Genomic DNA, 57,671 nt, shown 5'->3' with positions numbered 1-57,671 from the left:
TTTGGTAGAAAGATTCATGCGATCGCCTAAATCTTCTAGAGTGAAGCGATGCCCATTGTTTTGTACCTTTTCTATGGTCAGAATCGCCGCTTGTAAACGCTTCAACCCAGCGATCGTTAGGACAAGTCCCCGCTTTCTCGTGCTTTTAGATTGCTTCATGTCGCTAATTATCTATCTGCTTTTTTCTTTACCGTCTGAGCTATCTCCTCATTGTTTCATGTTTTAAAACAGTTATTCAACAGTTACTTACCCGTTCTTAGAGTATTATTTAATTAGTAAAAAAATATACATCTATCTTTAGAGGTATTTATATAAGTGGGTATAAATAAACATAACTATATTGATTATCTTTTTTCCCGCCTCTGTGGAAAGGGGCTGATAATTCTGCATCAAGTATTTTTGATTACTTGCAAAGTTCACTTTATTTGTAACGATTTACTCAGTGTGACTGAAAATTAAGCGTTCTAAACTCTGTGGCGCTTGCCATCAATCCAATATCTAATTTTTTTGCTATGGTGATCCCAAAGGAATTGTTAAATGATTACGAGGTGGAAATCAAGTAGCTAGTAAATTATGGGTATATTAAAATACAGATATACCTGGATGGTTTATCTGTAAAGTGCATCTAGTTTGTTACTTAAAACCTCGTTTCCAGCCTCCGGCTGGAAATGCTGCTCCTGGTGGCTCTGCCGCCAGTAAGGGAGGCGGAGCCGGAGCCTCAACGACGAGTATTCCCAGTCGGAGACTGGGAACGAGGCAGACCTGAGTATATTAAAATACAGATATGCCTGGATGGTTTATCTGTAAAGTGCATCGAGTTTATTACTTAATGGGTTGGGCAATACGCGTTTCAATATCTTCCAAAGTTTGTAATAATAAACGATTTGCCTGCAATTTCCAACCCCATTTCTGAATTCTATAAGCTAATACAGTCCCAACTATAGACGCTAATAAACAGATGGGTTGATTTAAAGAAATTCCTAATAACAAACCCAATCCAGCAATTCCCCAAAATGGTAAAGCTACTGCTTGTCTTTGTTCTTCCACAACTTGGGTAATTAGATTAGATTTCATAGTAGCGAGTAATGCCTCTTTGACTTGTTGCTGTTCTGTTACCGACACTGTTAAATCTATTTTACGACGTAGTTTTTCCATTTTTCGGGCATTAGTACTGTACTCAGTTAGCTCATCTTCTGCCATTTTCAGGATTTGTTCTAGTTGTGCCATCGTCTATTACATCCGGTATTTTGACAAAGTTATTAAACTGAAAATTGTTAATTTTTATTGCTTATAGCCTTGCATTTCATTGCTAAATATCAAACCACGCGACAGAATCAAAAATCTAAAATTTAATATGGGAAAAATATAGTACGAGTTATGCACTTACAAGTTGAGTATAAACTTAAAAGGTAATATTTATGGCTACAGTATCTACAAGTACTTTATCTCTATCTGCCCAAGAGCGATCGCTCATCTTGTGGTTTGATGAAGTTGGTATTGCTGACATCCCTCTAGTTGGTGGTAAAAATGCCTCACTGGGGGAAATGATTCAACAGCTAACCCCCAAAGGCATTAACGTTCCTACTGGATTCGCCACTACTGCTTACGCTTATCGTTACTTCATTCAATCAGCAGGATTAGAAGCAAAGCTACGCAAACTCTTTGCAGATTTAGATGTTGAGGATGTCAAAAATTTGCGAGAACGGGGAAAAAAAGCGCGATCGCTATTAATCCACACGCCATTTCCGGTAGAATTGCGAGAGGCGATCGCCACAGCATACCATCGCCTCTGTGAACAATACCATACAGAAACAGATGTGGCAGTCCGTTCCAGTGCCACCGCTGAAGACCTCCCCGACGCTAGTTTTGCTGGACAGCAGGAAACTTACCTCAACGTTGTCGGTGCAGAAGGAGTTTTAGCAGCTTGTCATAAATGTTTTGCTTCCATATTTACTGATCGCGCTATTTCTTATCGTCACGCCAAGGGATTTGACCACTTTAGCATTGCCCTTGCCGTTGGCGTACAAAAAATGGTGCGTTCTGACTTAGCAACCTCTGGGGTAATGTTCTCCATTGATACAGAAACCGGATTTAAAGATGCAGCACTAATTACAGCCGCCTATGGTTTAGGTGAAAATGTTGTCCAGGGGTCTGTAAATCCCGATGAATATTATGTTTTTAAACCAACTTTAAAAGCTGGTTTTCGTCCAATTATCGATAAAAAATTGGGCAGTAAAGAACTGAAAATGATTTATGATGACGGTTCCAAATTTACGAAAAATGTTTCAGTTTCGGTCAGCGAAAGAGGTAAATTTGCCCTAAGTGATGAAGAGATTTTACAGCTAGCAAATTGGGCGTGTTTAATTGAAGACCATTATTCCCAAGTCCACGGCATTGCCACCCCAATGGATATCGAGTGGGCAAAAGATGGCATTACTAACCAACTTTTTATTGTGCAAGCACGTCCCGAAACCGTCCAGTCACAGAAGACAGGAAATGTGCTGCGGAGTTATCGGTTGTTATTAAGGAATAGGGAATGGGGAATAGGGAATGGGGAAAAATCTTCCCACTCTTCATTATCTGATTCCCAATCTCCAATCCCCCTGGTTACGGGAAGTGCGATTGGAGAAGCTATTAGTCAAGGGAAAGCACGCCTAATTTTAGATGTTCAGAAACTCGACCAGTTCCAAGTTGGGGAAGTTTTGGTGACAGAGAGAACTGACCCCGATTGGGAACCAATTATGAAACGCGCCAGTGCAATTGTCACCAATTCTGGGGGCAGAACGTGTCACGCCGCAATTATTGCGCGAGAATTGGGTGTACCTGCGATCGTGGGATGCGGTAATGCGACAGAAATCTTAAAACCTGGTCAAGAGGTAACAATTTCTTGCGCTGAAGGGGAAGAAGGAAAAGTTTATGCAGGCTTATTACCTTTTGAAGTTGAAGAAGTTCCTTTAGAGAACTTACCGCGTACCCATACTCAAATTTTAATGAATGTGGGTAATCCCCAAGAAGCATTAAGTTTATCGGCAATTCCTAACGATGGCGTAGGTTTAGCGCGGACAGAATTTATCATCGCTAACCAAATTCAAATTCATCCAATGGCGTTGATTCATTATGAATTGTTAAAAGATGAATTTGTGAAAGCTAAAATTGCTAACATTACCTCACTTTATGACGATAAAACTCAATATTTTGTCGATAAATTAGCCCAAGGTATAGGTAGAATTGCGGCAGCATTTTATCCCAAACCTGTGATTGTCAGAACATCCGATTTCAAAAGTAATGAATATGCCAACTTGTTAGGTGGACGACAGTTTGAACCCAATGAAGAAAATCCCATGCTGGGTTGGCGAGGTGCAGCGCGTTACTACGATGAAGGCTACAGAGAAGCTTTTGCCCTAGAGTGTCATGCTATCAAACGGGTGCGGGAAGAAATGGGTTTGACAAATGTTATTCCGATGATCCCCTTTTGTCGCACTCCCGATGAGGGGCGTTTGGTTTTGGCAGAGATGGCAAAAAATGGTTTAAAGCAAGATGTTAACGGCTTGCAAGTTTATGTGATGTGTGAGTTGCCCAGTAATGTTATTCTGGCTGAGGAATTTGCTGACGTATTTGATGGCTTCTCGATTGGTTCTAATGATTTAACTCAGCTGACATTGGGGATAGACAGAGATTCGGCGTTGGTAGCGAGATTGTTTGATGAACGCAGTCCAGCAGTCAAGGAAATGGTGAGAATGGCTATAAAAGCTGCGAAAAAACATAACCGCAAAATCGGTATTTGTGGACAAGCACCCAGCGACTATCCAGAATTTGCCCAGTTTTTGGTTGAACAAGGAATTGACTCAATTAGTCTGAATCCAGATTCAGTTTTAAAGACAATGCTAGAAGTGGCCAAAGTCGAGGGTACTAATAATTCGTAATTTGAGTAATGTATGTCAGTTAGAGACCGCTAACACGAGAACGTCAAAAATGCCCTAATAAGCCAGATGACAAATCTTTTGGAAACCGAACGCTTGATTATTCGCAGTTGGATACCCGAACGCGATGCCGAACAAGCATTTGCAATTTACAGCGATCCTGAAGTTACACACTTTCTCGGTAAATCTTCTCACGTCACAAGCATTGAGTCACAACGTCAGCGCTTGATTGAAGGTATCGAGCGAATGCACCAACGCAACAATGGTACTGGTTCTTGGGCAATTGTCGAAAAGGAAACTACAACAATTGTGGGAACTATCCTTCTTAAACAATTGCCCGACAAAGATGGTTTACCCACTCAAGATTATGAGGTAGGCTGGCACTTGAGGCGAGCTTCTTGGGGTAAAGGCTATGCAACAGAAGCAGGACAAGCTATGCTCAACTACGGATTTAGTGTTTTGAACTTGCCAGTGATTTATGCTGTAGTGAAGCCAGAAAATCATGCTTCAATCCGTGTAACCGAACGATTGGGTATGAAACCAGTGGGACAGACAAACAAGTATTACGGTATTAAACTACTCCTGTTCAAACTAAATACACCTGTAAAAATAGAGGGGGAATAACCAATGCCCAATGCCCAATGACAAATGACAAATGACAAATGACTAATGACTAAAAAATGGTTCCGAATTGGGATGGTGAGTGTATTTCTTCTCTCACTTGCTTTACGGTTTTGGGGACTGGAGCGATTTAACACTCTGGTATTTGATGAAGTTTACTTTGCTAAATTCGGTAATGATTATCTCACGCGGACACCATTTTTTAATGCTCATCCGCCACTGAGTCAATATATTATTGGTATCGGCATTTGGATTGGTAGTCACATTCCTTTTTGGCACGATACCGTAAACGGATTGACAGGTTCATTGCGATCGCCTTGGACTTATCGGTGGTTAAATGCCCTCACAGGCTCATTTATTCCTGTAGTTGTTGGTGCGATCGCTTATCAATTAAGTTATCGCCGTACCTTTGCAATAATTGCAGGATTGTTTACAGCTTGTGATGGCATCTTTCTAGTTGAATCTCGCTATGCTTTAAGTAATATTTATATCGTCATCTTTGGTTTATTAGGTCATTGGTTTTTATTGTTGGCATTAGATAACCAAAATCGGCGGCGTTCTTTGTGGTTAGTTTTTGCTGGCATTGCTTTTGGTGCATCAGTCGGTACTAAATGGAATGGTTTATGGTTCCTGTCAGGTGCTTATCTTGTTTGGATAGCAGCTTGGATAATTCATTTAATACATTCTTTTTCTAACCCCAAACTCTTGTTTACATCCCCCTCATTGGAGGATGCAGGAGCCAGGAGCCAGGAGCCAGGAGGCAGAATTCAGGAGTCAGAATGGGCTAAACGCCCCGCTACCGCTAACAGGAGCCATAATTCAGGAGTTAGTACTTATTCTCCACCATTTTCACCATCTCTACCATCTGAGTCACCACTACAAAACTTGACTCAGCTAAATATTTTCCAGATGTTATTTTATCTAGGAATAATTCCAGCTTTTATATATAGCATCATCTGGATTCCCCACCTTCAACTAGATAAAACTTATGGATTTATTGCAGTACATCAGCAGATTTTGAAATTTCATTTGCATTTAGGTGGTAATAGTTCAGATGTGCATCCTTACTGTGCTGCTTGGTATAAATGGCCTTTGATGACTCGGCCAATGGCATATTATTATCAAACGGCAGAAAGTATCACCGAACCATTACCTGTAATGGGGCCACCTTTGCCTGCTGGTGCTGGACAAGTTATTTATGATGTCCATGCAATGGGTAATCCATTTTTATGGTGGTTTGGTATTGCTGCTATGTTGTTTTTAGTAGGAATGCTGGTGTTACAAAGCGTAATTCCTTGGGTGAAGGAAAAGCGTTTTTCTGTGCCTACAACTCTTAGTGTTGATACTTGGATTGCCTTGTATATAGTTATCAATTATGCCGCTAACTTATTACCTTGGGTGAGGGTGACGAGGTGCGCTTTTATCTACCACTATATGTGTGCAGTGGTGTTTGTATTTTTAGCGATCGCTTGGTTTGTCGATCAGTGTCTTCGCAGCTATTATCAACAACTCCGAGTGCTAGGTGTCACCATTACTTTTATTATTCTGGCTGCTTTTATTTTCTGGATGCCTATTTATTTGGGTTTACCCCTCTCCCCTGATGGTTATAAGCTCCGAATGTGGTTCAACTCTTGGATTTAATTAAAGAGGCAGCGATCGCCAAAAAGTGCGTAGATGCACACGGGGAGTAAATTGTAGTCAATCGTCAATTTGGATTATCAATTATAACATTTATCGTCACTTTCCTTTGGTTAAAATCTCAATATTTCGGCAAATGGTGAATAAAGTGATATTTGATACATTTGACGGCATATAATCAACTGTCACTCAGGGAATTACTTTTGAGTGTTCAGATCCCTGTATAGAGAATTTTTTGCTTCCCTGTAAAAACTTTCAGGGAAATTTTTAATGGCGCTACTTGATAAAACTTACTTACAACTACTCATTTTTTGATACTTAAAAACAAAAAATATAGTGATAGTACTTAATTAACATATTTAGCTAATATTTCACCAAAACTTATACAGTGCTTAATCTTCGGAATTTACAAAGATGATTGGTAGCTTGGTGTATCCATAATAAAAAATACATAAAATAATGTGCGCTATTAGTGTAATAATCTGCACGTGTAAACACTCATGTGGAAATGCTTGATAAATTACGCATCAAGCACGGGGCATTTGTGGATCTATAAAACTAGCAAATTCTACGTATATGTCCAACTGCCAAGCGAAACCTGAAACCCAGTACTTAAGTGCATCTGGTGGTAAGTGTTTAACACCGTTTCAGCGGAAACTGCTACTACAAAGTTTGCATAATAGTTTACCTGAATCCTACCGCCAACGAATTGAAATTATGTTGTTGGCGGATGAAGGGAAAACTCAAACAGATATCTGTCAAACCTTGGGATGTTGTGCAGCAACAGTACGACATTGGACACACATAGCCAGGGCTGGGATGGCGCACCAATGGCAAGATTGCCCCATTGGTCGCCCCAAGGCTGTGAATGATGAGTATTTAGAGCGTTTGAAGCAACTAGTTAACAACAGTCCTCGCGATTATGGGTATGCTTTTCGACGCTGGACAGCAAACTGGCTTGCGAAACATCTAGCAAAGGAATTTGGGATTGAGGTAAGCGATCGCCATCTCAAGCGACTGCTCAAACAGATGGGATTATCGACACTACCAAAACCCAGCAATCCTGAACAAAGCAGTAATGAAGAGACTACGAGTTCCAAAATCTTGATTAGTGACCTCAAATCGGCAGCTATTCCTGATAATTCCGAATTTTTACCTATTAACTTTGCAAAATTAGGAAAAGATTTAGACGTTTATGGCGCAAGATATATCTGCTCAGTTAGTTTCCCTGCAACAGTTCAACAATACTCTGGGCTATTCTCTTTCGACAGAGGAATTTCAATACTGTCTTCAAGAAGTTAAATTTATCAACCCAAAAGTCGGCAAATTCTGGCAAGGAACTGATGTTAAAGCTGGTATATATATTGCGATCGCAGGCAAAGTCAGGTTGTTGGATAGCGCCGATGAGTTAATCGCCACTTTGGAGGTGGGAGAGTCCTTTGGAGAATTTACCTTATTTAAGGAGGGTGATTTTAGACCTTATGCTGCTAGGGCTTCAGTAAACTTGCAATTATGCTTCATTCCTGAAGAAGTGTTGTGGCCACTGATGGCTAAATACCCACAAATTCGCGAGCATTTATGGGCTAAGGCACTATCTCGTAATCCCCAACAAGTAGATTCAGAGAACCTTTCATCTGATTCAAAACTGCCTTATGAAACGAAGATTTTGTCAACGCCAGCAGTAGAGCCGCGCGAGAAAAAGATTAACAAAGCCTATTTTCCCAACTCCACGCAGCGAGTTGGGCATTTATTACAACGTGTGATTCGGCGTTATCCGTTTTTTGCCCAACAGAGTGGATCGGATTGCGGTGCAGCTTGTTTAGTGATGGTGTCTCGCTATTGGGGAAAAAACTTTAGTGTAAATCGCCTGCGGGATATCGCCAATGTTGACCGCAATGGCTCGTCATTGCGGGGGTTATCGGCGGCGGCGGAAAGTATTGGGTTTGCCACACGACCAGTGAAAGCGAGTCTCGATCAATTGGCAAAACAAAAATTACCTGCGATCGCTCACTGGGAGGGTAAGCACTACATTGTTGTCTATGAAATCACTCCTAAGCAAGTGATTGTGGCAGATCCTAGCATTGGTCAACGCACCCTCAGCCACCAAGAATTTAAAGCTAACTGGACAGGCTATACACTGCTGTTGCAACCTACAGCCTGGTTAAAGGATGCCAAGGAGGCTACAACCCCCTTTTGGCAATTCTTTGAGTTGATGAAGCCTCACTCTTTAGTAATGTTGGAAGTATTTGTCGCTTCCTTATTTATCCAGATTTTCGGACTCGTTACGCCCCTATTTACCCAGTTAATATTAGACCGAGTGGTGGTGCAGCGTTCTGAACTAACCTTAACAGCAGTAGGGTTAGGACTACTAATTTTCAGTTTATTCCGTGTAGCGATGACGGGGTTACGGCAATATCTGTTAGATCACACGGCGAATAAGGTGGATTTAGCCCTGATTGTGGGATTTATTCGCCATACCCTGCGGCTACCCTTAAGTTACTTTGAGTCCCGTTATGTGGGGGATATTATCTCTCGCGTACAAGAAAACCGTAAAATTCAACGCTTTCTCTCCGGCGAGGCATTATCCATCCTGTTGGATTTAGTCACTGTCTTTGTCTATTTAGGATTGATGTTTTGGTACAGTTGGAAAATGGCGTTGCTGGTATTGGTGATTGTACCGCCTTATTTCCTGCTAGCATTGATTGCCACACCTTTTTTACAAAAGATTTCCAGGGAAATCTTTAATGCTATTGCTAATGAAAGTAGCTATCTGATTGAAGCCCTTTCTGGTGTGCGAACAGTTAAATCTACAGCAGTAGAACAGACAGTGCGTTGGCATTGGGAAGAGCTATTAAGTAAGGAAATAAAAACTAACTTTTCCGGGCAAGTTATCAGCAATCGCCTGCAAATATTCAGCAACACAATTGAAGCAGTGGTAACTACCATCTTGCTATGGTTTGGAGCGTACCAAGTGATTCAAAACCAGCTAACCATTGGGCAATTAGTAGCATTTAATATGTTGTTGGGAAATATTATTACACCCTTCCAACGATTAACAGTTTTGTGGAATCAATTGCAAGAAGTGGTGATTGCGGTGGAACGCATTAATGATGTGTTGGATACGGAGCCAGAAGAGGATTTACAGCACCAGGCACGGCAATCTTTACCACCTATTCAAGGTAACATTCGCTTTGATAAAGTGACCTTTCGCTATCACCCTGAAAGCGATATCAATGTTTTAGAAAATCTTAGTTTTGAAGTCCACAGCGGACAAATGGTTGCCCTAGTGGGACGGAGTGGTTCGGGGAAAACCACGATTTCTAAGCTGGTTTTGGGGTTGTATTCCCCCACAGATGGCAAAGTGTTGATTGATGGTCACGATATCACCAGTCTTTCCTTGCGTTCTCTACGCGAACAAGTTGGGGTAGTTGACCAAGATACCTTTTTGTTTGGCGGAACGATTCGGGAAAATATTAGCTTGGCACATCCTGGGGCAACTTTGGCAGAAATTATTGAGGCGGCGCGATTGGCGGGTGCTGATGAGTTTATTAAAAAGTTACCTATGGGTTATGAAACCCAGATTGGTGAAGGAGGAGGGATGTTGTCTGGAGGACAGCGACAAAGAATTGCGATCGCTAAGGCGTTGTTAGGCAATCCCAAGCTGTTAATTTTGGATGAGGCTACTTCCCATCTGGATGCAGAGTCAGAAAGGATTATTCAGACAAATTTAAACACAATTCTGAAGAGCAGAACCACCTTAATAATCGCTCATCGCCTTTCAACTGTGCGGAATGCAGATTTGATTTTGGTGCTAGATAGAGGCGTGTTGATTGAGAGGGGGACTCACCAAGAGTTGATGGCCAAGCGGGGACATTATTTTTATCTCAATCATCAGCAATTGGATGTTGCGGGGTGAAACCAGAGGAAAAGGAGGAAGTTTTTCTTGTCTCCTCACTCCTAAAATTCCAAATTGATATCAGGAAAAATCATGCCAAACACATTGAATGGAAAGGTTCAAACCCAAATCCATGAGGTAGAACAGCACAAAGAATTTTTCAGGGAGCAAACACCCGTTAGAGCAACTGATGATTGGGCTAATGCGACCAAGGATTTACTTGATAGTTTACCCCAGGTTTGGACAAGGGGATTGCTGTATTTTTTGATAGTATTTGTGTCGATCATTTTACCTTGGGCAATGCTATCAAAGGTGGATGAAACTGGTTCGGCAAGAGGGCGACTTGAGCCAAAGGGAAAGACGGTTAGGCTAGATGCTGCGGTGGCTGGTACTGTTGCCGAAATTCGGGTCAAAGAGGGTGATTCGGTGAAAGTTGGGCAGACTTTATTGGTGTTGGAATCAGAATTAGCTAAGGCGGAATTGCGGCAGGCACAAGATAAGTTAGAGGGACAATTAAATCGACTTTCTCAGTTAAATTCATCTAAAAGTCAGTTAGTTGTATCGTTGACAACACAACAGCAACAAAATCAATCTCAACAGTTAGAAAAACAGTCTCAAATTGACCAAGCACGACAGAATATGAATGCTCTGAGGAATTCTTATGACTTACAAAAAGACGAAAAATTAGCTCAAGTAAATCAGGCACGGCAAACTCTTGAGCATAGTCAAACAGCTAATAAATTAGTACGCAGTAGTTTAGTGAGTACGGAGCGGGAAGTTGAACGCTATCGCAGTCTTTGGCAGTCAGGGGTTGTTCCAGAAATTAATGTTGTGGATAAGCAAGATATAGCTAAAGATAAACAACAGTTATACGAACAAAATCAGTCAGATATTCAGCAAGCTAAACTACGTTTGATAGAACAACAGAGTAGTTATGAGCGGACTATTCGGCAAGCAAATGCAGATATTGAACAAGCGCAGTTGCGATTAAAAGAACAGGAAAGAAGTTATCAGACTTTGACTCGCTCTAGCAAGTTAGCTCTGCTAAAAATCGACGAACAACAGAAGAGTTTAGAGACAGAAATTACTACACTTCAGTCAGAAATTGCTCAAAGTAAGAGTCAGATTGTCTCGTTAAAGTTTCAGTTAGGACAACGAGAGTTAAGAGCTACAGTGAATGGTAGAGTGTTTCAGTTACCCATACAACGGGCTGGGTCTGTAGTACAGCCTGGAACAATGATTGCGGAGATTTCGCCCCAAGGTTCGCCGCTAATAATTAGGGCACAAATAGCGACAACTGAGAGTGGTTTTTTGCGAAGAGGATTGCCAGTCAAGTTAAAGTTTGATGCTTATCCGTTTCAAGATTATGGGGTGGTAGAAGGAAAATTATTAGAGATTTCTCCTACTACTATAGAGATAGAAACACCTAATGGAAAGATAGCAGCTTATGACTTGGAAATTGCCCTAAACCAAAATTGTATTCCCTCGGCTAATAAGTGTATTGCCTTGCATCCTGGAGATACGGCGACAGCTGAGGTAATTGTGCGTCAGCGTCGGATTATAGATTTTCTGCTTGATCCATTTAAGCAGTTACAACAGGGTGGAGTGAAATTGTAGAAAACTTTATTTCCTTCTCTACATCCAAAGGACATGGGAATTGAGAATGTAAAGACGTTATATGTAATGTCTCTACATCCAGCTAATAAGTCATGATCTCATCTTTTGTTTTGTTAACCAAATTTAGGATAAATATCATGTCACAACCTATTACCATTACTAACGAAGATATTCTTCACCAAGTTAAGTTATCTTGCCAAATTCCTGAGATAGTTGAGCAGATTATTCGTCGTAAGGTGATTATAGCGGCAGCTGAAAAAGCTGGGATAAAAGTAGAGGTTGAGGAACTTCAGAAAGCAGCAGACCAAATACGGTTAACTAATAAACTTAATAGTGCTGATCATACCTGGAAATGGTTAGAAAAACATGCTTTATCTATAGATGATTTTGAGGAAATCGCTTACATCACTTTGATTTATGGAAAATTAGTAGAACATCTATTTGCTGATCAGGTTGAACCCTATTTCTATGAAAACCAACTAGATTATGTTGGTGTCGTAATGTATGAAGTTATTCTAGATGATGAGGATTTAGCACTAGAACTTTTCTATGCAATTAAAGAAGGTGAAATAAGTTTTTATGATGTTGTCCACAAATATACTAAGGATATCGAATTACGCAGAAAATGTGGATATCAAGGAGTAATAAACCGCAAAGATTTGAAGCCGGAAATTTCTGCTGCTATTTTTGCTGCTAAACCACCACAGCTTCTTAAACCAATTTTTACTTCTAAGGGAGTACACCTAGTTTTAGTGGAGGAAATTATTCAACTAGAACTGGATAATAAACTACGCTCTACCATTATTCTAGAGTTATTTTCTGCATGGCTAAAAATACAAACTGAGCTAATTGAAGTAGATTTTACTATTAGATGAGCAAAGTTCAAAGTTGATCAATTATTTTATATAAGAGGGTAAATGTAAGGACAGAATCTAAATTTTGCAAAAATATAGAATTATAGTGAATTATTTATGTCCTTTTTTTAGGTGCATATCAAAAATCGATTTTACTGACTTTCTAGAGAAAGCTATTATCAAAGGTAGCAATAGTCTTAATTTAGTGAAAATAGCTAAATTAGGCAGTTTTACACATAAATAACCAATGAAAATACTGAATCATTTAAGTCCCGAAATACAGTGTAATTTACTTGTAAAATCAATATATTTATTGATATTTATAATGAAGGCTAAGATAAATAAGTACTTAGCTAGTTTAATGAACCTCTAACAAAACTTGTGGAGTAATTAATCATGGCATCTATCAAAATCAACGAATTGCATTTAGCAGGTGCAGACTTATTCATGGATTCTGAAAACTTTTTCAGTGACCTAGAAGATCGTGAATTAGTTGCAGCAGTCGGAGGAATAACTCCTGTGATCACATTTACCGCTGCCGCGCTTGGTAGTGTCAGCGTGTGGGGAGTTAGCTTTGGTACTGGTTTTGCTCTCGGAACTTTTGCGGCTGGTGCTACTGCTGGTTACTTCGCTTCCAGATAAAAGAAGTTTTGTCATAAGTTAAAAAACTAGGAGATACAGATGGCAATTACTATTAACGATCTCAATCCTGAATACAGTCTTTTTCTTGACAGAGAAAGCTACTTAGATGAGTTGGTTGATAATGAACTTCGTGATGCAATTGGTGGTGTCACACCTGGGGCTGCTATTCTCACCGCTCTTGTTATTTTTGGAGCGGGTGCTGGTTTTGGTGTATTAGTTTATAAATTAACTCACTAACCAGCAAATTTTCTTGTAATTGACAATAGAAAAAGGTCAGGAAATATATTTATAGCCCTGGCCTTTTTGTAAGAGTAATACAGCAAGTAAATCTAATCGATGAGGCTCTTCAATGAATATTACACCATACTTAATTGCAATAGTTGGGATAGCACTAATTGTAGAACAAGAATACGTTATAGCAGCTACAATGCTACTCATTGCTATTAGTGAGATTACATTACCCAATTTAAATACAATAACTACCACTTCAGCTACTTTCATCCGTTTTGGACTGATAGGAGCTTTAGTTTCTCTTCTTGTTTATCGATTTTTAACGTGAGAAGACGAAATTAATTTTATCTTTTTGAATTGCAATTAATTCTACTTCTATTGCTTGTAGTAGTGAAGTAGTAATAATTGCTGGCAATTAGTATAAGTTACCAAAAAGTAATAATTGTTCAGCTATGATGTTTTCATTGAGTCACAAAAATGTTAGTAAATATCTCGAACAATCAGGTATTTTTTCTCAACAAGATTTATTAAATCTAAAGCTAGAATTAGGAAAAATTAATACTAAAAACTTTAGTATTGTAGTCACGCTGCAAAATAGACATAAATTTATAGTTAAGCAAGAACGTCCTACGCTTTCAGGAACTTTCTCTCAAGAAATTTTTAATGAATGGCAGTTTCAAAAAGTCATCAGTGAGCTTCCTAAGTTAAACTCTCTGAAAATCTTTGTCAGAGAGATGCTTGCCTACGATGAAGATAATTTAATTGCAATTTATAGATACTTGGATAATTATCTAGAGTTACATACTGGTATTTTAGAGTCTAATAAAATATTCCCAGTTACTATTCCTGCTTGGATAGGTTCAATACTAGGTCAAATCCATCGTGCTACATTCAACGATGAAGATGCTTATATTTATGTAACTCAAAAAGGTAGTTTTTGGCAGAGTACAGGTGCGGCTTTTAGTTTATTACAAGGTCGGATTACGCCTGAAATTTTGAGTATGACTTCTCCAGACTACATCAAATTTATTAGCCTTTATCAACGTTTTGATAGTCTTGAGCAAGCAACATTAGAGGCAATTAGTTCCTGGCAAGCATGTTGTATTGTTCATAATGATCTTAATATCGCTAATATTCTAGTTCATCAAGAATGGGAAAAAGTAAAGTCATTCACTGAAGCACAAGAGCAATCTACTGTCAAAATAATAGATTGGGAGAGAAGTAGTTGGGGAGATCCTATCTTTGATTTAGGGAATTTAATAGCTAATTACATACTGATATGGCTATCAAGTATGGTGGTAGATCCTTCGATGGAGATGGAAGAATCAATAAAATCGGCTGAAATTACACTAGAAGACATCCGCCCATCTATTGTAATTATTATTCAATCTTATTTACATAATTTTCCCGAAATTTTACAACATTTTCCTAATTTTTTTAAGAAGCTACTCCAGTTTATAGGTATAGCTATTATTATTCAAACACAAGCAAAAATTGAATATCATAAGCTGTTAGTAAATAGTGATATTTACGCTCTTCAAGTTGCAAAATCTTTGCTTTGTCGTCCTGAAATTTCTCTCGTTAGTATATTTGGTATACAAGAGAAAGAATTGACTAGTCTAATAGTTAATTCTTAAAAATTGCTCGGATGTTTAATTAGAGATAAAGAAAATGATCAATAGTCAATCTACACATCATTTATTGTCGGGTGTCTCAAAAGATTTGCAAGAGAAATTGGAGGATATAACCAATAATATTGAGTTAGATGATGAGTTATGTGTCCGTCATCCAGACTATCAGCTTTGGGAAACTTCGCTAGAGATTAAAAATCGCTTTCATAAACTACCTCTAGAAGTGCAGCAAAAGCATATAGCCAGACATTTAAGAAGCTTTTTATACGGCATTTACTATAATGGCTCACTACTTAAACCTCTTCAATTGAAAGTGGATTTTGAAGATTCAGTGAATCAACAGAATTTAAAAAATGATAGTTTGATTGGTATCGATGTAGGGCTTTTTCAAAAACTACATGAAAACAACCAAGGGCAAGGATATTTTGATCCTGGTTGGCTGGTAAAAAAGATGGAGGTGGATGGTAGCGTAGCAGTTATCAAGGGTAAGTTAACTGTACATATTAATCCTGAGTTTCACTTGATGGCTTCGCAAACATCAGTAAATGTAGGTGAAGTGGTTTCCATAAAAATGCCTAAAAACTGTCTACAAGAAGGATTTTATATTGCAGTAGGTAACACAGGTATTATACCGATAGATGTTATGGAGAATAAATATACAATAGTGCGAATTTATTTTAATATAATTTCAGAAGGCGCTATCCAGATAATGAAGTATTTAACACAACAGTTAAATGAAAATGAAATATTCTTTTCATTTAAAGCTTCTTACAGTTACTCTGGCTATGAAAGATATGATGCAGGCGTTCTTTATATTAAGAGGGATGACTACCCGTTAGTGCATTCTATTCTGCAAAATATTTATCTAGTTAACCAAGATTATTTTCGCAACAACATCCCACTATTTACAAAATATTTAGCTCCTGGTCTTGGGTTGGCAGAAGAGCCAGATATTAAGTTTGATCACTATGAGAGCTTTGGGACAAACCGTTGTCAAATTGTTGCTAATGGCTTACTCGAAGCTAAAAGAAAAAATCAGCGATCGCCTGAAGAAAAGCTCAATGCTATAATCAACCAATTCTCTCAGCTAAATATAGATTTGCAATATCCATATTTAAACAGTGATTATACAGATATTTATACCCCAATATCAGGAACATGAGAAATTAATAAGGCTAAGGGGATAGAAAAACTTATTTATAAGAAGAATTCAGAACTCAGGAGTCAGAATGGGCTAAACGCCCCGCTAGCGCTAACAGAATGAATATCTTGATTCTGGATTCTGAATTCTTCTTCCATTTCTCCTAACTTCTCAAAATACCTGCATTCTTCTCGATCAAGTCTAAAGCTTTCTTGGCTTTAAAAATAGCTCGTAAATAAGCTACTTGACTATTCCAAGCCGAACGAGGTAAAAGAGTTGCTTGAGAACTTAAATCAGCCGGAGATTGGCCAGCAGATGATTTTAAACTATCAGCTAGAGGTACATAATCAGTGGATATATCATTCATAAAGAGTTAAATTTCTGAATTAGCTTTCAACTCAAAACAACCAAAGATGCCTTTAACTCTGGATCTTCTTCCCAACTTTCTGGCCATTGAATGCGATCGCTAGTAAAATGAAGCGGATCGTTTTCTGGCCAAGGAGCATTTATTGGTTCCTCAACCAGCCTAAACTCCCCATTATCAAAGGGGTTTCCGTCCGCACGACGTTGAAGAAATACTCGCTCCCGAATACCACCTTTTTCCTGAGTCAGGGCGCGATGATGACAATAAGGATTATTGCCTCTTTTATCAAAGAAAACGTGAGCAGTCCAACTGCAACCACCCCGACAGAGTTCGGCAAATTCACAAGTCTTGCAAAAGCCCCATAAATGTGATGTTCCTTTGGGAGTATCAGCTCCGAGATTAAACCGTAGTTCTTCGGTTTCTTCAATAATCGTTCGCAATGAATAGTCGCGGATGTTGCCGCCAGTGTAGGCTGTGGTAGGTAGTGAAGGACAACCTTTGATCGCACCATCGGCTTCAATGCCTAAAGCAGATAGTCCAGCGCTACACCCCTGCCAAAATGACCAAGCGTCTCCACCCCGCAGCAGTCGTTCATAGGGCCCGTAATAGCCGATGTTATTCCCCGGCTGCACCTGCACCCCTTCTTGCTTGGCGCGTTCGGCAACACGAGCAATCATTGGGTATAGATCCAAGAGTTCGTAAGGTTGCAATAAAATATCAGTATTATCAGCAGCATTGCCCATTGGTACAGTCAACTGAATTTGCCAAGCGAAGACACCAGCATCACGGAGATGACCGTAAATTTGAGGAAATTCTGGTGCAGACAGACGATTGATTTGCGTATTGCAGCCAAAGGGGATACCTGCTTCCTTGAGATGGCTCATAGTCTTAAATGCCCATTGCCACGAGCCTTGTTTGCCCCGCAGGCGATCGTGAGTCGCTTCTAAGCCATCAACCGACACAGAAACCACGCCAATACCAGCTTCTTTCATCCGGCGGGCTGTGTCTAAGGTGATACCATAACCCCCAGTGGTCATACCACACAACATCCCAGCTTTGGTAATTGCTTGGGCAATCTCTAGCCAGTCAGGACGGAGAAAAGCTTCACCACCAATTATGGTAACTTCTGTAATTCCCACTTCAGCCATTTGTTTGACTAAATCAAGGGCTTCTGCTGTGGAAAGTTCATTTGTCCTTGTATGACCAGCACGTGAACCGCAGTGTTGACAGGCTAGATTACACTTGAGTGTAATTTCCCAAACTGCATAACTAATTCGGCGATAAGTCATTAAAATACCCTCAATTAATTTTTCTAGAAAGGGTTAAAACTGGGTAGCAACCAAGGGGTTTTTCATAAATACCTAAAATTCCAGAGACCACCTGGCGCTCCATATATTAAAATTGAATTTGCCCACCCAGTTAATCCACCAAAAACTGCTGCCAGTTCTTTTTCACTTAAATCCTTGAGTTCACCTTCACCATTGGTAGACTCCAACAATTGAGTGGTATATTCTTCGTACTCTTCTATAGTGAAATCGTAGCCAGCAGCTTTAACTATTTGGCTACATTCTTCTTTACTATTAACGCCTTGAATTTGATTGCGGAAAGCTTCATCATTTGCTAGCTGTTCATAGAAAGCTTTTACATGTTCTAGAGACATAAAATTCTCCTGATCTTGATTAATTAAATTAAATAAATATATATATGTTTGAATGTTGTACATTCTTTTGTTATCTGTTATTTCGGCTTTATTTTGAATTTATGAAAGGGGACAGATCCCTATCCGTCCCTTGAAATTGAATCTGTTCTAGTAGCAACACAAATTCCCTAAACTATGTCATCTACCCGAATAACTCCATACATCAGTTGGTAGGGTGGCCATACAACTCCATACAATGGTTGGATTTTGGGCTTTCCAGTTAATCCACCAAAAACTGCTGCCAGTTCTTTTTCACTTAAATCTTTGAGTTCACCTTCACCATTGGCAGACTCTAACAATTGAGTAGTATATTCTTCATACTCTTCTAGAGTGAAATCGTAGCCAGCAGCTTTAACTATTTGGCTACATTCTTCCTTGCTATTAACGCCTTGAATTTGATTACGGAAAGCTTCATCATTTGCTAGTTTTTCGTAAAAAGCTTTTACATGTTCTAGAGACATAATCTTCTACTCCTGAAATTACTTAACAGTTGGTAATTCTGTTAGGATATCGAACCAGACTCACTACTCCTGAAGCCGAAGTTTTACCCGCCTTTGACTACGGACAGGTGAGACTTCGACCTATCCCACAAGAAGTAGTTGAGTATTTTTTATTTATTTGGAAGCCCCTTAACCGGCAGCTAGTTTTGACACTTGAATTGCTACTTCTGACGGATTGTAGTTATCTGTAATTACTTGTGGACAACGCATACAAGCTGCTTTCCCTTCTTGCTGCCACCACCGACAATCTCGGCGGATGGAACAGGGGGGTAGTTCTTCTGCTACTGAGGGTAACTTTTCTATAATTCGCGTTGCTAAACGGCAATCTTGTCCATCAAAATGCTGACAACTTTTAGTAGCACAAGCTGCCGCCGTCCGAAAAATTTCAGCAGGTGTAATTGGACTAGCTTTTGCTATCAGTTCATCAGTGATAGGTAAGGGCTGTTTAAGATAAGCTACACGGGGTTCTGCAACTGTTCCACTGATAATTCCGAAAACCACACTATCTTTAGACTCTGGTCTAGCACTGGGGCAAAGTGTACTTTTATCCACAGCAATATCTTTCATCAATCGAGCCTCCAGTGGAGAGAATCTTTATGAAAGTAAGGGGTCATTTGCGACGAGTCCTATAGTAATAGGAATAAAAATCTTACCGAGGATTATGGGAACCAATTTTGATTCTCCACCTGCGACGCTTTTTGCTTCTTTGTCAGACATCAATAACAAAGATTCTTCTGAATTTAAAGCTTCATTCCGACGTGTCACAGCATTTTTCACAGCATCATCAATCAAATCGTTAATTTCAATTTGAATGTTATATTTTCTTTCTTTAGCTTCCATGTTGATTTTCCTCTGAATTATTGACTATTGATTATTTGTCAGGCAATTATACTGATTACGTGTAATTGCCTAATATGTCTTAATATTAGAAAAAATAAGCTAATAATTCTATTTATTAAGAAGTCTAAATTAGACAGAAATAAAACTTTTATGTCACGAAAAAACGATAATTTTTGAGTAATATCTATTTTTTTGTAGAGCTATATATCAGTTACTTAAGCTGTAAACTATCGCATATCAATTCAAATTTGATATTTCAGGCAATTTTGAACATTAACTAAAACATTTCTGTCCCGAAAATATTGTCAATTGACAGAGAATGTCTAAGAGGTTGTTTGAAATGTCTAAATTAATACTAGGCCCGGCAATTTCTAATCGCGGTTATACAGACGAAACCCACGGAGGTGGGTTTGAAAGACCTATTTTTTGGTTAGTCCGCGCAGGCGGACAAGAGTTTGTGTAGTAGCGAATTATATATTCGCCCAAAACTTTTCAAACATCTTTATATCAAACTCAAAATACATAAAATCTCTAGAATGTCAAATAAAAACTATTTATCATGCTAGGCGATCGCACTATTACCATCATCTCGCCTGACAAACAAAGCCCGATAAACAGGTTCACCCTTTTTTTGCGTGCTTATTTCCCTTTCTGTGGGCACTGGTAGGGGGTTCTCAAGCAACCATTCTCCTGTACCAATTTTCTCAAAAGCTGGATTTTCTGCAAAGCGATCGCGCATTTCCACCGCAATAAATTCCATATCTGATTGCAGAAATACAACTCCTCCAACCGCAAGATAATTAGCTAAATCTGCCACTAGTTCTGGTTGGACTACACGACGTTTAGCATGGCGGGTTTTAAACCAAGGATCGGGAAATTGAATTGTAACGCGTTGTAAACTTCCTGAAGGGAGGGAAGATAAAAGTGAGTGCAGTGAGTTATTCACATTGCAAAATAAATAGCGCAGGTTTGTTAAACCTAACTCAGAACGTAACTTATTCGCCTCCACTACCAGCGGTTCCCGAATTTCTAAGCCTAGATAATTCCAATTGGGTTCTATCTTGGACATATTTAATAAAAATACTCCTTTAGCGCAGCCAATATCTAAATGTAGTGGTTGATTTGGCTTTACATAAATTTTTTCCCAGTCTTGGGGACTTGCTGGTGTTTGATACTTTTTACCAAGTGGATTAACATGCTGGCGGACTCGGACTGCTGCCAAAATTTGCTCTCCTTTACGTGAAAATATCTTGTAGTGAAACCCAGGTTACAAGGAAGTCTAACAAAAGTATGCCAAAAATTATCGGTCTATCATTCAATTGCTTACCCAGCATCAAGCTTGTATAGTAGTCGCAGTCAAATACGCCTGTTTTTTGAGGTTTTCGAGAAATTTATATTTTGGAAGTCCCTCATTTTGCATTAATCTCTAGAATTAAAATGCCTTAGCACATTTGCTTTAGTCATGGAGGGAGGAAACTTAAACAGTGGATATTTTAGATTTGTTTTATAAGGGTGGGCCAGCGATGTGGCCAATGCTTGTTTTATCGATTCTGGCTGTGAGTGTGATTTTTGAGCGTTTGTGGTTCTGGTTGCGAATTTTGACTCAAGAAAAGCAAATAGTCGATCGCATCCTGGATGCTGCCCAAGATAACTGGGAATTAGCTGCGGACATCGCTAAACAAGCAACCGATCAGCCTGTCGGGCGTTTTCTCTACGCCCCTCTACGCTTAACGAAAAACGATGCGGAAACCTTTCGACTCGCACTGGAGGCTACAGCAGAAGACGAATTAGCTGGGATGCGGCGGGGCGAAAAACTTTTAGAAGCTGTGATCGCCCTAGCGCCACTGCTAGGATTGTTGGGCACAGTTTTGGGTTTAATCCACTCTCTGCGCTCAATTAGAATTGGCGATTTGGGAACTGAATCTACCGCTGGGGTGACTACTGGTATTGGTGAATCTTTAATTAGTACGGCAAGTGGGCTAATAGTTGCGATTATTGCTTTGGTATTTTACCGCCTATTTCAAAGTTTTGTAGTCAACCAAGTCAAAGTTTTTCGGAAGGCAGGAAATGAGATGGAATTGCTCTATCGCCAGTCCCCACCTGATTTTAGCAATCGGACACCAGCAATTGTACGGGAAAATTTCACTCCACCCCGCAAGCCAGGAAAGACTAGGCTTCCTGAACCTCCTGAACCCCCGAATACAGCTAATTAATAGTCAAAAATTCAATCCCCGAACCAGATTTTAGAGTAAGACATGAAAGTTAATCTACATACTCCAATTGAAGAAGTCCAAATTCAAATCATCCCTTTAATTGATGTCGTTTTTTGTATCCTGACGTTTTTTTTGTTAGCAGCATTACAATTTACCAGGCAACAGGCAATCAATGTTGATTTGCCTAAAGCCAGCCCTAGTAGCGTATCTGGGATAACGTCACAGACTGGAAGTGTGATTGTGACTATTGATGCTGTTGGTAATACTTACATAGAAAAACAACCTGTAAAACAGGAAGATTTGAGACAGAGTTTAAAACAGTATCTCCAGCAAAATCCCAATGCTGTTGTTGTGCTGAATGCTTCACGGACAGCAACTTATAATGATGTAATTGAGACATTAGACCTACTGCGGCAAGTAGGGGGCGATCGCGTTTCTTTGGGAATTATCCCTGGCCCATCTCAACCACCCATAAACTCACTTAACCAACCGGCTGTCCCTACTTTCCCAATCAATCCTGGTGCAGCACCAGTTCCAGGTATCAATCCCGAAGGGAATATTACCCCTAAATTTCCCTCAGCACCTAATTCTGTGCCCTTTCCTAGCATAAGTCAGCCCCCAACTGGACGAGGCATCAGTCCTATCAATCCTGGTCTTTCAAGCCCACCAGCATCCCAAGCGCCTGTAGCACCCAAACAAACCCAACCTCCTCTTAAAAGATGATATAGGGGCATGGGGCATTGCAAAGAGGCAGAGGGGCAGGGTGCGGGGGGCGGAGGGGAAAATTCTTCTCCCTGCTCCCTGCCCCCTTGCTTATTCCCTGCTTCCCATTTCTCTCCAATCTCTTTCCCAAACCTAAAGATATCTGAAATAAAATTCGGCTAGAGAAAAATTTACTGCTAATTTATAAATAATTGGTTGAGCTTTAAAGATTTTTCCACCGATAAACTGAAGTAATTTATCACCAATTGCCATTCACGTTTCAGGGGTTGTGGCATGAATATTGTGACACTTTTAATTGTTTGGGTAGTAACAGCTATCAGCTTGTTGATAATTAGTAAATTGCCTCTGGGAGTTGAAATTGACACTCCAGGTAAAGCTTTCTTTTCTGCCGCAGTGCTTGGGATCGTAACGGCGATAGTCAGACCGATTTTAAGTCTCGTTTTTGCAGTACCAAATTTACTTACCTTAGACTTATTATCCAGCATTTTCACATTTATGATTGCTGTAGTTTGTTTTAGTATTGCTGCTTGGTTAGTAGAGGGCTTTCGCTTACGTTACGGCATTTGGAGTGCTGTTATTGGAGCATTTGCGCTAACTATAATTAACAGCTTAATCTACAAAATCTTGGGTGTATAAATTTAAGAATTAGGAGTGATGAGTTAAGAGTTAGGAGTTAAGAACTATTAACCACTCCTCACTCCTAACTCCCATCTTCTAACTATTCGTTAGAACTTGGGGGAGCAACTGGGGTAGTTGATTGTTGTTTACGTTGCTCGCGTTTTTTGCGATCGGCTGAGAGCATATCTGCCATAACTATCAGTGCTTGTGCCATCTTGTCTAGGTTAGAACGGTATAACTCCAAATCCTTAGTGAGTTTGTCATCGGAAAGGTGCAGACCAGCTGCGATCGCTTTTAGCGCCTCAGTGAGTTGCTTTTCGTCTTTAACCAATGCGGGATCAGACTGTTCTAATAACGAAAATACACCAATTGCAAACAAACGGTTGTATTTAAAGTTAGGATTGTTGGCGATCGCTTGCAGTTGTGCTTGCAAGTCAGTATCTCTATCTAAGTAAGTAGTTTGACCGAGCCACCCAATTAAATCTTTAACTGGCAAACCTTTCGCTACAGCTTGCAGTCTTTGGGCATCCTGCCGATATTGTTGCGGATCTTTTTCTATAGCCTGACATAAGGCGTTAAAAATTGATTCTTGATCCCGTTCTGGTTGATAGCCTTCCATGAAACGGTCAAAAGTAGTGACGACACCCAAGGCATAAATTGGATTGTAGCTAAAATCGATATTTACTGACAGCAGATGCATTTCCACCATCAATTCTTCTACTACCCGACGATAAATAGTGTTAATCGGACGGGTGTGAAGATTGTAGAAAGTTCGCTTTGTATCGGAGACTGTACGGACGTTATTCACAAAGAAAAAGAGAATGTTAAGGGCGACGTATCTTTATTTTGTCGCTTAAAGGCTACTTTGCCAAGTTGAGCTTTTAGCGAGTGACGGTTTCATTTACAATATATACACATCAGAAGTATTTTATAAGCTAGTAGTCACAGGAGATAAGACCTTTTATCCTAAAAAACTAGCCCAAAATTATTATCCTTAATGATTCTTTTATCGCATTTATGAATTTCTCGCCACAGTTAACTGCTTTAGGTGAGTACCTAACTGGTGAATTTGATAATCGGGAACAAGCCATAGCAGAACCAGTTTGGTATGTCCACCTGTGCCTGTGGCAAAGACCAGTTAATCTCTTCACAGAAGATAGCATCACCTTGTTTGCCGAACAGGCTAACGTTATTACCCTAGATCAACCTTACCGCCAACGAATTATCCGATTGCGTCAGGGGAGCGACTCTGATACAACCGTGGAAGTACAATATTATATGCCTCAAGATCCAAGTGCATTAAGAGGCGCAGGTGATAACCCTGCTCTACTAAACACACTGACACCAGAACAATTAGATTTACTACCAGGTTGTATCCTAACAGTTACTCAAGAAAAACTAGCTGGCGATCGCTACAAGTTTACCGCTACCCCACCACCAGAGACACGTTGCAGCTTTACTTATCTTGGCAATAGCGTCTATGTTTCCTTGGGTTTTGCAGCGACAGCAACAGAATTTTACAGCTACGACAAAGGAATTGATCCAGCAACCGGAAAAGCAACTTGGGGAGCGATTATGGGGCCTTATCGGTACACCAAGCGAACTCAGTATTGAGTGCTGAGTGCTGAGTGCTGAGTTATGAATTAACTCCTCACTCTTAACTTCTAAGTGAATTCCAGAAATTAAATTATTCAATTTGGAAAATGAAGATGATGAATAGACTCTTTCTTCCCCTGCTCCCCCTAGCGAAGTCCCTAACTCCTAACTCTTAGCTGGCAATGCTACGAGGTACACCTTCTAAAGCTTCATCTTCTGTTTCAAAAATTTCAAAAACAGTATCCATCATCGTCACTTCAAACACTAGTTTGGCTTCTGGATGTACATTACAAATGCGGAAACTGCCCTTGACTTTATCAGCATCACGCATTCCAGCTACCAAAGACGTAAGACCAGAACTATCAATAAAATTTACCTGAGCCAAATTTACAACTACATGGCGACTGAGTTTAGAAATACACTCCTGTAACTTCAGGCGAAATTGCCAAGCAGTAGTAATATCAAGACGGCCTGCTGGTGTCAGGATAATAACGGTGTTTCCGTCTTGGGTTGTATAAGTTTTTTGGTCTATATGAATCACTAAAGTCCTCCCCGTGACATTTCTCTTAAGATTTACTACTCGCAGAATTTTCTAATGCTGTCACTTGAGATTAACAAGCTATAGCTAAAATTGTCACCTTTTTCTGCTAAGTGCTTAACTCTAGTAGTTTAACTCAGGAAAATGTTGGGACTGGGGATTGGGGATTGGAGATTGGGGATTGGAGATTGGGGATTGGGGACTGGGGATTGGGGACTGGGGACTGGGGATTGGGGACTGGGGATTGGGGCAAGATCAGAATAATTATCATAACTCCCTGTTCCCTATTCCCTATTCCCTATTCCCTATTCCCTATTCCCTATTCCCTATTCCCTATTCCCTATTCCCTATTCCCTATTCCCTATTCCCCATTATTTCCAATTGATCCAATCTTGAGGTTTCAAGAATGTCTCATACAACTCGGCTTCGGGGGAATTTGGTTCCGGTTGATAGCCGTATTCCCAGCGTACTAAGGGTGGTAGGGACATGAGAATTGATTCGGTGCGTCCGTTGGTTTGCAGACCAAAAATTGTGCCTCGGTCATAAACCAAGTTAAATTCTACATACCTTCCCCGACGATAGAGTTGAAAATTCCGTTGGCGATCGCCATACTCTATCCTATGTCGCCGTTCTACAATTGGTACGTAAGCTGGTAAAAATGCTCTGCCACAGCCTTGTACAAAGCCAAACAAATCTTCCCAATTGCGGGTTGCTGGTGTTCCCACTTGGTTGCTATAAATAGCCGCTTCTCCATTGGGATTTGGCCCGCGATATAAAGCACCCTGGCCATCTTGGTAATCAAAAAACAGACCACCTACACCCCTTGTCTCGTCACGATGCTTGAGGTAGAAATATTCATCACACCACTTCTTAAACACCGGGTAATATTCTGGGTGGTGTTGGTCACAAGCCTGTTTTAATGTCTTGTGTAAATGTGTCGCATCTTCAGCAAAGGGGTAATAAGGTGTCAAGTCTAAACCGCCACCAAACCACCAGACTGGCCCCGCTTCAAAGTAGCGATAATTTAGATGAACTGTGGGCACGTAAGGATTATGAGGATGTAACACCATTGAAGTGCCCGTAGCATAAAAGCCATGCCCTGCTGCTTCTGGGCGTTGGGCTAAAATTGAGGCTGGCAAATGGGAACCCCAAACTTCAGAAAAGTTTACACCTGCTTGTTCAAATATTGCACCATCTCGCAGCACGCGCGATCGCCCTCCCCCTCCTTCTGGGCGTTCCCAACTATCTTCATGAAACTTAGCTACACCATCTAGTTTTGCTAATGATTCAGTAATTTCGTCTTGCAGTTGTTTCATAAACTGACTGACCCTAATTTGAGCGTCAGCTGCGGGCAAAGACTTGGATGATACTGCTTCTACAGTTGGTGTTTGCGAGTTGGTCAACATAGATTCCCGAACCTAAATTACAATTTCCAGAAAGCCACAAATTTTTTATTTTAAAATTTGGGGGAAACACGCACCAACAATCTACCTCTATTTGCCCAACCCGCTTTTTTCTTACTGGTTAAGCATTTATACGATTGATGGGCATCACTAGAGTTATTTTCCCTCAAATGCGTATAGGCTTGTATATTGAATTAGTTTTTTTTGAAATTCTTAATTGGAATATTTTGATATAAAGACTAAATTTTAGTCTTAAGCTTGAGGTATCAAGGGTTTCACTATCTTGGCTGTTAGGGTTTGTACCGAATCGAGGCTTGCTATGTTTAGGACATTTTTGAGAAAGTTTTAATTTAGGAGTTGAGCGTAGTTGCATACCATACCAGAGTTACCAGAAAGTGTCTAGGGAGGAGGATTAGGAAAATGGAAGGTTGGTTATCCAAATTCATCCACCGCAAACGTCGTCGTTTTTGCGCTTCTCTGGTGTGGACGTATCGAGAGATTAGTTCTGCTTCTGTAGATGAACTGTGGCAAAAAGTGGTTGACTTAACAGACGTTTCCTGGCATCCACAACTTAAGAGTACTAATGTACCCTACGGGTTAGTACCCAAACCAGGATTAATTTTTCAAGCTGTAACACGCTTTTCGCCCATTCCCATCAGAATTTTTGTAGAACGCGTCAATCCTAAAGAGATGCTGAGTATCCGAGTGATGGCGATTCCGGGAATAGAAGAACGGGTAACTTACCAAGTAGAGTCAACGGTTTGTGGTACTTGTTTGTCTTATTCTGTAACGCTACGGGGTTGGTTATCGCCCTTGATTTGGTCTTTATCCCGTCCTTACGCAGACCGCGTTGCACGATCTTTAGTCGAAGCTGTAGAAAAGACGGCATTACCAGCGGTATCCGGTAAGAAAAAATCCCTTCATGACAGTTGTTTTGATTTTTAGGGACTGGGGACTGGGGACTGGGGATGAGGAAGAATTTTTGACAATGCCCAATCCCCAATCCCCAATGCCCAAAGAAAGTTAAGATCCTATTAGGTAATAATGCTATTTGCTAAGTTTTATTACGGCAGTGACAGTGATAAGGGAACTCCAAGAAATAAATTATCCAATATTGTGGGGTGGGCATCTTTGCCCGCCCAGTCTAGAAGGCGGGCGAGACGCCCACCCCACAAGAGTTAATTGAATATTTTTTTATTTGGAAGTCCCTAACACTAAGCTGACCTTACTGAAGAAAGCATCCAGTTAATAGCTAAGACATTCCCCACAATTGTATTTATTCATTTTGAATTTTGAATTTTTATGTACGATGTCCTCGATTCCCAGTCTGTCTTAGAAGTTTTGCGACCAGTAGAAGACCCAGAACTCCGTAAAAGTCTGGTAGAACTGAACATGATTCGCAACGTTACAATTGACGGTGGTAAAGTTAGTTTCACTTTAGTGTTAACCACGCCTGCCTGTCCTTTACGTGAATTTATTGTCGAAGACTGTCAGAAAGCTGTCAAAAAACTCCCAGGCGTTACAGATGTCAGCATAGAAGTGACGGCAGAAACACCGCAGCAAAAAAGTTTACCTGACCGCACTGGCATTTCTGGAGTGAAAAATATCATTGCTGTTTCAAGTGGCAAAGGTGGCGTTGGTAAAAGTACGGTGGCGGTGAATGTCGCAGTGGCTCTAGCTCAAACTGGGGCGAAAGTTGGTTTGCTAGATGCTGATATTTATGGCCCCAATGACCCCACCATGCTGGGTCTATCTGATGCCCAAATCGTGGTGCGTTCCACTGAAACAGGTGACATTCTGGAACCTGCTTTTAATCACGGCGTCAAATTAGTTTCGATGGGGTTTTTGATTGACCGAGATCAACCAGTAATTTGGCGAGGCCCTATGCTCAATGGTGTAATTCGCCAGTTTCTCTATCAAGTTGAATGGGGAGAACTGGATTATTTAATTGTAGATATGCCACCGGGAACCGGAGATGCTCAGTTAACTTTAACTCAAGCAGTACCAATGGCAGGGGCAGTAATTGTCACCACGCCACAAACTGTAGCTCTGTTAGATTCTCGCAAGGGATTGCGGATGTTCCAGCAAATGAATGTCCCGGTATTGGGGATTGTGGAAAATATGAGCTATTTTATTCCTCCCGATCAACCAGATAAGCAATATGACATCTTTGGTTCTGGTGGTGGCTCCAAAACAGCCGCAGAATTGGGAGTGCCATTGTTAGGGTGCGTACCACTAGAGATTTCCACACGAGTTGGTGGTGACAGTGGTGTACCAATAGTTGTCGGTGAGCCAGATTCAGCTTCGGCAAAAGCATTAACCGCGATCGCTCTTACCATTGCTGGTAAAGTATCAGTTGCCGCTTTGACATAATTAATTTTAATTTCTATCTATTTCCTGGGCTATAGCTTGGGAATACTAGGGATTGGGCATGGGGCATGAGGAAGCAGAGGAGGAGGGGGCAGGGAGGAGGGGGCAGGGAGCAGGGGAGGATGAGGGAGAAATAATCAATCTCCAATTCCCAATCCCCAGTCCCCAGTCCCCAGTCCCCAGTCCCCAGAGGAGGCCACACCTTCCCCAATCCCCAATCACCAACAATCAAAGTCTAAACTGACACAATGTTGTTAAAAAGATCGCTCCCCAAAATTCGCTGGAAGTCTTGGGTTAAACCCTGGCAGTCTGTAGATTGGCTACTATTTTGCTTGCCTATAGCTATCAGTATTTTTGGCGGCACTATGATTCTCAGTACGGAACTGAAGCAGCCGGTAACTGACTGGTGGTGGCACTGGTTGGTAGCAGGTATTGGTGTGCTTATAGCCCTGTTTTTATCTCGTATCCGTTACGAACTCTTGATGCAGTGGCACTGGGTAACATACTCACTAACGAACTTCAGTTTAATCGCCGTGATGATTGCTGGTACCAGCGCCAAAGGGGCGCAGCGGTGGATTAGTTTCGCTGGCTTTAACGTGCAACCCTCAGAATTTGCCAAAGTCGGTATGATCATCACCTTAGCAGCTTTGTTACACAGGAACACTGCTTCTAGCCTGGAAAGTGTTTTCCGCGTTCTAGCAATCACCGCCATACCTTGGGGATTAGTATTTTTGCAGCCAGATTTAGCAACATCAATGGTATTTGGTGCGATCGTCTTAGGAATGCTTTATTGGGCAAATGCTAACCCCGGTTGGTTAATTCTGATGATTTCTCCCGTGGTTGCCGCCATTTTGTTTAGTATATCTTGGCCATTTGCAGAACCGATAGTTTTACTCAAAGAACTATCTTTTGGCCCATTAGGGCTAATTTGGTCACTAGCAATGGCGATTGTGGGCTGGCAAACTCTTCCCTGGCAACGATTTGGTTTTGGCGCTATCAGTGCGTGGACTCTTAATATACTAGGTGGCGAATTAGGTGTTTTCGCTTGGAACCATATTTTGAAACCGTATCAAAAAAATCGGTTAACTGTATTTATGGACCCTGATCACGATCCTCTTGGTGCTGGGTATCACCTAATTCAATCTCGTATTGCTATTGGTGCTGGTGAAATTTGGGGATGGGGTTTGTTTAAAGGGCCAATGACGCAACTAAATTTCGTCCCTGAACAACATACAGACTTTATTTTCTCCGCAGTGGGTGAAGAATTTGGTTTTATTGGTTGTTTGGTAGTGTTATTTGTTTTCTGTTTAATTTGCTGGCGTTTACTGCATATTGCCCAAACTGCCAAAGACAACTTTGGTTCCTTGTTGGCTATTGGCGTTTTGTCGATGATCGTGTTTCAGGTGATTGTCAACGTTGGTATGACTGTTGGTTTAGCCCCTGTGGCAGGAATCCCTTTACCTTGGATGAGTTATGGGCGTTCTGCTATGCTGACTAACTTCATTTCCTTGGGAATAGTAGAATCGGTAGCAAATTTTCGACAAAGGCAGAAGTATTATTAATTCGTCATTTGTCATTGGTCATTTGTAAGAACCAATGGCCAATGACTATTAACAAGTATTAAGCTATTAGAAGGAAACAAGCGAGGCTAAAAACATGATCCTGCCTGGAGCAACTGTTCGCGTCAACAATCCCGCAGATACCTATTATCGCTACGAAGGACTCGTGCAACGCCTGAGTGATGGCAAAGTAGCTGTATTATTTGAAGGTGGTAACTGGGATAAATTAGTTACCTTCCGCCTTAGCGAATTGGAACTCGTAGAAACCACAGCCGGACGTAAAAAAGCCAAATAAGATTAGTCATTAGTCCTTTGTCCTTTGTCAAAAACTAATGACTAATGACCAATGACTAATGACTAAATTACTATGCGCCTCCCTTTACCACAGTTTGCCACTGGCGATCGCCATCCCAACCACATTGCGGAGGTGATCGAAACTACTAGTACGGAATTTTTAGCTCAGTGTTTGGAACCGGAAGATTTAAGCTTTCCCTCCATGCCACCCTTTGGTAGTTGGGTCTGTTCTGTGGATGAAGAATCTGGCAATCAAATTTATGCTGTAGTCTACTATGCCACAACGATGCCCATAGATTCCGTACATCGGGCGAGAGCGTTGGGGTTGTCCTTGCAAGACTTACGAGAGGAACAACCCCAAATTTTTGCTATGCTCCGCACAGAATTTCGGGCTGCGATCGTGGGATTTGAACTATCTTCGCAAAATCAAAGTTATAACCAAAGAGTATATCAGTATCTTCCACCACGTCCCCCGCAAATTCATCAAGCTGTTTATCGATGTGAACCAGAAGCTATCATTAAATTTACTGAAGAACTAGATTTTTTACGGACACTACTTTCTATCAATGGTGCGCCTATAGAATCTTTAACCGCAGCTGCCATTCGAGATGTATACCAGTTACGCAAAGCTGACCGAGAATGGTTAATTAAAGCTGGACGCAGCTTAAGTGTGCTACTTAAAGACGACTACGATCGCTTGCGGTTCATTTTGAGTCAAATCCACCCGTAGGTAGTTAATTCTGAGACAATTACCTAGTTAGTGTAAGTTAAGATTTTCGATTTCTCGTCAGGTGGCTTCTCCATTTATATCGCTCAGGCGATCGCCCCAAGGTAATCGCAGTTTTACCATAGCCCCTTCAATTCCTATCTATGGAACTCTTATCACAAGTTCTTGTTCTGGAACCAACTTCCCAAGTTCTTGGCAAGGAACCCATTGTTCCCTTTGCTATTTTGTTGGTGGTCATCTTAGTTATACCCATCATGTTTGAGCGGCTAAGATTACCAGGATTAGTGGGTTTGGTTTTCTCAGGGCTAGTACTTGGACCCTCAGGCTGGAATCTATTTCAGCCTGAGGGTCCAATGATTAACCTACTATCAGACATTGGGTTAATTTATTTGCTGTTTGTCGCAGGGCTAGAAATCGATCTCGAAAAGTTCCGCCAAAGAAAAATTCGCGCTTTTGGGTTTGCTAGCTTGACTTTCAGTGTACCTCTGGTAATGGGAACTTCACTAGGGCTAGTTTTCGGCTATGGCTGGAACACTTCAATTTTAATTGGCTCTTTATTCGCTTCCTATACCCTTTTGGCATATCCGATAATCAGCCGTTTGGGAGTGGTAAACAACGAAGCTGTTACTGTCACCATTGGAGCGACAATTTTTACAGATATTGGCGCAGTGCTGATATTAGCCCTGACTGTAGCGATCGCTCATGCTGGGACATTTAGCTTTGCTAAACTACTCACCTTGTCGGGTTGGTTAACTATTTACTCTGTAGCCGTTGTGACCGGCTTTGATTGGGCCGGCAAAGAATTTTTCAAGCGGTCTGGAGACGATGAAGGAAACAAGTTTTTGTTTGTGTTGCTTTCTGTGTTTCTAGCAGCTGTGGGCGCTCAATTAATTGGGGTAGAAAAAATTGTTGGTGCCTTTTTAGCGGGTTTAGCGGTGAATGAAGCTGTGGGTGCAGGCCCAGTCAAAGAAAAGGTAGTATTTATTGGCAGTGTGCTGTTCATTCCCATTTTCTTTGTTGACCTTGGGTTACTGATCGATCTACCCGCTTTTGGGAACAACCTAGACACACTCAAGTTAACGCTGTTAATGATAGTTAGTTTGATTGTCAGCAAATTGATTGCAGCTTTGTTAACAAAACTGCTTTACCGCTACAAGTGGCAAGAAATACTAACGATGTGGTCGCTATCAATTCCCCAAGTTGGTACAACCTTAGCAGCGACGTTAGTGGGATATCGGGCTGGATTGCTGCCACTAGCAGTATTACACAGTGTCATTGTTTTAATGCTTGTGACATCAACCTTGGGGCCGTTGCTGACCAGTCGAATAGCTGTTGGTTTAAATTCTTCACCAGCCGAAGATCCAACACCACCCCTACCCGATCAGAACGCACCAGAGACAGACAGTGCTTTTACTATAGTTGTACCTGTATATAATCCTCATACTCAGCAGTATTTAATTGAAATGGCAGCGTTATTAGCGCGTCAGTCTCAGGGGAAAATTATACCGCTAGCGATCGCTAATGCTACTGCTCAGATGGATGCACCGCAGTTAGAAGCTTCTCTACAACGGAGTGAATGGTTATTGACCAAAGCCACCGCACAAAGTCTAGCTTTGGGTGTAGCCGCAGAATCAGTACTGCGAATTGATGATGCCTTTGCTCAAGGAATTAGCAGAGCGGCTCGCGAACAAAAGGCTAATTTAATTGTTATGGGTTGGGGTAAACGGACTGGGTTACGAGCGCGTTTATTTGGGAATGTGATTGATGGCGTGCTTTGGGCATCCCATTGTCCAGTAGCGGTGACACGTCTAGTAGAATCACCGAAAAAAATTCAGCGCATTCTAGTACCAATAGAAAATTTAACAGCGCCAACATTACAGCCAGTACAATTTGCCCAGATGTTGGCAGAAGCAAATCAGAGCCACATTACTGTGCTGAATGTGTGCGATCGCCGCACTAGTTCCAGTAAAATCGCTTGGAGGCGATCGCACCTTTCCCTATTAGTATCAAAATTGGCTTTGGCTAATACCCCAGAAATTCAAATTATCGCTCACGAAAATGTTGCCCAAGCAATTTTGCAGGCAGCACGATTATATGATTTAGTAGTTTTACCTTTTATACGTAATCGTACCAGTCCTGGAGGGTTAGCCATTAGCGATGTCACAACCCAGTTAGCCAGACAACTCACTTGCTCCATAATCATGCTTGGAGAACCGCAACGTACTCAAACTAATGTCATTACTTCTAATACAGCTACCAGCATTACATCTGCTGTATAATATCAGCTATAGTTCAGTCTACTTGAGTGACTTGGGATGTCAACCCACTCCTGACTAACTTCTATCCAAGTAAAAACATAAGTAACCTTAAAAACACTTTATTTTGTTGAAGATTTGATGAAGCTCTACTAAAAAAACAACAATTTTCCAACAATGTTTGTTACTTTGCTAATTAAATTCGTCAGGATTCAGTGAGAAATATCACAAAATTACATCCCTAAAAAAATAGGTAAGTTCAACAACGCTTTTTGATTGAACCTTGTTCTTTTTATTTGTTTTGTATTTTTGTACCCAAGCTGGGTAATCTAAAAGTAAGTGCAATAGCTACTGAAAATATTTGTAAGTAACTGGGAAACTATGAGAATTTTGGTAACGGGCGGTGCTGGGTTTATTGGTTCCCATCTCATCGACCGACTAATGGCTGCTGGGCATGAATTAATATGCTTGGATAATTTTTACACTGGTCATAAACGCAACATTCTTAAATGGTTAGGTCATCCGTACTTTGAACTAATTCGCCACGACATAACCGAACCAATTCGCTTAGAAGTGGATCAAATTTATCATTTAGCTTGTCCAGCTTCACCGGTACATTACCAGTACAACCCAGTTAAAACCGTTAAAACTAACGTGATCGGAACACTGAATATGTTGGGGCTGGCAAAACGCGTAAAAGCGAGGTTTTTCTTAGCTTCAACTAGTGAAGTATACGGAGATCCAGAAGTTCATCCCCAGACTGAAGAGTATAGAGGTAGCGTCAATCCCATTGGGATACGTTCATGCTATGACGAAGGTAAAAGAATTGCTGAGACTTTAGCATTTGATTACTACAGGCAAAATAAAGTTGATATTCGAGTTGTGCGGATATTCAACACCTACGGGCCCAGAATGTTAGAAAACGATGGTCGGGTGGTGAGCAACTTTATCGTTCAAGCCTTACGGGGTAATCCTTTAACCGTATACGGTGATGGTTCGCAAACTCGTAGTTTCTGCTACGTTTCCGATTTGGTAGAAGGATTCATCCGCTTAATGAATAGCGACTACGTTGGCCCAGTTAACTTGGGCAATCCTGGTGAATACACGATTTTACAATTAGCACAAACCGTGCAAAATATGATCAATCCAGACGCGCAGATTAAATTCGAGGCATTACCTTCGGATGATCCCCGGCGTCGTCAGCCTGATATCACAAAAGCAAAAACTTGGTTAAATTGGGAACCTACCATTCCTCTGCAAGACGGGTTAAAACTGACAATAGAAGATTTTCGCGATCGCATTCAAAGCGATGTCAATAATTCAATCACTTGAGTGGCATCTCGTGTCACTCTGATTTTTCATGCAGGCTCATCCCAGATAACTAATACGCTTAGTGGCTGAGTTTACTGCCAGTGTGTAAGTGTCAAATTAAGAACTTATTGTTGAAAACTAAGCCCAAAAAAGTGAGGAGTTAAAAAATGCGTGTTTGCGTGATTGGTACTGGTTACGTTGGTTTGGTTACAGGTGCTTGTTTGGCTCATATTGGGCATGATGTAATTTGCATAGACAACAACGAAGAAAAAGTTAAATTAATGAAGTCTGGGCAGTCTCCAATTTTTGAACCGGGACTCTCAGAAATTATGCACTCTGCCATTCAATCGCAGAAAATTCAGTTCAGCACCGATCTCGCCGCCGGAGTCGCCCACGGAGAAATCCTGTTTATTGCTGTGGGAACACCACCTTTACCCACAGGTGAAAGTGATACTCGTTACGTCGAAGCTGTAGCCCGTGGGATTGGGGAAAATCTCAACGGTGGTTATAAGGTGATAGTGAATAAATCTACAGTACCCATTGGCTCAGGTGACTGGGTGCGGATGATTGTTCTAGATGGGATTGCGGAGCGTCAGAAAATCCCAGTAACCGTCGGTGGAGGGTCGAGTGATCAGAAATTACCTGAGTTTGCATCTGAGTTTGATGTAGTCAGCAATCCAGAGTTTTTACGCGAAGGTTCGGCAGTTTACGACACCTTCAACCCCGATCGCATTGTACTAGGGGGCAATAGTCAAAGGGCAGTAGCCTTGATGCAACAACTGTACTCCCCAATTGTCGAACGTAAATTCGCTGCCGATCAATCTTTACCCCCTGTGCCAATTTTGGCAACAGACCTCAGTTCGGCGGAGATGATTAAATACGCCGCTAATGCCTTTTTAGCCACTAAAATTAGTTTTATTAACGAAGTTGCTAATATTTGCGATCGCGTCGGTGCTGATGTTACCCAAGTAGCTAAAGGTATTGGTTTAGATTCCCGCATTGGCAACAAGTTTTTACAAGCTGGTATTGGTTGGGGTGGTTCATGCTTCCCCAAAGATGTCTCCGCTCTGATTCACACTGCTGATGATTATGGCTATGAAGCCCAATTACTCAAAGCTGCTGTCAGTGTCAACGAACGCCAGCGGTTGATTGCTTTAGAAAAACTCCAGCAAGTTCTAAAAATTCTCAAAGGCAAAACAGTCGGACTACTTGGACTCACCTTCAAGCCAGATACCGACGACTTACGCGACGCTCCAGCACTCATCCTAATTGAGCAGCTAAATAGACTGGGAGCTAAAGTCAAAGCTTACGACCCCATTGTTTCCCAAACTGGTCTGCGTCATGGGCTTTCTGGTGTGTTAGTAGAAACTGATGCCGAAAGACTAGCTGATGGCTGCGATGCTTTGGTACTGGTCACGGAATGGCAGCAGTTTAGCACTCTCGACTATGTGAAGATGGCAAAATTAATGGCTCATCCCGTTATCATCGATGGTCGTAACTTCCTCGACCCTGAAACACTTATACGCGCTGGATTCCAATATGTAGGCGTGGGAAGATAGAGAGTTAGGAACTTCCAAATAAAATTTATTTCTTGGAAGTCCCTTAGGAGCTAGGAGTGATAAATAAAAATTAATTACAACCTTAATTAATAACTCCTAACTCCCTTCAAAACCTAAATATTTAAATACCGCCTAGATTTAGTCTAGGCGGTATTTAATTTGTTTAAAGCTTCGCTTTAGGTTGCATTTTTGCGTGATATTTTAATTTCAAGAGCTATGTGGAATACGTTCAATTTCAGCATATCCACTGAAAATAAGTTTTTGACCTTCAGTTTCTAATCGGTTGAGCCGCATTTTCACTCCATCGAGGTCAAAGCGATCCAGATCAACCATATTATCTAAAATTTCTACCAGTGCCACACTCAAGGTTTGTGAGATTTCCCGTTGTGTTTCTGGTACTTGGTCAAGCTGGATTTTTGGATCTTTGAAAGAAACTCGCCGCCGCCTTTCAATGCCTATAGCTAGGATCATACTCAGGGGTACAAGTTCGCCATTGTTTAAATCAGCTTTTGCTACAAGCTGTAAGCGATTTTCAGGTAATAGCTGTATCTGAACATCCGTAAAGGAGACTGGTTCGCCGCCAGATAATGCCGTCAGTGATGGTACGGTGAGGTTAAGCAGGCGCTTTTTCACCAGTTCCGCGTTAAAGGCTTGGTTGATGCCCGCCTCTGATAATATGACTTGAGCGATCGCTTGAGTCGGTTGTTTAAGGCTGAGTTTGCCACTTAAAACCGAGCCGAAGTCAATAGCCACCGCATCAGTTTCAAAAGACATCTCCTCAACCGCGAAATCTTTCCGAATCACCAAGCCACGACCGCTCATTTTGAAGCTATCAATGCTGCCTTGCAACAGTTTGCTGGAGGGGTAGCAGCGCACAGAGACTTCTACTGACTCGCTTTGCGTAAACAAGTGGCGAATCGTTTGGCTGGCGACCGTGTTGAGCATTCGCTCTCCCCAATCAGTGCCTTTAGGATCTTGTAAACCAGTAAGTCCGCCGAACATGTGGTTTTGGGTCTCTAGAAGTTCTTTGTACTTTTGTAACAAACTGTGAAGAATACAGCAAGCGATCCCGTGATTAATTGTGCTGATGGATAGGAGTTAGATGGCTGATGGTTCACGAGGTAATGTATTAAATATTACTCTTTATATCAATGCTGAAGGACGTAAACACGGGTCAAACACTTTCTGTTTAGGAATGTAAACGGGAAATGCAGCAGAAGTATAACACTTCTAGTGAGGAAATATGAATCAGATGTTGACATTCATATAGAATTTCTGCAAGAAAAGTTATCAATAACTTATTGGTGGGAATACTTGAATTAATACACTCAGACAGCTTCTCACCACTGCTAACTATGACACAGCTAAATCTAGCCTAGCTGATTACCTAAGAGCGGTTTGTGCTGAAGTTTTCATAGCCACAATTTCCCAATAACATACTAAAACCATGAAAGCTACTCAAACCAACTTTCTCAACTTTTTAGAAGGTAACAAGCAATTAATTATCCCTATCTATCAGCGTCCTTATAGTTGGACACTTACTCAATGCCAGCAGCTATGGAATGATATTTTACTTGCTGCTAATGACAATGAGATTTCAGGGCATTTCATTGGCTCATTAGTTTACATGGTAGATACTGTGTATTTAACAGCAGTAATACCTAAATTATTAGTTATTGATGGTCAGCAACGTTTGACAACCCTTTCATTACTACTTTCTGTTTTAAGTAAAGCTATTAAAGCAAGCAATGAAGAAATTGATATTAGTTCTGAAGCACTAGAGGATTTTTATCTTTTTAATAGACATGCAAAGGGTAGTGAACGATACAAGTTACTTTTAAATCAGAAGGATAGAGAAACTCTAATTCGGCTTCTAGGAGATACAGAAATACCTGAGGATAAATCTCAGCAACTTGTTGATAACTACCGATATTTTGAGACTCAAATTCGTAAATTAGACATTGACCTCAATAACCTGTACCGAGGTATATGCAAATTAATGATTGTAGAAATTTCTCTAGAGCGTGATCGTGACGATCCACAATTAATATTTGAAAGTCTAAATTCCACAGGACTTGAGCTTTCGGAAGCAGACAAGATTCGGAACTATGTACTGATGAAACGTCAACCAGAGGAACAGAACGAAATTTACAATCTTTATTGGCATCCAATGGAGAGGAGCTTTGACAAAACCGGAAATTCTGAGTTATTTGACCGCTTCATTCGTGATTATCTGACCATCAAATCTAAATCAGGAACTATCCCTAATATTAGAGATGTCTACAGTAGCTTTAAGATTTATGTACAAAGTAAAAAAGATACTTTAATTAAAGACATAGTAGCGGACGTTTACCATTACTCTAAATATTTTGTAAAGTTAGTTTTTGCTCAGGAAACAGACCAAGAAATTAAGCAATTAATTACGGATATTAACACTCTTAGAGTAGATGTTGCCTATCCATTTTTAATAGAACTTTATGATGATTACGATAAAAATAAAATAGCACGACAAGAATTTATCAGCATTCTCAGGCTTGTCGAAAGCTATGTATTTCGGCGGAGTATCTGTGGCATTTCTACTAGCTCTATGAACAAGAGTTTTGCAACTTTAAGCCGAGAAGTTGACCGAGAAAACTACTTAGAAAGTTTACAGATTGCTTTGAGTAGTAAAAAGAGTTATAAAAGATTTCCAGGTGATGAAGAGTTTCGTCGAGAGTTGGTAGTTAAGGATATTTACAACTTTCGCGGTTGCAACTATCTACTTCGTAAACTAGAAAATTATGAGCGGAAAGAGTTAGTCCACGTTGAAAAATATACTATTGAGCATATCATGCCACAAAACCCTAATCTTTCTTTAGAATGGCAGGCAGATTTGGGAGAACAATGGAAAGAAATTAGAGCCAAGTATCTACACACTATTGGCAATCTAACTCTAACTGGATATAACCCTGAGTTGAGCGATCGCCCGTTTATAGAGAAGCGGGATAAAAAAGATGGTGGATTCGCAGATAGTCCTCTACGTCTGAATCGGGGGTTGCAACATCTGAAACAATGGAATGAAACAGAAATCAATAAAAGAGCAGAATTATTAGCAGATATGGCTGTTAAAGTTTGGTCTTCTCCATGTATGTGAAGTAGGGCGATCGCAACCTCTACACAAAAGTGCGATCGCCTTTCTCATAATGATAAGGATATTCAATTCTAAGTTGGGCGTGAGTGTAATGAACAACATCTAATAAAATGGGGGCAATTAGTAACTCTCTGCGGGCTGCCTCACTAGTCAAACTAATATATGGCAAACTCTCCTCAATACTAGATTTGAGATTTGTGAGTCTGTCTAATTCAATGCTGGACTTTTGTAGATTGAGAGAGGAACGTTTTAAAGAATAGCCAAATTCAGCCAGTATATCTTCTGGCTCGAATGACATCTCAAAATAGCTTCTGAAAGTGTATGAGTGATTTGGCTGGAGGATGGGAATTTTGCTCATAGCTGCATAATTCGTAATTCGTAATTGAGTTTTTTAACATAACATTAGATTTTCAATAGGTTCGATTGTCATACAACTTGTATGACAATCGGAATAGACCTCCTACCTAGTCAACAACTTCCGTCGTAGATTATCCAATGCTGCATTTGCACTCACATAACGAATTAAAGTTCGACCTCGCGCCACACCAAAGTGATACTCAAAACTTGCTACTTCATTCTTTGGCCCAGCTAAACCAACGTAAACTAAACCCACCGGCTTAGTATCTGTCCCTCCATTTGGGCCAGCAATTCCAGTAATACTCAATCCCCAAGTGGTTGCAAGGCGGATTTTGACTCCAACTGCCATTTGCTCTGCAACGATCGCACTTACCGCCCCGAATTTATCTAAATCTTCCTGGTTAACCCCTAGTAGCCTAACCTTCACCGAATTGTCATAAGAAATTACTCCACCCCAGAAGTAATCAGAACTCCCAGAAATATCAGTCAACATTTGCCCTAAACCGCCACCAGTGCAAGATTCTGCTACTGAAAGCGTTTCTCCTGATGCGCGCAACAACTGACCAACAACGGAAGCGAGAGTATCATTATTAACGCCGTAAAAATCCAGTCCGGCAATTTCTTTAAGTTGTTTTTCAATGGGTGCAATTAATGTTTCTGCTGCTGCTTCTGAATTTGCTTTAGCAGAGACTCGCAATCTTACTTCCCCCTTACCTGCATAAGGCGCTACTGTGGGATTTGGCAAGTTCAAATAGGAAGCAACTTTTTCTGCCAAAGCCGATTCACCAATACCCCAAAACTTTAAACTCCGACTGTGAATAATTTCTTTACCCCAACCTTGACTTTTGAGAAACGGTACGGCTGTTTCTTCCCACATCGGATGCATTTCACTGGGAACACCGGGAAAAGTAAAAATTGTGATTTCTGGACGAGGTTGCCAAATAATACCGGGTGCTGTTCCAGTGGGGTTAGGGAGAATTTCTGCACCTTGGGGAATCAAAGCTTGCTTGCGGTTACTTGGTGACATCACCCGACCACGTTGGGCGAATTTTTGGGTTATGTCTTCGATGATGTCAGAGCGTTCTATCAATGGGACTTTAAAAAAATCGGCGATGGTTTCGCAGGTAAGATCATCTGGTGTCGGGCCAAGTCCACCAGTGAAAATGAGAATTTGCGCTCTAGAAATAGCAATTTCTATAACTTGCTTCAACCGCTCTGGATTATCCCCAACCACTGTTTGATAGTAGTGGGGAATACCTAGCTGCGCTAATTGTTGCGCTAAAAATTGAGCATTGCCGTTGAGGATATCTCCTAACAACAGTTCAGTACCAACACAAATAATTTCTGCACTCATTGGATTGGGAAAAGGGAGTAGGGAGTGTGGGATCAGGGAGTAGGGGAGGCAAGGGGGAGCAGGGAAGAAGCAAGGGAGCAGGGAGCAGGGAGAAGAATTTTCCCCTCCGCCCCCCGCACCCTGCCCCTCTGCTTCTTTTCAATGCCCCATGCCCCATGCCCAATTATGCTAATGCTGGTACAGGAATTTCCAGATGAGGATATAAGGGGAAGCGATCGCACAATGCCGCTACCCGTTGCCGACAATCTTGGGTTACTACCTCGGAATCTGGAGAAAGCAGGCGATCGCTAATAATATTTGCAATCTCGGTAAATTCTGCGACTCCTAACCCTCGCGTAGTCATTGCTGGCGAACCTAATCTCAGACCACTGGTAACAAATGGTGATTGCGGATCAAAAGGAATAGTATTCTTGTTAGCAGTAATATTTACGCTACTAACTAGGTTATCTGCCTGCTTGCCAGTTAGATTTACAGAGCGTAAATCTACTAAGATTAAATGATTATCAGTGCCATTAGACACTAACTTTAAACCACGGTTTTGCAGTTGTTCTGCTAAAGCACGAGCATTTTCAATCACTTGGGCAGAATAAGTTTTAAACTCAGGTTTGAGGGCTTCTCCAAAAGCTACTGCCTTACCAGCAATGACATGTTCCAATGGCCCGCCTTGGCTGCCAGGAAAAACAGATTTATCTAGCTTTTTACCTAATTCTGCGTCGCCAGTCAAGATTAAACCACCTCTAGGCCCGCGTAGAGTCTTATGTGTAGTTGTTGTAACTACATGACAGTGAGGAATGGGATCGGGATGAAGACCACTAGCAACTAAACCAGCAATGTGAGCAATATCGGCAAGTAAGTAAGCGCCGATTTCATCAGCAATACTACGGAACTTTTCAAAATCAATTATACGGGGATAAGCCGAATAACCACAAATCAAGAGCTTAGGACGCTCCCTCAGCGCCAGCTCTCGAATTTGGTCATAATCAAGTTGTTCTGTTTGTTGACTAACACCGTAGTGGCTAACTTGGAACCACTTACCTGAGAAATTTACAGGGGAACCGTGGGTAAGATGTCCCCCATGAGACAAATCCATCCCCATAATTTTGTCCCCTGGTTCCAGTAGCGAGAGGAATACGGCAAAATTGGCTTGTGCGCCAGAATGGGGTTGCACATTGGCATGAGCAGCACCAAATATCTGTTTAGCGCGATTGATCGCTAGTTGCTCGATTTTGTCGATATACTCACAACCGCCATAGTAGCGTTTACCAGGTAATCCCTCGGCATATTTATTTGTCAGTACCGTACCTTGAGCCGCTAATACAGCAGCAGAGGTAAAGTTTTCGCTAGCAATCAACTCCAAGTGGTCTCGCTGACGCTGTAGTTCGTCATTGATTAACCCCGCGATCGCCGGATCGCTGGAGGTGAGAAAGTCTGAATTAGTCCTAGTCACTTCAATTATCCTTATGGAAATTTGTACAACGGCTGATTTTAGTTGGACACAGTACCTAAATAACAGTCACAAACCATTGCTTTTGACTGCTATCCAGAGGCGATTGTTCGTCTCCGTACTATTGAGGTTTATTTGTGCCAACTTATTTATTATTAGACCCAAGCTCGATTAATGCATTAATTATCATAACGTTGCTTGTTGAAATCCTCACCTTGCTGCGTGTTGTGAGGTCGTTAGACAGTGTTTTTGATGAATCGGTGTGAAATAATGCTTACTGCGATCGCTGTTGTATGAGATAGGGCGAAAGGCGATCGCTTCAGTCTAGCTGTGGAGGAAATTTATGGTCAGGAGTTTGGAATATATGCTCAAAAAGGTGTGCTTATTTGAAGCGCACCTTTTTGAGAGGACTTGTTGATTGTTCAAAACCAAGGCCAGTTGACTGTTGTAAGGTCTTACTCCCTATTCTCCATCTGTATCCTTCAAGAAGTCGGGGATCTGAGCCTCTCGGTGGAGAGCAATAAATACCAAGCCAACTCGTACAGTTGAAAATGACTTTTAGACTAGCTCTTTGACGTTTTGCCGTTCACCTACGGTTGATTCACTAAAGATAGCTACATACAACCATCCTGCTAAAATAGCTCCCAAGATCGGAGCTATCCAGAATAGCCAGATTTGCGAAAAAAGTTCTACACCTGCAAATAGAGCAACTCCCGTACTACGGGCGGGATTAACTGAGGTATTGGTTACAGGAATGCTAATCAGGTGAATTAAGGTAAGTCCAAAACCAATTGCTAGGGGTGCAAATCCCTTAGGAGCGCGGCTATCAGTTACACCCAGAATAATCAGCAGAAACATGAAAGTCATTACAACTTCAGTAATCAGGCAAGAAAATAGCGTGTAACCACCTGGAGAGTGAGTCCCGTAGCCATTAGTGGCCAATGGGTTGGAGCCAGTTAGGGTAAATCCAGTTTTGCCGCTAGCAATCAGGTAGATAATGCCCGCACCTACAACTGCACCGATCACTTGAGAGGCGATGTAAGGTAGTAAGTCAGACGCCGGAAAGCGCTTACCCGCCCACAATCCAAAGGAAATAGCTGGATTGAAATGCCCACCAGAAATATGACCAAGAGCATAAACTCCGGTGAGGACGGTAAGCCCAAATGCCAAAGATACACCGACTAATCCAATACCTAATGGAAAAGAAGTATTCTCACTGATTTTTGCAGCATCCGCCGTGTAGGCTGCGGCTAGAACAGCGCTACCACAACCACCTAAAACAAGCCAGAATGTACCAATAAATTCAGCCAAGCAACGTTTAGTTAGAGACATTTTCGGAAAACTCCTTGTTCAGCTACAAACGAGTGATAGCTATGTTGGGCAATGCTTGAGTTATTCATTTCAACAGGAAATGCATCGTGTTTGTTTCGCGATCAAACTAAATCGAAACAATAGGAATTTGTTTTTTACTCGAGAATTGTGGTAATAAAATATGAAGATAGCGGAAAAGCTAAAATAACAAAAAAAATACTTAATTTCTTAAGAATTTTGCTTCCGTGATACATTCATTTATTAAGATTTTTGTTCTAGTTAATATAATCTTCTAGACTTCCAGACCTTTTGGGTGTGGGAGTCTAAAATTGAATCAATACGGTTCGGTTAAGGTTTTTGATGAAAATTATAGATCACAAAGACGGCGATTTATTGGGTCTCTTTCCTTAACCAAACAGTATTGAAAATTGAATTTATTCGTCAATCTGCCAGGAATCTTTAGTTAATTCTTCATCCAGAATTTTCTTAGGACGAACGATGATGATAATTTGTCCTAGTAGAGGAACTTCCGGCTCAGTTTCAAACCATTGAAAATCTAATTCACCACCATTTTCAACAACAAAGTAACTAGAGGCATCCCATTGTCGTTGGGCACGATCTATTACTACTACGACTGGCCCGGTTTGGCTTTGGGTTTGGATGGGGAACCGATCGCTATTCGCTAAAATCACTACTGGATCTTCTGCCCCCAAAAGCACTTGCCAACCTGGTAAGGGTATCCAAGCTTGTTCTCCAGAAAACTTGACCATCCGAAATGGTTCAATTTCTGTCATTATGGGCACTGCTTGCAAGTCTTGCCTTGATAATGGCAACTCGCCTACCACGGGCAAGATTCGGGGTAATTGTTCTTCAAATTCCAAACGGTAAAAGGGTAAAATAGGCGCTGGACGCTGAGGAACAGTAGTAAAATCAGTCAGTAGTTGTTCGATTTTTTGCCTTGCGCCTGGCGTGTGAGCAAAGCGTAACCCTTTGGCAATTAGGCGCGATCGCTGTTGTAAATCTGCATTTTGGCGTGCCAGTTTCCAAACTTGGTGAGCAACGGCATCCCCAGGATGGGCAGAAAAGCCTTCTGGTAAAGTGCGGTAATAGGAGAACTCTTTAAGCGCCTTTGCTATTTCCCGTGCTTCATCAGCATCAACATTGTGGACAAAGATCAGTTCGGCGGCGGCGGCGCGTTCTTCTTGAGTAAGTAAACGCAGTTCGTATAAAACATCACTACCCCGTGTGGTGTAGTGCGATCGCGTTGTTTCCGATACTCCAAACTTTTCCAAAGAATTGTAAACTTGAGAACCAACAACTACCTGATTTTGTTGAATTGGCTCAAATCCAGTCGCCTCAAAAATGTCTTGGGGATTGTAACCGGCTTTTAGTAACGAGGCGATCGCTGTTCCCCATTCCACCCAGTTACCTTGTTTTTGCCTCAGCCTTCGCAGTAACTCTTGTGCTACATCGTTATTAGCATTGTCTTCGGGATTCTGAGCGTTGGGTGGTAGATCAGTCATAATCAGAGTGCGAGCTTCAACTTGAGAGGTTAATTAACACCTCATGAGCAAGTCTTATTCTAATCTATGAACTACCCAGCCAATAGAATTGCCTGCGGCACACTGCGTGAACGCAGGCGGCTACACTGGCATTGTCCGCCTCTGCGGACTAAGGTCAAATTAAGGGTTTAAAACCCAGGATCGGTAGCTTTTGTTTATATAGACGCGGTTTCTAACCGCCCGTTTCCCGTTAAGTTGATATCAATGGGCAGTGCCGTGCGGGTATACCTCACTAGATCGGGAAACGCTATAAGGCAATACAGTTCAGAATGAGCAACAAAACACTTGTAGAGACGGCGATTTATCGCGTCTCGAAAACCCAAAATTGTTGCCAGTAGCCCTTAACCCAAGCGTATTGCGCTATAAGGAGGTTTTTAACCTACCTCAGCCATAATGAAAATAGCCAGTTAAGCTGATTTAGTTGGTTCTTACTTTACGATTTTTTCTAATTTGGATATGTGGGCAAGTAAATTTCCTCTGTAGCGCTCACTCTTAGCATTTTAAAATATGCAAAATAACTCCGTATAAACCCTTGGCAATTTTCAGCTATTCTCAACTAAACTTGGTATGGAATATAACAAGAGAGTGAATATTTAAAGGAAATATCTTATGGATAATCCCAGTCTCGAAATTGATAAAGTCCAGTATCAAGTTATGACTCTCGAACGACCAAAAAAGCTGAAAATCTTAGTAGTTGACGATGAGCCAGATAATCTCGATCTACTTTATCGTACATTTCGACGCGACTTTAACGTTCTCAAAGCTGATAGTGGAGTAAACGCCCTACAAGTTTTGGCCGCAGAAGGCGAGGTAGCGGTGATTATCTCGGATCAACGAATGCCAGAAATGAAAGGAACTGAGTTTCTCAGCAAGACTGTACCTCAGTTTCCCGATACTGTAAGAATAATTCTCACCGGATTTACTGATATTGAAGACTTGGTAGAAGCGATTAATGCCGGGCAAGTCTACAAATATATTACCAAGCCTTGGGACCCAGGGGAACTGAAGGCAGTGGTGCAAAGAGCAGCAGAAACATACGACTTGCTCAAGCAACGCACCGAAGAATTACGCCGCGCTCATGCTCAAATGGCGCTATTGAGTGTTTTGGTACAGGTAACTCAAGCAGCTTCTAGCTTAGAGGAAACTCTTGCTCCAATTGCTAGGGCTGTAAGTGAGACTTTTGGGGCAGATGGCTGTATTCTACAACTTACAGATGGAAATACTCTGGTTACGACTCAAGGAAGTTACAGCGATACAGGTACAATAGAAAATTGGTTATCTCAAGACCCACTCACAAGGGAAGCGATCGCCACTGGGCAAATGCAAGTTTCCTTAAATATACTGAAAGACACTAAACTAGTTGATGCTATTCACTACCAAAATACAGGTGTGCAAGCACATTTAGTAATTCCCATTAGCTACCGTAATGAACTTTTGGGCGTATTATCACTACAGTGGAAACAACCCTGCACTTTGCGAGAAGATGAATTAACCCTAATTAATTTATCAGCGCAACTAGTAGCGATCGCTCTGACTAGTAGTCATTAGTCATTAGTCATTGGTCATTAGTCAACAACCAATGCCCCTCAAGAGTGCTGAGTACTGAGTGGGGAATCTTATTTCTTTATTCAGAACTGGGAACTCGGAACTGGCTCAACCCTAGCTATCCGCTAACGGAACTGTTTTGCCCAATATTAAATGAGTAACGAAATTAAGTCCATTTTTAACCGTATTGCTCCAGTTTATGACCAATTGAATGATTGGTTGAGTCTGGGACAGCATCGAATCTGGAAGGAAATGGCAGTAAAATGGAGTGCAGCGAAACCGGGAGATACTGCATTAGATTTGTGTTGCGGTAGTGGTGATTTAGCCTTACGTTTGGCACGGCGCGTGGGAGCAACAGGTAAGGTATACGGAGTAGATTTTTCCCCAAACCTACTCGAAAATGCTAAAGAACGCTCTCAAAAGCAGTACCCCCAACCGGCCATCGCCTGGATAGAAGCTGATGTCCTCAATTTACCCTTTGATGACAACCAATTTGATGCCGCAACAATGGGCTATGGTTTAAGAAATGTTAAAGATATTCCCCGCAGTCTCCAAGAGTTATATCGTGTTTTGAAGCCGGGAGCTAAAGCCGCAATTTTAGACTTTCATCGACCAAGTAATCTTCAGCTACGTACCTTTCAGCAGTGGTATCTGGAGGGTTTTGTGGTGCCAGTTGCCAATTATCTGGGTTTAAAAGAAGAATATGCTTACATCAGTCCCAGCTTAGACCGCTTTCCCATTGGCAAAGAGCAAATAGAGTTAGCTCGTCAAGTTGGTTTTGCTGTTGCCACACACTACCCCATTGTGAGCGGTATGATGGGAATGCTGGTAGTCAGCAAATTTTAGATTTTAGATTTGCAATTTTGGATTGGGGACTACGGAATAGGTAATGGCTAATGGAAAATCGTTAGTAGTTAGTGGAAAAATAACTCATAACTAAATAACCGCCAATTACCAATCCCCAATCCCTAATTTCTAATCTAGAATCCAAAATCCAAAATCCCTTCGGGTTCGGCAGTCCCCCATCGACGGGAACCGCCAAGACGGGGGCTACCTCACCAAAATCCAAAATCCTGTGGACTGGTCTCATCTTTGGCTTTATGTGTCTCCCCCGGTACTGGGTGGAATTATTGGCTATTTCACAAATGATATAGCCATAAAAATGTTGTTCCGTCCTTACCGAGCAATTTACATTGCTGGACGAAGAGTACCCTTCACCCCTGGATTGATCCCCCGCAACCAGGAACGTCTGGCTAAGAACATTTCCAATACAATCATGGGGTCACTGTTGACACCAGAAGAATTACAAAATCTGGCGCGGCGTTTGTTGCAAACAGAACGCGTCCAAGCTGCAATTCTTTGGTTATTGCAGCTGGCGATTGAACAAATCAAAACAGATAAAAACCAGAAAAGTGCCAAAATTGTTGCGGGAATTTTGCGGGATTTACTAGGGGAATCTTTGCCACGATTACTCAAGGTTTTGGCACGACGGGAAGATTTTTTGGAAGCGCAGATCAATCAAATTTTTGACCAGATATTGCTGGAATTTCAACTAAGCGAAGAACAAGCTACGCGGCTGGCTGACTGGTTATTACAAGTAGTTTTACCGCCGGATATGCTACGCCAAGCCATAGTTGATTTTTTGACCGATCGCACGATTCAAATTATCGATGAAGGCTTCCGCGAAAAAACCAGTGGGACTTATTGGGTAGTAGCAAATTTGTTTGGCTTACGTAATACTCTCACACGGCTACGGACTTTTTGCTTGGATGAAAAAGAAGCTACGAATACTCGCTTACAGGAATTGATTCAAGATTTGCAAATGCGCGATCGCATTCGGAAATTACTGCAAAATTTATCATTACAAAACTTGCCAATGGGCACGGTGCGCCAACTCCGAAAGACCACCCGCGAAAGTGTCCGCCATTACCTGCAAAATAGTGGTAGCGATTTTTTACAAGGATTAACTGATTCTGTTGATTGGGAAAATATTGCTGTAGTGCTACTGAATCGCCTTAGTACTTCACCAGTTGTCAGTACTTCTTTAGAAGTGATGAGTCAAGAATTAGCTCTAATTTTAGATAAGTATTTGGAAAAAGATTTAGAAGCAATTGTGGCGCAGGTAATTCCAATTTTGTCTATAGATGAAGTGATAGTTGACCGTGTAAAATCAACTTCACCGGCTGATTTAGAAGCTGCCATTGAGGGAATTGTGAAAAATGAATTGCAGGCGATTGTAACTTTAGGTGGTGTTTTGGGTTTTGTGATCGGGTTATTGCAGACAGTGTTTTTAATATTAAGTCAGTATTAATTTTTTGTTTTTTAACTGTAAAATTTTATCAAATTATAGTTAAAAGTTGCCCAAAATATGAAGTGAGTGAAATTGAGCGATCGCCTTTTGATCGGAGGTGAGAGCGAGATGCGTAGGCGTAGCCTGTCGTAGACATCGCTCTCGTTTTTATTCAGAGTCACTCGGATTTATCCACAGGGTAATAATTACGAATTACGAATTACGTTGACTCACTTTCTATCTCTGTTTGCAACAACTGTACATCTTCAATTGATAACCCAGTCAATTTTGCCACTTCCTCCAAAGGCATTTGGCTTTTGAGAAGATTCACTGCAACTTGCCGAATCCCCTCTTGTAAGCCTTCGGCTCTACCTTGTGCGATACCTTGTGCGATACCTTGTGCGATACCTTTTGCCTGAGCTTCAGCCTCAATCTCTTGATAAATTACAGATTCGCGCATATTATCTCTCCGTAATACTCTTTGAATTAACTCTTTCTCTAATACTAGACCAGCTAAAATTGCCGTGGCAGCTGCGACATTATTCTGCAAACGTTGGTCAGGAATCCCGATGATTTCCTGTGCTACTTGCTGTAATGTACTTGCACGGTCATCTGTTTGACCCAACACCGCTAATGGGAATAAACCTGGATAGCGCAAAAATACTTCTGTCGGCTGTTCCCATAGTCGAACTACCTCAAACTCGTGGCGAGTACCAGGAATGCTAAAAGTATTTTGTTGCACGAGTTCTGAGCTTGTTTCTTTAAGGTATATCACCACTTGACGCATCTGCTTTTGGGGAAAGCGGCGATACACTCGCAAGCGATAATCAATCATGCGAAATGGGATATTAACATCGGGTTGAGTCTGAAACTCTAGGTGAAGCACTAGCTCTGCTGATTCTAGTAAAATTAGCGCATCGGCTCGAATGGGTTCTAGCGAGAGTTCAGAAGGACTTAACTCAGTCAGGGAAATTGGTTCTCCTAACAGCCAGGTAGCAAAGTCGGTGGAAAAGTTTTCGGCGAGGAATTTACAGATATTATCAAACATCCAAAAATCCTACCATTCCATAAGCTAAAGCTTGTTTGAAAGAGCGATCGCTTAACTCAAAATCTGTGTTAAATCCAGTACAAACCCAGGCAATACATCCTCACCTGATAAGCTGGTAGCCGATGGCAAAACCTCAACTTCCTGTCCTGGGCGGTAAATTTCTACCTGTTGATTCTGCGGATCAATCAGCCAACCCAAACGCACACCATTCTCAATGTACTCCTGCATTTTTTGTTGCACAGTTTTTAAGCTGTCTGAAGCAGAGCGTAATTCTACCGCAAAATCTGGAGCAAGCGGTAGGAATCTGTCGGGGTCGGGATTTAGGGCTTCTAATCGCTTGCGGCTCACCCAAGAGGCATTAGGAGAGCGATTTGCACCATTGGGGAGTTTGAAACCCGTTGAGGAGTCAAAAGCCAAACCTGTGCCATCAGCGTCAGTCCAATTACCTAAACGCTGTGTCAGTTTACTATTCCGATTTCCGCTTTCCCATCCAGTTGGTGGCATGATAATTAATTCTCCCTCTGCCGTGCGCTCAAGTCGCAAATCTCGATTATTTTGACACAGTTGGAAGAACTGCTCATCTATTAGTTCAATGGTGGGGCTGAGGTTCAGAATCAGGGCAGTCACGTTGCTTCGTTCCGAATTCAAAATTCAAAATTAATGATACCCATAAATAAATTTAGTTGCTCTGTATATGAGTCGTTTCCGGTCATAATTGCCTCTCAATCTTGCTAACTTTAGCGTAGCACTTCTTAATATATTAAATTGACCATTGAGCTTCTAGCTTAGTTATAGATTTGGTTTTTGTCTTTATATCATGTCAGGAATTTAGCTTGCTATTCAAAGGCTCAATATATGCTTGTAGAGTATCTTTAACTTTAGAAGGCTGACGAACTGGAGCGATCGCAGAATAATCTGGTTTTACTGTCCAGTCATAATGACGAAGTAGTGTGGAAAGCACAATTTTCATTTCCATTTGGGCAAATTCCATACCTAAACAACTGTGCGAACCATAACCAAAACCCATTAGTGCCAAAGGATGTTTCTTATCTTCTTCGCGAGGTGGTGCAAAGCGATCGGGGTCGAAGCGATCGGGATCGGTGTACAGTTCTGGTAAACGGTGAGTCAGCATCGGCGAAATAGTCACAAACCAACCAGCAGGGATGCGATAGCCTCCATACTCAATATCCTTGAGAACTCCACGATTATAGGCATACACTGGCGGATAGAGCCGTTCTACTTCTTTTAGTACGTTGGTTAACTGTGGAAGTTGTTTGAGATGGGACAAATTAAGGGAATTATCTCCCACAACTGCTAATTGTTCTTGGCGCAGTCGTTCTCGCCATTCTGGGTGATTACCTAATTCAAAGATTACCCAAGTCAGCAAGGAGGCTGTAGTTTCATGTCCAGCAAACAGCAGTAGTAATGCTTCGTTGATTACCTGTGCTTCGCTCAATTTATTACCGTCTTCATCAACAGCCGCTAAAAGTAATCCCAACACATCTTTTGATTCTTCTAAGTTACCTTGCTCCAGACGTTGGGCGATTACTTCACGTAAGAAAGCCACTAATTTACCCCTAGCATTTTGACCGCGACCATATAAAGTAAAAGGGACATTCCATTTGACTATCGCCATACTGCTATCTATCAGTTGTGTAAACCACTGACTGGTTTGCTCGACTTCGCTCTTGTTCTGACTTCCCAAGAACAGGCGAGTCGCAACTATCAGGGTAAGCTGGCGGAAACTAGAATTTAAGGGAATCGTTTCTCGCTCTCCCCAATCTTTGAGGAAGTCTTGCACAATATTTTGAATGGTGTCGAAGTATGTAGCGATCGCTTTTCCGTGAAATGCTGGATACATCAAGCGACGAGTTAGCCGATGTTCTTCCCCATCTTGTAATAAAATATTATTGCCAAATGTTGATTCTAAGAAATACCACCCGATCCGCGACGACATATTTTCCGCTTGTTCCACCAGCACCAGCCGATTAGCATCAGGGCCGATTAAATAAGCACGTTTGTATCCCATGACACTCGTCTTAAAAACTGAACCATGCTGCTGGAATCGTCGCCATATATACAGTTCTAAATCCCGAAATATTTCCAAAGTCTCGCCTAAGATGGGCAAGCCAAAGCTACCAGGCATTTCCTCGGCGGATTTTAGTTGCCGCATATTTAAGTATCTCCAGCAGTAATTAGCTACAGTGTCTACTTAATTGTAAAGCGCAGTTAGGCTTTGCAAATTTAAATTACCAATCGCGGTAGAGTTTTGCTGCGTAAGTTCTCATCTCTTCATTTAGTAATCAGACTCGTTTATACACCGTAGTGGCGTGGCAAGCAAAAAAATAGTGCATTAGACGTAGGTTGGGTGGAGCGGAGCGCAACCCAACATATATTAAGCTGTTGTGATTATAGTTTGCACATTGAGGCGGCAGGGGAGCAGGGTGCAAGGGAGAGGAGTTACAGGTTTTGCCTAATCATGCTTGTGATGCAATTTGTAGGCGCAACAGCTTAGGATGTTGGGTTATGCAAAGCCTCCACCAAACCTACAATTTTTTTGCACCATTTTAGCCTCTTTGGTGTTCTTAGAGTTTAATTAAGTAATCAAGAGGACACAACATTAGATATATTTAACTAGGTTTGAGAAAAATTATTCTTAGTCAAGACTTTGGTAATATTATCAAAACGTAATTATACGCAACGCGTCATTTTATGCCTAGTGTTGAAGCCGACGAAAACCGAGAGCATCGCATTAAAACAGAGATTATTGTAGATGCTGAAGACAAAGAAGACAGAGCTATGGGTTGGTACTATTACCTCGAAGAGACTCTAAATTTTCCCTTTCTGGCAAAATGGACTAAGAAGGGACGCAAATCAGCTTCCGCCGAGGAGAAACAAGTCGAAGTCGTGGGAATGGCCCCAGATGATGAGTGCTTAAAAGATATGTTTGTAGAAGTGGCTTATATTAATGGTAAAGATGATGATGTATATTCTGCAAAATTATCTGAAATAGCAGCCATTGACGCTGACAGTGAAACTCAAGAAGCGATCGCAGACTGGCTCTATTGGATTGCTAGAGAATATAAGTTTTAAATTCTAGGACAAATACCGAATGACGCGGCAGGGATTACCGGCAGCGACAACATTTTCAGGTATATCTTTGACAACTACACTGCCAGCACCAATGGTTGTATTATCACCAATAGTTACACCTGGACAAATAATTGCACTGCCACCAATCCAGACATTATTACCAATGTTGATTGGAGCAGCTAATTCTCTACCAGAAAGACGAATTTCTGGCTCTGTAGGATGATAAGCAGTATAAATTTGTACATAAGGAGCGCACAAGACATTTTCACCAATGTAAACTCTATTGCAGTCTAAAATTACACAGCCATAGTTCATAAAAAATCTGTCGCCAGCGAAAATATTACTGCCATAGTCACAGTGAAAGGGTGGCAGAATTAACACTTTTTGACCTATTTTTCCAAATAATTCTTGTAAAATTTGCTGCCGTTGCTCTTGCTGTTCTTCAGTCGTAGAATTATAACTTCGCAACAGACGACTAGCTCGTTTACTTTCGGCAGCCAATTCTGCATCTTCTGACAGATATAATTCGCCTGCGAGCATTTTCTGTTTTTCAGTTTTTTCCATAACTGACTTATTTGAAGTGGCAGTAGAAAGGACTATTAACTAAAATATGGCATAAGTAGCTTTTCCTTGGCGTTTAGCTCGGTACATAGCAATATCAGCATCCCGTAGCAAAGTTGCAGGCTCGTCATGATTAGTAAAATTCCAAGTAATACCAATGCTAGCTGTAGTAGATAATTGATATCCATTGAGGTTAACTGGCAATCGTAAGGAGTCTTGAATACGTTTAGCAACATTGATAGCATCGGTAATGTCTTTAATATCCTCCAAAAGAACAGTAAACTCATCACCACCAAATCGTGCTACAGTATCGCCACCACGTAAACACGACTCTAAACGTCTAGCGATCGCTATTAAAAAATCATCCCCGATTCCATGCCCAAAGCGATCGTTAATCTCTTTAAAGCCATCTAAATCCAAAAATAAAACTGCAAAATAATAATTGCTTCTGCGTTTACTACGTTCAATAGTTTGTCTGAGCCGATCTAAGAATAAAACACGATTCGGTAATGCTGTCAGCCCATCATAAAATGCATTGCGGATCAGTTGTGCCTCCGTCTGCTTGCGTTTGGTGATATCTTGAAAAATTAAAACCGCGCCAGTAATATTACCATCTCGATCGCGGATGGGTGAAACATTATCCCCAATCGCTATTTCTCTACCATCTTTTGTAATCAGTGTACAGTTTTCTGGTAAATTGAAAATTTCACCTGCTTCCATTACATCTGTGGCTAAATTTTCAATTGTTTCTCCTACATCTTTGTCAACTAAGTTAACAACTTCTACTAAATTTTTACCAAACGCTTCACTTTGCTTCCAACCAGTGATTCGTTCTGCGATGGGATTCATCATTTGAATAGAACCATTTGTGTATGTCACAATCACTGCACAGCCCATGCTGTTAATAATTGTCGCCAGCCTTTGTTTCTCTTCGTATAATATTTTTTTGCTTTGATGTTTGTACAGAGCCATTTCAATCGCAAAATGTAAATCTCTTTCAATAACTGGTTTGACTATGTAGCTAAAAGGCTCACTTAACTGATTCTTATGTAATGTTTTATACTCCAAGCATTCTGTTAGATATACTACAGGTACATGAAAGTGATTCTGGATAATATCTGCTACGTGTACACCGTCAATTTCCCCAGCTAGGCAGATATCAATTAATACTAAATGTGGATGAGTTTCTGCTACCTTTTTTATTGCCTCTTTACCAGACTTAGTTATTTCTGAAACGGAATAACCTAGTTTTTGTAAACTTTTTCTAATATTTGAGGTGATAATTTTTTCATCCTCAACAACTAGGATTTTGCGGGCGAGCATGTTACAATAGCCTGTTTGCTAAGGTTCAGATTTTTGCTGTCAGTGTCAACTCAATCAAAAAGTAATTATTTTATCATAAAAAATATCTAAGTACCCTGTCTTCTTCCTTGATATCAATACTAAATTAATGAGTAAATAGCGTCATGTTATTAACCTCCGGTAATTTCTGTGCTTGTCAAAGCTAATTCTGAATAACCCATACAGCTAATATCGTGTTATTAACATCTATTCAAATTACCATGTAATTACAAGCATTCAATAACTGATTTTAAAACGTATACAATAGTTTTTCTTTGGAGAAGCATAAATGCTAAGTATAGTATTTATGTAAAAATTAATCAAGAATAAAAGTTCATGAAATCACGACATACTACTTTCATATAAGTTAAGAAAATTATAGAGTGTGTTATATTTAATATAATAATATATATTCACTCAATTGATATTAAACATAATCATTATCTGAAATTTAGGAGTTTAATATCACTTTATATAAAAAAGTTTTTTCTCAGCCTGGGTCGAAATTACCGTTTGAAAGTGTCTTAAATCTTGAATGGTGATTGAAATAGTATTACTTAGAACTATTCATCGCTGTTGGTTAATTCTTAACAAGAAATAATTCAGGAGTCAGGAGCCATAATTCACTTCTGAATCTCCGACGAGAGTTATTCTGGATTCTTGTTCAATCAAAAATCTTACGATCTGAAAATGTGCAAGTTAAATACTCATCAGCAGATCGCGGAATTTTGTTTTTTTTGATCTTGAGCTAATGCTAGGGGGGCAATGGCAGAAAAAATTCTCTTTGTGAGATACTTGTACGCTCCATGTAAATCCCTTTTTTTACTAGCTGTATAGATATTGAAAAAAACACATTTTGTGCTTTATAGATTGGACTTACTTTTAGTCAATTCAATGCTAATTTTGCCACCAAAGTCTGGAATAGGTGCGGCAGGTTTGCTGAGAGTGACTTGGACTTTTGTTACACGATCGCACTCTTGGAGGATAGAATCTGCGATCGTTGCTACCAATTTCTCCACCAAAGCAAATTTAGACGTTTTGAGCAGATGTTGTATCAAGCTAATGACGCTGCGATAATCTAAAGTGTCTTCGATCGCGTCAGTTTTGGCCGCTGTGGAGATATCCAACCATAACCTCACATCCACCTCAAACCATTGTCCTAGCACCTGTTCTTCTGGTAGATACCCAGTGTAGCCATAGCCGCGAATTCCCGTTAAATGAATGCAGTCCATAAAAGTTTGAGAGCAAATTGGGCATTTTGTAGAAAGTTGAGCAAGTTTGCTTGGAGATTTTCTTTCCCAGAAACTCGCTTGGCGGTGTTGGGTTCCATCACCGCATTGATGGATTTTAAATTGAATTTCCCTAGACAAAATCTAAAATTTAAGATTGTTTTATAACTATGTTTGATTTAATGCCGATCGCTTATAGGAATGTTAATCAACTTTGGGCTTATATTTTAACAGAGACACTAAAGCGGTTGGGATTGACTTGTGCCATCATTTGCCCCGGATCGCGCTCTACACCCCTAGCGATCGCCTTTGCTCAACAAGTACCTGAGATTGAAGCAATTTCCATTCTCGATGAACGTTCCGCCGCCTTTTTCGCTTTGGGACAAGCGAAAGCAACCGGACGCCCTGTGGTAGTTGTTTGCACTTCTGGTACAGCAGGGGCAAACTTTTATTCAGCAGTCATTGAAGCGAAAGAAAGTCGCGTACCACTATTGATATTAACCACCGATAGACCTCCAGAATTGCGAGATTGTCACTCTGGGCAAACTGTAGATCAGTTGAGATTATATGGAAACTACCCAAATTGGCAAACAGAGTTAGCCTTACCCTCAGCCGATTTGGGAATGCTAGCTTATCTGCGACAAACG

Annotated in this window: 55 protein-coding genes (2 of these 55 cut by a window edge); 31 read left to right on the top strand and 24 right to left on the bottom strand. The window is 41.1% G+C overall.

Annotated features, from left to right (window positions below):
- Positions 1-159 carry the beginning of an AAA-like domain-containing protein gene (locus tag V7L07_RS02945; protein ID WP_335054895.1) on the bottom strand. The gene continues 1,299 nt to the left of window position 1, outside the view, so 159 of the gene's 1,458 nt are visible here — the first part of the coding sequence; the start codon lies at positions 157-159; its stop codon lies off the left edge, out of view.
- Positions 160-822: 663 nt separating this feature from the next.
- The gene (locus tag V7L07_RS02940) at positions 823-1,227 is read right to left on the bottom strand and encodes a hypothetical protein (RefSeq protein ID WP_335054893.1); all 405 of its coding nucleotides are present in this window, start codon (positions 1,225-1,227) and stop codon (positions 823-825) included.
- A 191-nt stretch (positions 1,228-1,418) separates the two neighbouring features.
- Between V7L07_RS02940 and ppsA the strand changes: the two genes are divergently transcribed.
- The 12 genes from ppsA to V7L07_RS02880 all read left to right on the top strand — a co-directional run bounded on the left by ppsA (position 1,419) and on the right by V7L07_RS02880 (position 16,211).
- Positions 1,419-3,923: a phosphoenolpyruvate synthase gene (gene ppsA, locus V7L07_RS02935; RefSeq protein ID WP_335054891.1), complete on the top strand. Its 2,505-nt coding sequence runs from the start codon at positions 1,419-1,421 to the stop codon at positions 3,921-3,923.
- 66 nt (positions 3,924-3,989) lie between these two features.
- Positions 3,990-4,544 carry a GNAT family N-acetyltransferase gene (locus tag V7L07_RS02930; protein ID WP_179066988.1) on the top strand — a complete coding sequence of 185 codons (555 nt, stop codon included), beginning with the start codon at positions 3,990-3,992 and terminating at the stop codon, positions 4,542-4,544.
- Positions 4,545-4,589: 45 nt separating this feature from the next.
- Positions 4,590-6,182, top strand: a complete 1,593-nt coding sequence (locus tag V7L07_RS02925; protein WP_335054887.1) for a dolichyl-phosphate-mannose--protein mannosyltransferase — start codon at positions 4,590-4,592, stop codon at positions 6,180-6,182.
- Between the two features lie 573 nt (positions 6,183-6,755).
- A complete protein-coding gene (locus V7L07_RS02920) occupies positions 6,756-7,481 on the top strand; it encodes a helix-turn-helix domain-containing protein (protein WP_335054885.1) in 726 nt (241 codons plus the stop codon).
- A complete protein-coding gene (locus V7L07_RS02915) occupies positions 7,375-10,095 on the top strand; it encodes a peptidase domain-containing ABC transporter (RefSeq protein ID WP_335054883.1) in 2,721 nt (906 codons plus the stop codon). Before V7L07_RS02920 ends, V7L07_RS02915 begins: the two co-directional genes overlap by 107 nt.
- Before the next feature lie 72 nt (positions 10,096-10,167).
- Entirely contained in the window at positions 10,168-11,691 is a 1,524-nt protein-coding gene (locus tag V7L07_RS02910) for an HlyD family efflux transporter periplasmic adaptor subunit (protein WP_335054881.1), read from the top strand.
- Positions 11,692-11,828: 137 nt separating this feature from the next.
- On the top strand, positions 11,829-12,566 hold the full coding sequence (locus V7L07_RS02905) for a peptidylprolyl isomerase (RefSeq protein WP_335054879.1): 738 nt from the start codon (positions 11,829-11,831) through the stop codon (positions 12,564-12,566).
- A 375-nt stretch (positions 12,567-12,941) separates the two neighbouring features.
- Entirely contained in the window at positions 12,942-13,187 is a 246-nt protein-coding gene (locus V7L07_RS02900) for a hypothetical protein (protein ID WP_179066982.1), read from the top strand.
- Between the two features lie 39 nt (positions 13,188-13,226).
- Positions 13,227-13,424 carry a hypothetical protein gene (locus V7L07_RS02895; protein WP_179066981.1) on the top strand — a complete coding sequence of 66 codons (198 nt, stop codon included), beginning with the start codon at positions 13,227-13,229 and terminating at the stop codon, positions 13,422-13,424.
- A 112-nt stretch (positions 13,425-13,536) separates the two neighbouring features.
- On the top strand, positions 13,537-13,746 hold the full coding sequence (locus V7L07_RS02890; protein ID WP_179066980.1) for a hypothetical protein: 210 nt from the start codon (positions 13,537-13,539) through the stop codon (positions 13,744-13,746).
- A 124-nt stretch (positions 13,747-13,870) separates the two neighbouring features.
- Complete coding sequence (locus V7L07_RS02885; RefSeq protein ID WP_335054877.1) at positions 13,871-15,055, top strand: aminoglycoside phosphotransferase family protein; 1,185 nt, start codon at positions 13,871-13,873, stop codon at positions 15,053-15,055.
- A gap of 34 nt (positions 15,056-15,089) precedes the next feature.
- Entirely contained in the window at positions 15,090-16,211 is a 1,122-nt protein-coding gene (locus V7L07_RS02880) for a T3SS effector HopA1 family protein (protein ID WP_335054875.1), read from the top strand.
- 142 nt (positions 16,212-16,353) lie between these two features.
- Here the strand turns inward: V7L07_RS02880 and V7L07_RS02875 are convergent, their stop codons facing one another.
- The 6 genes from V7L07_RS02875 to V7L07_RS02850 form a co-directional block, all read right to left on the bottom strand.
- Positions 16,354-16,557, bottom strand: a complete 204-nt coding sequence (locus V7L07_RS02875) for a hypothetical protein (protein WP_335054873.1) — start codon at positions 16,555-16,557, stop codon at positions 16,354-16,356.
- Positions 16,558-16,583: 26 nt separating this feature from the next.
- Positions 16,584-17,843, bottom strand: a complete 1,260-nt coding sequence (locus V7L07_RS02870; protein WP_335054871.1) for a nif11-class peptide radical SAM maturase 3 — start codon at positions 17,841-17,843, stop codon at positions 16,584-16,586.
- A gap of 62 nt (positions 17,844-17,905) precedes the next feature.
- Positions 17,906-18,214, bottom strand: a complete 309-nt coding sequence (locus tag V7L07_RS02865) for a Nif11-like leader peptide family natural product precursor (RefSeq protein WP_335054869.1) — start codon at positions 18,212-18,214, stop codon at positions 17,906-17,908.
- A 167-nt stretch (positions 18,215-18,381) separates the two neighbouring features.
- Positions 18,382-18,714 carry a Nif11-like leader peptide family natural product precursor gene (locus V7L07_RS02860; RefSeq protein ID WP_335054867.1) on the bottom strand — a complete coding sequence of 111 codons (333 nt, stop codon included), beginning with the start codon at positions 18,712-18,714 and terminating at the stop codon, positions 18,382-18,384.
- Positions 18,715-18,882: 168 nt separating this feature from the next.
- A complete protein-coding gene (locus tag V7L07_RS02855; protein WP_335054865.1) occupies positions 18,883-19,320 on the bottom strand; it encodes a nitrogen fixation protein in 438 nt (145 codons plus the stop codon).
- Between the two features lie 27 nt (positions 19,321-19,347).
- Positions 19,348-19,593 carry a hypothetical protein gene (locus V7L07_RS02850; protein WP_335054863.1) on the bottom strand — a complete coding sequence of 82 codons (246 nt, stop codon included), beginning with the start codon at positions 19,591-19,593 and terminating at the stop codon, positions 19,348-19,350.
- 340 nt (positions 19,594-19,933) lie between these two features.
- Here V7L07_RS02850 and V7L07_RS02845 point away from each other — a divergent pair, with 340 nt between their 5' ends.
- On the top strand, positions 19,934-20,056 hold the full coding sequence (locus V7L07_RS02845; RefSeq protein WP_335054861.1) for a hypothetical protein: 123 nt from the start codon (positions 19,934-19,936) through the stop codon (positions 20,054-20,056).
- A 99-nt stretch (positions 20,057-20,155) separates the two neighbouring features.
- On the opposite strand, the gene trmB is transcribed toward V7L07_RS02845, so the two are convergent.
- Positions 20,156-20,815 carry a tRNA (guanosine(46)-N7)-methyltransferase TrmB gene (trmB, locus tag V7L07_RS02840; protein ID WP_335054859.1) on the bottom strand — a complete coding sequence of 220 codons (660 nt, stop codon included), beginning with the start codon at positions 20,813-20,815 and terminating at the stop codon, positions 20,156-20,158.
- A gap of 262 nt (positions 20,816-21,077) precedes the next feature.
- Between trmB and V7L07_RS02835 the strand changes: the two genes are divergently transcribed.
- From V7L07_RS02835 to V7L07_RS02825, 3 genes are all read left to right on the top strand, one after another.
- Positions 21,078-21,806, top strand: coding sequence for a MotA/TolQ/ExbB proton channel family protein (locus V7L07_RS02835; RefSeq protein WP_335054857.1), 729 nt, complete (start codon positions 21,078-21,080; stop codon positions 21,804-21,806).
- 42 nt (positions 21,807-21,848) lie between these two features.
- Positions 21,849-22,529 (top strand): ExbD/TolR family protein, encoded by a 681-nt coding sequence (locus V7L07_RS02830; protein ID WP_335054855.1) that lies wholly within the window; start codon positions 21,849-21,851, stop codon positions 22,527-22,529.
- A 273-nt stretch (positions 22,530-22,802) separates the two neighbouring features.
- Positions 22,803-23,165 carry a phage holin family protein gene (locus tag V7L07_RS02825; protein WP_335054853.1) on the top strand — a complete coding sequence of 121 codons (363 nt, stop codon included), beginning with the start codon at positions 22,803-22,805 and terminating at the stop codon, positions 23,163-23,165.
- Between the two features lie 82 nt (positions 23,166-23,247).
- On the opposite strand, the gene psb29 is transcribed toward V7L07_RS02825, so the two are convergent.
- Entirely contained in the window at positions 23,248-23,955 is a 708-nt protein-coding gene (psb29, locus tag V7L07_RS02820; protein ID WP_335054851.1) for a photosystem II biogenesis protein Psp29, read from the bottom strand.
- 209 nt (positions 23,956-24,164) lie between these two features.
- Between psb29 and V7L07_RS02815 the strand changes: the two genes are divergently transcribed.
- Complete coding sequence (locus tag V7L07_RS02815; RefSeq protein WP_335054849.1) at positions 24,165-24,761, top strand: chromophore lyase CpcT/CpeT; 597 nt, start codon at positions 24,165-24,167, stop codon at positions 24,759-24,761.
- A gap of 154 nt (positions 24,762-24,915) precedes the next feature.
- Here the strand turns inward: V7L07_RS02815 and V7L07_RS02810 are convergent, their stop codons facing one another.
- Entirely contained in the window at positions 24,916-25,284 is a 369-nt protein-coding gene (locus tag V7L07_RS02810; RefSeq protein WP_179066965.1) for an STAS domain-containing protein, read from the bottom strand.
- 368 nt (positions 25,285-25,652) lie between these two features.
- Positions 25,653-26,687, bottom strand: a complete 1,035-nt coding sequence (hemF, locus tag V7L07_RS02805) for an oxygen-dependent coproporphyrinogen oxidase (RefSeq protein WP_335054847.1) — start codon at positions 26,685-26,687, stop codon at positions 25,653-25,655.
- A 417-nt stretch (positions 26,688-27,104) separates the two neighbouring features.
- On the opposite strand from hemF, the gene V7L07_RS02800 reads away from it, so the two are divergent.
- From V7L07_RS02800 to V7L07_RS02765, 8 genes are all read left to right on the top strand, one after another.
- Positions 27,105-27,629, top strand: coding sequence for an SRPBCC family protein (locus tag V7L07_RS02800; RefSeq protein WP_335054845.1), 525 nt, complete (start codon positions 27,105-27,107; stop codon positions 27,627-27,629).
- A 357-nt stretch (positions 27,630-27,986) separates the two neighbouring features.
- Entirely contained in the window at positions 27,987-29,057 is a 1,071-nt protein-coding gene (locus tag V7L07_RS02795) for an Mrp/NBP35 family ATP-binding protein (RefSeq protein ID WP_334763580.1), read from the top strand.
- 245 nt (positions 29,058-29,302) lie between these two features.
- Positions 29,303-30,616 (top strand): rod shape-determining protein RodA, encoded by a 1,314-nt coding sequence (gene rodA / locus V7L07_RS02790; RefSeq protein ID WP_335054843.1) that lies wholly within the window; start codon positions 29,303-29,305, stop codon positions 30,614-30,616.
- Between the two features lie 94 nt (positions 30,617-30,710).
- Positions 30,711-30,908 (top strand): NAD(P)H dehydrogenase subunit NdhS, encoded by a 198-nt coding sequence (locus V7L07_RS02785; protein ID WP_179066960.1) that lies wholly within the window; start codon positions 30,711-30,713, stop codon positions 30,906-30,908.
- 72 nt (positions 30,909-30,980) lie between these two features.
- Positions 30,981-31,637, top strand: a complete 657-nt coding sequence (locus V7L07_RS02780) for an HAS-barrel domain-containing protein (RefSeq protein WP_335054841.1) — start codon at positions 30,981-30,983, stop codon at positions 31,635-31,637.
- A 140-nt stretch (positions 31,638-31,777) separates the two neighbouring features.
- Positions 31,778-33,913 carry a cation:proton antiporter domain-containing protein gene (locus V7L07_RS02775; RefSeq protein WP_335054839.1) on the top strand — a complete coding sequence of 712 codons (2,136 nt, stop codon included), beginning with the start codon at positions 31,778-31,780 and terminating at the stop codon, positions 33,911-33,913.
- Positions 33,914-34,270: 357 nt separating this feature from the next.
- Positions 34,271-35,221 carry a UDP-glucuronic acid decarboxylase family protein gene (locus tag V7L07_RS02770; protein ID WP_335054837.1) on the top strand — a complete coding sequence of 317 codons (951 nt, stop codon included), beginning with the start codon at positions 34,271-34,273 and terminating at the stop codon, positions 35,219-35,221.
- 146 nt (positions 35,222-35,367) lie between these two features.
- A complete protein-coding gene (locus tag V7L07_RS02765; RefSeq protein ID WP_335054835.1) occupies positions 35,368-36,759 on the top strand; it encodes a UDP-glucose dehydrogenase family protein in 1,392 nt (463 codons plus the stop codon).
- A 207-nt stretch (positions 36,760-36,966) separates the two neighbouring features.
- On the opposite strand, the gene V7L07_RS02760 is transcribed toward V7L07_RS02765, so the two are convergent.
- Positions 36,967-37,761, bottom strand: coding sequence for an LmeA family phospholipid-binding protein (locus V7L07_RS02760; protein ID WP_335054833.1), 795 nt, complete (start codon positions 37,759-37,761; stop codon positions 36,967-36,969).
- A 445-nt stretch (positions 37,762-38,206) separates the two neighbouring features.
- Here V7L07_RS02760 and V7L07_RS02755 point away from each other — a divergent pair, with 445 nt between their 5' ends.
- The gene (locus V7L07_RS02755; protein ID WP_335054831.1) at positions 38,207-39,892 is read left to right on the top strand and encodes a DUF262 domain-containing protein; all 1,686 of its coding nucleotides are present in this window, start codon (positions 38,207-38,209) and stop codon (positions 39,890-39,892) included.
- A gap of 19 nt (positions 39,893-39,911) precedes the next feature.
- Here the strand turns inward: V7L07_RS02755 and V7L07_RS02750 are convergent, their stop codons facing one another.
- The 5 genes from V7L07_RS02750 to V7L07_RS02730 form a co-directional block, all read right to left on the bottom strand.
- Positions 39,912-40,247, bottom strand: coding sequence for a hypothetical protein (locus V7L07_RS02750; RefSeq protein ID WP_335054828.1), 336 nt, complete (start codon positions 40,245-40,247; stop codon positions 39,912-39,914).
- A gap of 102 nt (positions 40,248-40,349) precedes the next feature.
- A complete protein-coding gene (locus tag V7L07_RS02745; RefSeq protein ID WP_335054826.1) occupies positions 40,350-41,600 on the bottom strand; it encodes a competence/damage-inducible protein A in 1,251 nt (416 codons plus the stop codon).
- A gap of 163 nt (positions 41,601-41,763) precedes the next feature.
- The gene (glyA, locus tag V7L07_RS02740; protein WP_335054825.1) at positions 41,764-43,047 is read right to left on the bottom strand and encodes a serine hydroxymethyltransferase; all 1,284 of its coding nucleotides are present in this window, start codon (positions 43,045-43,047) and stop codon (positions 41,764-41,766) included.
- Between the two features lie 555 nt (positions 43,048-43,602).
- A complete protein-coding gene (gene aqpZ / locus V7L07_RS02735; protein ID WP_335054823.1) occupies positions 43,603-44,376 on the bottom strand; it encodes an aquaporin Z in 774 nt (257 codons plus the stop codon).
- Between the two features lie 413 nt (positions 44,377-44,789).
- Complete coding sequence (locus tag V7L07_RS02730) at positions 44,790-45,878, bottom strand: RuBisCO accumulation factor 1 (RefSeq protein WP_335054821.1); 1,089 nt, start codon at positions 45,876-45,878, stop codon at positions 44,790-44,792.
- 648 nt (positions 45,879-46,526) lie between these two features.
- On the opposite strand from V7L07_RS02730, the gene V7L07_RS02725 reads away from it, so the two are divergent.
- The 3 genes from V7L07_RS02725 (at position 46,527) to V7L07_RS02715 (ending at position 49,773) form a co-directional block, all read left to right on the top strand.
- Entirely contained in the window at positions 46,527-47,465 is a 939-nt protein-coding gene (locus V7L07_RS02725; protein ID WP_179065141.1) for a response regulator, read from the top strand.
- A gap of 150 nt (positions 47,466-47,615) precedes the next feature.
- Positions 47,616-48,308 (top strand): bifunctional demethylmenaquinone methyltransferase/2-methoxy-6-polyprenyl-1,4-benzoquinol methylase UbiE, encoded by a 693-nt coding sequence (gene ubiE, locus V7L07_RS02720; protein ID WP_335054819.1) that lies wholly within the window; start codon positions 47,616-47,618, stop codon positions 48,306-48,308.
- A 229-nt stretch (positions 48,309-48,537) separates the two neighbouring features.
- Positions 48,538-49,773, top strand: coding sequence for a DUF445 domain-containing protein (locus tag V7L07_RS02715; protein ID WP_335054817.1), 1,236 nt, complete (start codon positions 48,538-48,540; stop codon positions 49,771-49,773).
- Positions 49,774-49,972: 199 nt separating this feature from the next.
- On the opposite strand, the gene V7L07_RS02710 is transcribed toward V7L07_RS02715, so the two are convergent.
- The 3 genes from V7L07_RS02710 to V7L07_RS02700 all read right to left on the bottom strand — a co-directional run bounded on the left by V7L07_RS02710 (position 49,973) and on the right by V7L07_RS02700 (position 52,973).
- A complete protein-coding gene (locus V7L07_RS02710) occupies positions 49,973-50,800 on the bottom strand; it encodes an Rpn family recombination-promoting nuclease/putative transposase (RefSeq protein WP_335054815.1) in 828 nt (275 codons plus the stop codon).
- A 51-nt stretch (positions 50,801-50,851) separates the two neighbouring features.
- Positions 50,852-51,427, bottom strand: a complete 576-nt coding sequence (locus tag V7L07_RS02705) for a Uma2 family endonuclease (protein WP_335054813.1) — start codon at positions 51,425-51,427, stop codon at positions 50,852-50,854.
- A 193-nt stretch (positions 51,428-51,620) separates the two neighbouring features.
- Positions 51,621-52,973, bottom strand: coding sequence for a cytochrome P450 (locus V7L07_RS02700; RefSeq protein WP_335054811.1), 1,353 nt, complete (start codon positions 52,971-52,973; stop codon positions 51,621-51,623).
- Positions 52,974-53,512: 539 nt separating this feature from the next.
- Between V7L07_RS02700 and V7L07_RS02695 the strand changes: the two genes are divergently transcribed.
- The gene (locus V7L07_RS02695; RefSeq protein ID WP_335054809.1) at positions 53,513-53,893 is read left to right on the top strand and encodes a calcium-binding protein; all 381 of its coding nucleotides are present in this window, start codon (positions 53,513-53,515) and stop codon (positions 53,891-53,893) included.
- A 3-nt stretch (positions 53,894-53,896) separates the two neighbouring features.
- Here the strand turns inward: V7L07_RS02695 and V7L07_RS02690 are convergent, their stop codons facing one another.
- From V7L07_RS02690 to folB, 3 genes are all read right to left on the bottom strand, one after another.
- A complete protein-coding gene (locus V7L07_RS02690) occupies positions 53,897-54,457 on the bottom strand; it encodes a sugar O-acetyltransferase (RefSeq protein ID WP_335054807.1) in 561 nt (186 codons plus the stop codon).
- A 39-nt stretch (positions 54,458-54,496) separates the two neighbouring features.
- Positions 54,497-55,777, bottom strand: coding sequence for a GGDEF domain-containing response regulator (locus tag V7L07_RS02685; RefSeq protein ID WP_335054805.1), 1,281 nt, complete (start codon positions 55,775-55,777; stop codon positions 54,497-54,499).
- An 881-nt stretch (positions 55,778-56,658) separates the two neighbouring features.
- Positions 56,659-57,027 carry a dihydroneopterin aldolase gene (gene folB / locus V7L07_RS02680; RefSeq protein WP_292853449.1) on the bottom strand — a complete coding sequence of 123 codons (369 nt, stop codon included), beginning with the start codon at positions 57,025-57,027 and terminating at the stop codon, positions 56,659-56,661.
- 167 nt (positions 57,028-57,194) lie between these two features.
- On the opposite strand from folB, the gene menD reads away from it, so the two are divergent.
- Positions 57,195-57,671, top strand: the start of a protein-coding gene (menD, locus tag V7L07_RS02675) for a 2-succinyl-5-enolpyruvyl-6-hydroxy-3-cyclohexene-1-carboxylic-acid synthase (protein WP_335054802.1). It continues 1,278 nt past the right edge of the window; 477 of the gene's 1,755 nt are visible here — the first part of the coding sequence; its start codon is at positions 57,195-57,197; the stop codon falls past the right edge of the window.

It is taken from the genome of Nostoc sp. (genome assembly GCF_036916985.1).
GTDB lineage: Bacteria > Cyanobacteriota > Cyanobacteriia > Cyanobacteriales > Nostocaceae > Nostoc.
Note: the sequence above shows the minus strand (reverse complement) of the source record. Positions and strands in the feature narration are given on the sequence as shown.

Coding starts and splice junctions, on each gene's coding strand:
- V7L07_RS02940 (WP_335054893.1), bottom strand. CDS start 1,227: ATGGCACAACTAGAACAAATCCTGAAAATGGCAGAAGATGAGCTAACT.
- ppsA (WP_335054891.1), top strand. CDS start 1,419: ATGGCTACAGTATCTACAAGTACTTTATCTCTATCTGCCCAAGAGCGA.
- V7L07_RS02930 (WP_179066988.1), top strand. CDS start 3,990: ATGACAAATCTTTTGGAAACCGAACGCTTGATTATTCGCAGTTGGATA.
- V7L07_RS02925 (WP_335054887.1), top strand. CDS start 4,590: ATGACTAAAAAATGGTTCCGAATTGGGATGGTGAGTGTATTTCTTCTC.
- V7L07_RS02920 (WP_335054885.1), top strand. CDS start 6,756: ATGTCCAACTGCCAAGCGAAACCTGAAACCCAGTACTTAAGTGCATCT.
- V7L07_RS02915 (WP_335054883.1), top strand. CDS start 7,375: ATGGCGCAAGATATATCTGCTCAGTTAGTTTCCCTGCAACAGTTCAAC.
- V7L07_RS02910 (WP_335054881.1), top strand. CDS start 10,168: ATGCCAAACACATTGAATGGAAAGGTTCAAACCCAAATCCATGAGGTA.
- V7L07_RS02905 (WP_335054879.1), top strand. CDS start 11,829: ATGTCACAACCTATTACCATTACTAACGAAGATATTCTTCACCAAGTT.
- V7L07_RS02900 (WP_179066982.1), top strand. CDS start 12,942: ATGGCATCTATCAAAATCAACGAATTGCATTTAGCAGGTGCAGACTTA.
- V7L07_RS02895 (WP_179066981.1), top strand. CDS start 13,227: ATGGCAATTACTATTAACGATCTCAATCCTGAATACAGTCTTTTTCTT.
- V7L07_RS02890 (WP_179066980.1), top strand. CDS start 13,537: ATGAATATTACACCATACTTAATTGCAATAGTTGGGATAGCACTAATT.
- V7L07_RS02885 (WP_335054877.1), top strand. CDS start 13,871: ATGATGTTTTCATTGAGTCACAAAAATGTTAGTAAATATCTCGAACAA.
- V7L07_RS02880 (WP_335054875.1), top strand. CDS start 15,090: ATGATCAATAGTCAATCTACACATCATTTATTGTCGGGTGTCTCAAAA.
- V7L07_RS02875 (WP_335054873.1), bottom strand. CDS start 16,557: ATGAATGATATATCCACTGATTATGTACCTCTAGCTGATAGTTTAAAA.
- V7L07_RS02870 (WP_335054871.1), bottom strand. CDS start 17,843: ATGACTTATCGCCGAATTAGTTATGCAGTTTGGGAAATTACACTCAAG.
- V7L07_RS02865 (WP_335054869.1), bottom strand. CDS start 18,214: ATGTCTCTAGAACATGTAAAAGCTTTCTATGAACAGCTAGCAAATGAT.
- V7L07_RS02860 (WP_335054867.1), bottom strand. CDS start 18,714: ATGTCTCTAGAACATGTAAAAGCTTTTTACGAAAAACTAGCAAATGAT.
- V7L07_RS02855 (WP_335054865.1), bottom strand. CDS start 19,320: ATGAAAGATATTGCTGTGGATAAAAGTACACTTTGCCCCAGTGCTAGA.
- V7L07_RS02850 (WP_335054863.1), bottom strand. CDS start 19,593: ATGGAAGCTAAAGAAAGAAAATATAACATTCAAATTGAAATTAACGAT.
- V7L07_RS02845 (WP_335054861.1), top strand. CDS start 19,934: ATGTCTAAATTAATACTAGGCCCGGCAATTTCTAATCGCGGTTATACA.
- V7L07_RS02830 (WP_335054855.1), top strand. CDS start 21,849: ATGAAAGTTAATCTACATACTCCAATTGAAGAAGTCCAAATTCAAATC.
- V7L07_RS02825 (WP_335054853.1), top strand. CDS start 22,803: ATGAATATTGTGACACTTTTAATTGTTTGGGTAGTAACAGCTATCAGC.
- V7L07_RS02815 (WP_335054849.1), top strand. CDS start 24,165: ATGAATTTCTCGCCACAGTTAACTGCTTTAGGTGAGTACCTAACTGGT.
- hemF (WP_335054847.1), bottom strand. CDS start 26,687: ATGTTGACCAACTCGCAAACACCAACTGTAGAAGCAGTATCATCCAAG.
- V7L07_RS02800 (WP_335054845.1), top strand. CDS start 27,105: ATGGAAGGTTGGTTATCCAAATTCATCCACCGCAAACGTCGTCGTTTT.
- V7L07_RS02795 (WP_334763580.1), top strand. CDS start 27,987: ATGTACGATGTCCTCGATTCCCAGTCTGTCTTAGAAGTTTTGCGACCA.
- rodA (WP_335054843.1), top strand. CDS start 29,303: ATGTTGTTAAAAAGATCGCTCCCCAAAATTCGCTGGAAGTCTTGGGTT.
- V7L07_RS02785 (WP_179066960.1), top strand. CDS start 30,711: ATGATCCTGCCTGGAGCAACTGTTCGCGTCAACAATCCCGCAGATACC.
- V7L07_RS02780 (WP_335054841.1), top strand. CDS start 30,981: ATGCGCCTCCCTTTACCACAGTTTGCCACTGGCGATCGCCATCCCAAC.
- V7L07_RS02775 (WP_335054839.1), top strand. CDS start 31,778: ATGGAACTCTTATCACAAGTTCTTGTTCTGGAACCAACTTCCCAAGTT.
- V7L07_RS02770 (WP_335054837.1), top strand. CDS start 34,271: ATGAGAATTTTGGTAACGGGCGGTGCTGGGTTTATTGGTTCCCATCTC.
- V7L07_RS02765 (WP_335054835.1), top strand. CDS start 35,368: ATGCGTGTTTGCGTGATTGGTACTGGTTACGTTGGTTTGGTTACAGGT.
- V7L07_RS02760 (WP_335054833.1), bottom strand. CDS start 37,761: ATGTTCGGCGGACTTACTGGTTTACAAGATCCTAAAGGCACTGATTGG.
- V7L07_RS02755 (WP_335054831.1), top strand. CDS start 38,207: ATGAAAGCTACTCAAACCAACTTTCTCAACTTTTTAGAAGGTAACAAG.
- V7L07_RS02750 (WP_335054828.1), bottom strand. CDS start 40,247: ATGAGCAAAATTCCCATCCTCCAGCCAAATCACTCATACACTTTCAGA.
- V7L07_RS02745 (WP_335054826.1), bottom strand. CDS start 41,600: ATGAGTGCAGAAATTATTTGTGTTGGTACTGAACTGTTGTTAGGAGAT.
- aqpZ (WP_335054823.1), bottom strand. CDS start 44,376: ATGTCTCTAACTAAACGTTGCTTGGCTGAATTTATTGGTACATTCTGG.
- V7L07_RS02730 (WP_335054821.1), bottom strand. CDS start 45,878: ATGACTGATCTACCACCCAACGCTCAGAATCCCGAAGACAATGCTAAT.
- V7L07_RS02725 (WP_179065141.1), top strand. CDS start 46,527: ATGGATAATCCCAGTCTCGAAATTGATAAAGTCCAGTATCAAGTTATG.
- ubiE (WP_335054819.1), top strand. CDS start 47,616: ATGAGTAACGAAATTAAGTCCATTTTTAACCGTATTGCTCCAGTTTAT.
- V7L07_RS02710 (WP_335054815.1), bottom strand. CDS start 50,800: ATGTTTGATAATATCTGTAAATTCCTCGCCGAAAACTTTTCCACCGAC.
- V7L07_RS02700 (WP_335054811.1), bottom strand. CDS start 52,973: ATGCGGCAACTAAAATCCGCCGAGGAAATGCCTGGTAGCTTTGGCTTG.
- V7L07_RS02695 (WP_335054809.1), top strand. CDS start 53,513: ATGCCTAGTGTTGAAGCCGACGAAAACCGAGAGCATCGCATTAAAACA.
- V7L07_RS02690 (WP_335054807.1), bottom strand. CDS start 54,457: ATGGAAAAAACTGAAAAACAGAAAATGCTCGCAGGCGAATTATATCTG.
- V7L07_RS02685 (WP_335054805.1), bottom strand. CDS start 55,777: ATGCTCGCCCGCAAAATCCTAGTTGTTGAGGATGAAAAAATTATCACC.
- folB (WP_292853449.1), bottom strand. CDS start 57,027: ATGGACTGCATTCATTTAACGGGAATTCGCGGCTATGGCTACACTGGG.